This is a genomic window from Phytobacter diazotrophicus (assembly GCF_052061655.1).
Lineage (GTDB): Bacteria > Pseudomonadota > Gammaproteobacteria > Enterobacterales > Enterobacteriaceae > Phytobacter > Phytobacter diazotrophicus.
Genome location: NZ_CM125428.1, coordinates 1,369,511 through 1,427,181, shown reverse-complemented (window position 1 = coordinate 1,427,181; position 57,671 = coordinate 1,369,511). Strand labels below are relative to the sequence as shown.

Sequence of the window (57,671 nt, the reverse complement as noted above, 5' to 3'; positions counted from 1 at the left end):
CCATCGGCAGATGGAGCAAGCCCACGGCGCGTTTCGGCGTTGCCGATTTGGACTTATCCCCCGGACGCACTACCAGCGTGCTCAGGTAGAGGTCATGGCGACGCCATTTCTGATCCACCGGAATAGAGAGATCCAGCCCTGTCGCGGGCACGTCGATTTCCTGCCACCACAACGGCCCTTCGCTGGACTCAATCATGGCGTAGCCTTTGCCTGCCGCAGGTGCGGTGATGTGCAGCTTAATGGTATCGCCCGGCTGATAGGCAGGTTTGTCCAGCTTCATCGTGACACGGTCAGGGCGTGCGGCACCGGTGCCGTCGCTGTTATCCTGCCAGCTATAACCGGCCCAGAAACGGACGCTACTGACGCTTTCATCAGGCGCTTTGACTTCCAGGCGATATGAGCCCCACTCTACCGGTACGGTAATTTTCCCGGTTTCGTCAGCGGCGATATCCAACGTCTGCTCATTCTCTACCAGATTCTTTTTGATCAAACTGTGACTGCCAGCCTTCGCTTTCCGACCAGTTCCAGTAGTAGTCGCGACGTTCGCGAATCAATCGTACCTGCAGGCCAGAGACCGCTTTTTTCACGCCCTGCGCATCGGCATAGACAATGTCAAAACCGGCATTACCATTTTCATCAACAATCGGCTGGTTGACGGTGGTATCGGTGCGGTAATCGTAAACCGCCTTCGAGGCAAACTGCGGACGGATACCCGGCAGCACAGGCGCAGGCCAGATAGCCTGTTCAGCACGACGCGTGACCGGACGACCGCCCGATTCAAGCAGGCTTGCCTGCAAAATAACCTGCAACGGTGAGTGAGTTTCCTGCCACTGGCTGGGGGCTGTAACCTGGCCATGGCCTTTTTCATCCAGTGTCAGATGCACTTCATCCAGGGTACGCGTCAGATTTTCATCGGCAATGTCGCCAAACTGAAAACCTGGCAGGGCTTTTACCGCTTCGCGTAAAGGGCGCAAATAGAGCTGGCCCTGCAGGGTATTGCCGTTGGCCGGCGCACCGTACAGGTAATAGCCAGCGACGTTGAAATCCACATCCTCATCGGCCTTGAGCGGTGTCGGTTGAGGGCTCAGATTCAGCGCCATGCGTTCTGGCATAAAATCTTCTACATGGAAAGACCAGCTACGCAGTTGGTTATCCCCGGTATTGGCGCGAATTGACCATGTACCGGTCTGCGCGCTGGCATCCAGGGCGTAGGTAAAATGGTACAGACCGTTTGTCGGCTGGCTTACCACGGTACGCATCACCTGGCCATCCGGTTTGACCACCTCAAGCTTCACGGGCTGATCGGCGAGCGGTTTACCGTCGCTGTCACGCAGCAGAGCATTTACGATCACGGTTTCGCCGGGGCGGTAGAGATCGCGCGGACCAAACATAAAGAATTGCTTGCTGTAACCCGGATCACCGGCAATCGCAAATTCCGCCAAATCGAGGGCAGGAAGCTGCAAGTCGAGCAGGGTTGTTTCGCCGTCTTTACGCGCCAGAATCAGTGCCGCTTCTTTGTCCGTGGTCAGCGTGGCATGCCCCTGTGCATCGCTGGTCGCCTGCGCCAGCGTCTGACCTTTATCGTTCAGCAGGACAACATCGACGCCCGATTGCGCCGCACCGTTTTCGAGGCCCTGGGTGAAAATATCTAACCGATTATGGTAACGGTGGGCGGACAGGCCAATATTACGAGCGTAAAAAGGGTCGCCGCATTGCTATAGCTATAGTGCCCCGCCTGGTTCATAACGGCGATATAGACTCCGGCCTGCTGTAGGGGCTTGATTTCTCCCAGCGGAAGCAGAAGTTTTTCGCGGGCGTTACGTGCCGGATTGAGGTCAAACCGACCGGTGTAAACCAGATTGGCCATTTTCAGCAAATTGTCCGACTCCCAGTTGGTCAGCGCGTTGCGGTATTCCCACTGGCTAACGAAAGCCGCCAGCGATTCCGGCTTCACGCGGTAGAAGTTAACGTCCACATTATTGACGTTAAGCGCCATAACCGGCAGCCCTTCCACCACTTTTCCGGGCAGTAAAGAACCACGGCTGGCAAAGCCAACGGTAGGCTGAATATCACGGGTGGTAATCGCCTTTTCGTAATCAATACCAAACGTGGCTTTATTAAGCGCCACCAGCCCGCGGTCAACGGATACCAACAGTTCGCGGTTGGGTTCCAGGTGACGCAGGCGAAGTTCTTTCAGGTTTGTGGAGAGTTCCCATGCCCCGTCGACTTTGCCATTCTTTTTATCCACCACGTGGACAGTCTGGGCAAAGTTCTGATCCGGGTCGAGCGGAACGGAAAAGGTCAATACCAGGGCGGCCGCGCCCTCAAGCTGGACCTCTGAGGCATCTACCAGCGTTAACGGCTTGCCTTCACTGCTCGCCGCGAGTTGTTTGAGTTTTTCGCCATCCGGTTTTGTCGCGGGTGGCGTTTGACTCGCGGCTGGCGCAGCAGCTGCCGGGGCGGCCTGCGCTTCCTGAGGTTTATCGTTGTTATCACAACCTGCCAATATGAACGCACTAAAGAAGACGATAGCGATCGCCGTCGAACGTTTCAGTTTCATCCTTTATCCCTGGCCCACAAAGCCTGTTAATTCGTTAAGCGTAAGTATTATGCGTGACTTTGCCGATTACAAACAGCCTCCCAGAATCTGGAAAGCGCTTCGCTGAGTTTAGCCGGTTCGTTCGGCCATGTTACCGCGATCACAGGTCGTAACGTTACATGTTACCTTTCAGGTCATTTGTTTTTAAAACAATAAGATAGATAGCTTACTTTTGCGTTCACCTGCTAACGTTAGTGCATCTTCACCCCTTTTTCGCGGTTCATATAAGAGAGAACGTTATGAAGCAGAGCCGTTAACGCCCTACAAAATTTCGGTAAGTCCCTCTTTGGTCCGGTGCTGATTTTGCCGATTGTCGGCTTGTTTATCGCCTTCGGAAATATTTTTGGCAACGGCAACCTGGCAGAGTACCTGCCGTTTCTCGGTCATCCGCTGATTCAACATACCGGGCAACTGATTGCGAAATCCGCCGTCTCGGTGTTGGCAAATCTGGCGCTGGTCTTTGCAGTCGGCATTCCCGTTGGTCTCGCCGCACGCGATAAAGGCTATGCCGCGCTCATTGGTCTGGTCACCTTTATCGTGTTTATCAATGCCATGAATGTCACCTTGCAGATGCAGGGGGGGCTGGCAGCGGCCGATCAGATGAAAGCCGCGGGCCAAAGTATGGTGCTGGGTGTACAGGTGCTGGAGATGGGCGTCTTCGCCGGGATCCTCACCGGCGCGCTATCGGGATATCTGTACAACAAGTATTCCGGCGTACAGTTTTCCGGGGGCGATGGCTATCTATTCCGGCCACTGCTTTGTCGCCATCATCATGCTCCCTGTCTCTATGATGCTGGGGGTTGTCATGAGCGAGCTGTGGCCTTTCGCCAGCATGGCATCAGCACGCTGGCCATGGCCATTAAAGGTGCCGGGCCATTCGGCGTGGCCATTTATGGCTTCCTGGAGCGCATTCTGGTTCCCACGGGCCTGCATCACCTGGTCTACACGCCATTTTTATATACCGAACTGGGCGGTACGCAGGAAGTGTGCGGCTCGATGTATCAGGGCGCGCGCAATATCTATTTTGCCGAAATGGCCTGCCCGGACGTGAAACAACTGAGCAGCACAGTGGTGTGGGATGCGCGTGGCATCAGTAAAATGTTCGGCCTGCCCGCCGCAGCACTGGCCATGTATTTGACCGCCAGGCCCGAACGCAAAGCGGCGGCGAAAGCGATTCTCTATCCCCGCAGCGCTCACCTCCCTTCTGGTTGGGGTGACCGAACCGCTTGAGTTTTCTTTTCTGTTCGTCGCACCACTGCTGTTCGTGGTGCACGCGGTGCTGACCGGCATCGGCATGATGCTTTTCTCCCTGCTTGGCGTCCATGCCATCGGCGCAAACGGCATCATTGATTTTATTCTCTATAACCTGCCGCTCGGCACTGAGAAGTCGAACTGGCCGATGTACATCGTGGTCGGGCTGATTATGTTCGCCCTCTACTTCGTTATTTTCCGTTTCCTGATTTTGCGTTTCGACATGAAGACGCCAGGCCGGGAAACCGAAGACGAAGAGACGCGTTTGTACAGCAAGCAGGATTACCAGGCCAAAGGCAACAACGATGGACTGGGCGAGGCGATCATCGAAGGACTCGGCGGACGCGGCAACATCGAGGTGGTAGACAACTGCTATACCCGTCTGCGCGTCACGGTGGAAAGATGTAGCCACCATTGATGAACCTCGCCTGAAAGCAACGGGCGCGAAAGCGGTCATCAAACAAGGCAATAACGTTCAGGTGGTCTACGGGCTGCATGTCAAAAAAATGCGAGAAGCCGTTGAGGCGTTTCTCTAAAGGAGACTAAAGATGTTGAACCCCCCATTTATTCTCTCTATCGCCGGTGGCGGCAGCACCTACACGCCAGGGATTGTCAAAAGCCTGATGGTGCGTCTGGAGGATTTCCCGCTGGCGGAAATTCGCCTCTATGACATCGACGAAGCCCGACAGAGCACTATTGCGCCGGTGGTGGAAAAAGTGATTCGTGACCACAGCCAGAGCATCAAGTTTACCGTCACCAGCAACCCGGAAACGGCCTTTAGCGGTGCCCACTTCGTCTTCGCCCAAATGCGTGTCGGCCAGTACAAAATGCGCGAGCAGGATGAAAAAATTCCGCTGCGTCATGGTGTGGTGGGGCAGGAAACCTGTGGACCTGGCGGCCTGGCGTACGGTCTGCGCACCATTCTGCCAATGGTGGAACTCATTGACCTGGTCGAGCGCTACGCCGATAAACGCGCGTGGATTGTGAATTATTCCAACCCCGCTGCAATTGTTGCCGAAGGGGTACGTCGTCTGCGTCCGGACGCCCGCGTGCTCAATATTTGCGATATGCCAGTGGCGGCGATGCGCCAATATGGGGGCGATCCTCGGCGTTGATCGCCACAAACTGGAGGTGGATTACTTCGGCCTGAACCATTTTGGCTGGTTTACCCGCGTGCTTGTTGATGGCGAAGACAGACTGCCTCAACTGCGTGAACACATTGCCCGCTTTGGCCTGCTCACCGAAGATGCCGCACAGACCGATCCGCAACACTCGGATCCGTCGTGGGTGAAGACATGGCGCAATATTAAACCGCTGATGGATCATTTCCCGGAATATCTGCCGAACCCCTATCTACAGTACTACCTGATGCCCAACGAGATTGTTGAACATCAGGATCCCAACTATACCCGCGCCAATGAGGTGATGAACGGCAGGGAGAAAAAGCTGTTTGCCGCAGCCCAGGAGTATCAACGTACCGGCGTCCTACCGGATGCGTTTCATGTCGGGGTTCACGGCGCGTTTATCGTTGATGTCGCCTGCTCGCTGGCCTTTGATTTACGTCAGCGCCATCTGGTGATCGTCGAAAACAAAGGGGCGATTGCGAACCTCCCCTACGATGCAATGGTAGAAGTACCGGCGTACATCACGGCAAACGGACCGGAGCCGGTGCGCATGGGGGCGGTGCCGTTGTTTCATCAAACGTTATTGATGCAGCAACTGGCTTCGGAACAACTGCTGGTTGAAGCCACCATTGAAGGTAGTTATGAAAAAGCCCTGCAGGCCTTTTACGCTCAACCGCACAGTACCCACCACTGCAACACGCTAAAGCGATTCTTGATGAAATGATCGCGGCGAATCGCGAATACTGGCCCGCGCTGCAAAAAGCCTGGGAAAATGGTCGGGCGATAAAAAAATAACGAGGATACTCGCGCCTTTTGCGATGGTTGCTTGTCGGGGCAGGAAAAAACGTTAACAATTCAGGATATACCCTGAATAATTCAAGTTGCAGGCAGGCGACAGGTGAGAGAATCTCCGAAGCTTACTGATGTAAGTGACCGGGATGAACGAATCCAGCCAATACACCTGTAGCCTGAAACATGGCGGGTTTCTTGTTGATGACACGGAGGCAACCATGTCCACCTCTTTTTTTGTCTCAGCCGACTGGCTGATTGAACACGCCGATGACCCCGAGGTTCAGGTCATCGATGCCCGTATGGCACCCGCAGGCCAGGAACACACCCGTAATATGACGGCTGAATACCGCGCCGGGCACATTCCCGGGGCGGTATTTTTTGATATCGAAGCCCTTTCTGACCACACCACTTCGCTGCCGCACATGTTACCGCGCCCGGAAGCCTTTGCCGTCGCCATGCGCGAACTGGGCGTAAGCCACGACAAACATCTGGTGGTCTATGACGAAGGCAATCTCTTCTCCGCACCGCGCGCCTGGTGGATGCTGCGTTATTTCGGTGTCGAGCGGGTTTCAATTCTGGCAGGCGGATTTGCAGGCTGGCAGCGCGATGAACTGCCACTTGAGCAGGGTGACGCCAACTTGCCGCAATCTGATTTCGAAGTGAAAGTTGACCCATCACTGGTTAAACGCCTGACCGATGTGCTGCTGGTCAGCCACGAGCGTACCGCACAGCTTGTGGATGCCCGCCCGGCGGCCCGTTTCAACGCCGAGGTGGATGAACCGCGTGCAGGCCTGAAACGCGGCCATATTCCCGGCGCGCCGAATGTACCGTGGGGGCGATTTGGTGGTTAACGGTGAACTAAAAACGACAGACCAGCTGGAGGCCATTTTCACACGTCAGGGCGTTAATCTGCAGGAGCCGATTATTGTCAGTTGCGGCTCGGGTGTCACCGCCACTGTCGTCATCCTGGCACTGACCACGCTCGGCGCAAATAACGTGAAGTTATACGATGGTTCCTGGAGTGAATGGGGCGCGCGCGACGACTTGCCGATTGAACCTGCGTAAATGGATAACCGTTTAGCGCCCCTTTAACGCGCGGGAGTCTCTTACCCGCGCCGAATACCGGGTCCTTGCCCACCTCACGGATCACCCGCTGCTGGTGGGCAATATCACCGTCCGCGATCTGGCGACAGCGACATTTGTCTCACTGCCACCATTATGCGGCTATGCCAGAAACTGGGGTTTAGCGGTTACAGCGAATTCATCTGGCACTGCAAACAGCTTCTGGCCGATACCCCTCATATTCCAGAGCAGGTTACGGGAAACGGCAATACCCTGCCTGCGCTTTTCCATCAGTTTATGGCGAACTACCAGCAGACCTTTCAATGGGTGACCGAGGAAACGCCAACAGTTCGTCACATTACTGCGCGAGAAAGAGAGTTTTTTCCTTTATGGCGCCGGCTTTTCATATCTGTTTGCGGAATACCTGACAAAAAAATTGCAGGTGCTGGGCAAGACGGCATTTATTTCCGGCCCCGGCGACAGCCGTAATATCTTCCTCAGCAACGCGGCGCGTTACCAGGTGTTTATCGCCGTCTCACGTAGCGGAGAAACGGAACAGGTTCTGGATAAAGCGCGTATTGCACAGAATGTCGGTATGACGGTTATCGCCTTTACTCGCGCCTCGGCGAATACGCTGGCAAACCTCGCGGATTTGCATTTTGCGTTGTATGACGAAGCGGTGCATTTTGCCGCCGAAGCGGCCGGGGTAACGTCGTTTGAGTCGAATCTGGTGTTACTGATGGATTTACTGCTGCTGGAAGTGACGGGATAAGCCCGTCGACGTATCAGATAATGCGGTTGTTCTTCAGATTGCGCAGGAAACTGCCCCAGCGGCGCTCATAGAAGGGGGTGATATGGGCAATCAGCAAACGGCTGACCCCGTGTTCCCCTTTTACTACCTGGCAAATATCCACTCGGCTCATCACCCGGTAAGGTATCCATTGCCACACTGCCTGCCGCCTCAATCACGCTCTCAATGTCGCCTTCGGCTTCAATACCAATCAGCAGGTTCGGCTGGGCATCATTTTTCTCTTTGATAGAGCAAAGATACGCACATTTCACATGGTTGAAGGTCGAGAACAATTTGATCAACGAATCGATCATCTGCGCGGGCGGTTCTGCCACTTCGGACAGCAGCAGCGACATGCCGCCTTCCAGCACTTCCTGCTGGCTTAACGGACTGTCATCTTTACCCACCAGATGGCTGATTTCACGCGGCGTGAGCTCTTTACCGGTCGGTAACTTCGCATTGAGGAACAGCGTCTCACCGAGCGTCATTTCAAATAGTGTACGCGCAGGCATCACCACAAATGCCTGCTCCGTTTCCACCGCCTGCTGCAGGGCTTCGAGGGAGGTGAAAGGGGATCACCGACTGGCCGTCGTCCTTTTCCCAGTGCTGTAGATCCAACACGCTGTCTTCAACAATGGCTTCATCTTCCGCTGGCAGTGCCTGGCACCCAAACAGTGGATTCCAGCAATTTGCGGAAAAATGCCGGACGATAAGCCGGCTCAGTCGCAGCTTTTTCCAGCAGGCTATCGAGGGTTTCAGGCTCGTGATGATGGTCGTGATTGTGGTCTGAATGAGACATAAATTTTACTGTTCGTTTAAGCTGTTTGAAGCCCTCACCCGGCCCTCTCCCATAGAGAGGGGGGGACGGCCTGCACCGTACAATCCCCCTCGTCCCTTTGGGGAGAAGGTCAGGATGAGGGGGAAAATTACTTCGCGGTCAACAGATTCGCGATGGCACGCACGCCAAGGCCCGTCGCACCCGCAGCCCACTGCTCCACCGCCGCTTTACGATAGGTCGCAGAGCAGTCGATATGCAGCCAGCCCTGCTGATAATTTTCCACAAAATGCGACAGGAAGCCTGCCGCCGTGCTTGCCCCTGCCGGGAACGCCGCGCCAGCGGTGTTATTCAGCTCGGCAAAGTTTGACGGTAGCTGATTACGGTGGAATTCCGCCAGCGGCAAACGCCAGAACGGCTCGTTTTCCGCCGCAGCGCTGGCCAGTAAACGGTTTGCCAGTTTGTCATCGAAGCTAAACAGCGCATGATAGTCATTACCCAATGCGGTTTTAGCAGCCCCGGTCAGGGTCGCGGCATCAATGATAAATTGCGGTTTCTGCGCGGAAGCATTAATCAGACCGTCTGCCAGCACCAGACGCCCTTCCGCATCGGTGTTCATGACTTCTACGGTTTTGCCGTTGCGGTAGCGGATGATATCGCCCAGTTTGAAGGCATTGCCGCTGACCATGTTATCCGCGCAGCATAGGTAAAGTTTCACCCGCTTTTTCAGGCCGCGCGTAATCGCAAATGCCAGTGCACCGGTCACCAGCGCAGCGCCGCCCATATCGGATTTCATCGAATCCATAAACGCGGTCTGCTTGATGCTATAACCGCCGGAATCGAAGGTAATGCCCTTTACCGACCAGGCAGGCATAGATTGGCGCTTCTGCATCACCCGTCGGGTTAAAATCCAGCGACAGCAGTACCGGCGGACGTTCAGAACCGCGCCCGACAGTACGGATGCCCATATATCCTTTTTCGCGCAGATCTTCGCCTTTCACGATCCGGTAAGAGACCGCCTCGCCGCCCACGTCATTGAGCAGATCCACAGCGCGTTGCGCCAGTTGTTCCGGCCCGAGATCTTCTGCCGGCGCATTGATGATGTCACGCACCCAGTCGATGGTTTTCAGACGGCTGTCGAGCTCTTTTTGATCGGACTCTGATAAGGTCGGCCACTCAACATTGCGCGTCCCTTTCGGCCCTTTGTAACCAGCCCAGAACGCCCAACTGCGATCCGCGTTCCAGCCTTCTCCGCTCAGCGCGACATGCTTTATGCCCATGCCATCAATTTTGCGCGCGGCGCGCTGAATTAAGCCCGTGTCATCTTTACCGGTCAGGTGCAGGGTGATGCCGTCGTTATTAATACTGTAGAGCGCTTTTTCGCCCCAACGAGCGTCTGCGCCCTGGGTCGTCAGCGTAATTTTCATCGCTTCTGTTGTCATTGTTTTGTCCTTTAGCGCATGGGATATGAAAACGGGCCGCCAGCAAGGCAGCCCGTCGATATCAAGATGCTTCATCTGCAACCAGACTAGCAGAATTGCTTCGAGAATCTTTTCGTTCGATGTGTTCGGATCGTCATCAAAATCTTCCAAGATTCGCAAATCCACTGGTGCATATCGGTGAAGCGGACAGTTCTCGGATCGAGATCCGGGTTAGCGTCATACAGCGCCTCGCCGATCTCGCGACTGTCGGTCCATTTCAGTGCCATATTAATGCTCCCGGGCGTGGTTGATAGTGTAACGCGGGATCTCCACGACCAGATCTTCGTCGGTGACACGCGCCTGGCAACCCAGGCGACTTTCCGGCTCAAGACCCCAGGCTTTATCCAGCATGTCGTCTTCGTCTTCGCTGCTTTCCGGCAACGAATCAAACCCTTCACGCACGACACAGTGGCAGGTGGTGCAGGCGCAGGATTTCTCACAGGCGTGCTCAATCTCAATACCGCCACGCAGGGCTACATCAAGAATGGTCTCGCCGCTCTTAGCTTCCAGAACTGCGCCATCGGGACAGAGGTCCTGATGAGGCAGAAAAACGATCTTTGGCATGTTAAACCTCGTCGACGGAATGGCCTTTTAACGCGGTGCGCACGGACTGATCCATGCGGCGCGCGGCGAATTCCTGGGTTTGTTTGTCTAGATTTTTAATGGCTTGTTCTATGGCGTCAGTATCATCGCCGTTAGCAACCGCACTTAACTGTGCGATAGCCTCGTCGATAACCATCCGCTCTGCGGCGCTTAACAGCGCGGCATCTGTCGCCAGCGCACCGTTAAGGCTTTCCAGTACGCGGGCAGCTTCCACTTTTTGTTCGGCCAGCATACGCGCTTTCACGTCCTGCTCAGCGAAGCTCATGGAATCTTTAATCATGGTGGCGATTTCGTTGTCGGTCAGGCCGTAGGATGGCTTGACCTGGATAGCCGCTTCAACGCCGGTGGATTTCTCCATGGCTGTCACGCTGAGCAGGCCGTCCGCATCCACCTGGAAGGTAACACGGATATGTGCGCCACCCGCTGGCATCGCCGGGATACCACGAAGCGCAAAACGCGCCAGCGAACGGCAATCCTGCACCAGTTCGCGCTCGCCCTGCATTACGTGGATAGACATGGCCGTTTGCCCATCTTTGAAGGTGGTGAACTCCTGCGCACGCGCCACCGGAATGGTGGTATTACGCGGGATAACTTTTTCCACCAGCCCCCCCATGGTTTCCAGGCCAAGCGACAGCGGGATCACATCCAGCAGCAGCATGTCGCTGTCTGGCTTATTGCCCACCAGAATATCGGCCTGGATCGCCGCGCCAATCGCGACAACTTTATCCGGATCTATGGAGGTCAGCGGCGTACGACCAAAAAACTCACCCACTTGCTCGCGAACCAGAGGTACACGCGTGGAGCCGCCCACCATGACCACTTCCAGCACTTCGTTAGGCTCAACGCCCACATCTTTCAGCGCGCGACGGCAAGAAAGCAAGGTACGTTTGACCAGCGTCGAAATCGAGCGCTTCGAACTGTTCACGGGTCACTGTGCCCTGCCAGCCAGCCACCTCAACGGTGACGGACGCGGCATCGCTCAGCGCAATTTTTGCGGCAATAGCGGCGTCAAGCAGTTCACGCTGCAGACGGTTGTCGCCATGCTGAGGCAGGTTCGCCTGCTCGCGGATAAAATCTGCCAGCAGATGATCAAAGTCATCGCCACCCAGCGCGGAATCACCGCCGGTAGCCAGCACTTCAAACACCCCGCGGCTTAAGCGCAGAATGGAAATATCAAAGGTACCGCCGCCCAGATCGTAAACGGCAATCACCCCCTCTTTCCCGGAGTCCAGGCCATAGGCTATCGCCGCTGCGGTCGGTTCGTTGAGCAAACGCAGAACATGCAGGCCCGCCAGGCGCGCGGCATCTTTGGTGCCCTGACGCTGCGCATCGTCAAAATATGCCGGAACGGTGATAACCACGCCGTCCAGCTCGCCGGACAGGGATTCTTGCGCGCGCAGCGCAAGGGATTTCAGGATATCGGCAGAGACGCGGATCGGGTTTATCAGCCCCGCGCTGGTGGCGATCATCGGCAGACCGTTCTCGCTTGCCTGCAATTGATACGGCAGATGCGGGTAACGTACCTGGATATCGCTCAGCGCGCGGCCCAGCATACGTTTTACGGAACTGATGGTATTAACCGGATCCTGTGCGGCGTTGGCACGCGCGTCATAACCCACGGGTATGTTCGGTGGCTGAATAGTGCACAACCGAAGGTAACAGATGACGCCCGGCGCTATCGGCAAGGGTCTCAGCTCTGGCCGCTGCGTACAGTAGCAACCAGAGAATTGGTGGTGCCTAAAATCTGATGCCTGCCGCCAGACGACGCTGATGCGGCGCCGGCACTCAAACCAGGTGCTCACTAATTTGTAATAAGGCCATCTTGTGCTTCCAGAAAAATTAAAAACCGAGCAGTTTTTCTTTCGAGTTGTTCTATTGAGCTGCGCAGTTTATCGAGAACTAAACGCAGTTTTACGCACGGTATCCGCCGCGACATCCCACGTTTCATTATTCAGTTGTTCAATCAGTTGCTGATGGCGGGAATCAAACATACCTTTCACGCGTTTGCTAGAAGCTTTCCAAGACGCGCCTGATCCCGCGCCTGTTCAATCTCTATCAAGCTCTTCGCGCAATTCCAGTTGTTCCATCAGAAAAGCGGTATCGCGCACCGTGGTGCTGCTCGCTGGCGAGATCGAAGCCGTGCAGTGAAAGGAGATATTCCGCGCGATTCAGCGGGCTGACGCAGCGCTTCTGCCATGCCTGATTGATGAGTTGCAGACTGCTGCAGCGCAGCCAGTTGTTCTGCCTGGGTTCCGCTGGCGAATTTATCCGGATGGTATTGACGCTGCAGATCGCTGGTAGCGTGACGCCAGCGCCTGAATGTCAATCTGATAGTGGGCGGATAACCGCAAAGAGAAGTGAAGTAATCCATAGCAATCTCGGATATAGACCTGCTGAGAAAACAAACCCCACACACAGTCATACTCTGCGTCCTTCACGCTGACTCAGGCGCGAAGGATGTAGAAGTCTTTTCTATGGTGGGGCTTATCGGTGAAATGCAATTACACGTTAAAGCTTTCGCCGCAACCGCACTCACGTCTTTGACGCATTCGGGTTGGTGAACTTAAACCCTTCGTTCAGGCCTTCTTTAACGAAATCCAGTTGCGTGCCATCAAGGAATTGCAGGCTCTTGCCGTCGATAACGACCTTCACACCTTTATACTTCGAACACGGTGTCTTCCGCCGAGGGTTCGTCAACAAATTTCAGTACGTAGGCCATGCCAGAACAACCAGAGGTTCTGACCCCCAGGACGCAGGCCAAACCCTTTACCGCAGGATTGGCCAAAAAGCTTATTCACTCGCGTTGCAGCACTGTCGCTCAGGGTATTGATCGACATACAATGCCCTCAATTATTTTGCTTCACGTTTACTTTTGTTAGTCCGCAATTGCGGCCTTAATCGCAATCTTCCGCCAGAATTAGAGCAGTGGATTTTTACCGGCGGCAATTCCAGCTCTTCGGGCAATGTCAGTGTTTTTAATTGCCTGGCGCTTCATCCAGGGACTTGCCTTTTACCCACTCGGTGACGAGTGAAGCTGGAGGCGATTGCCGAACCGCAACCGTAGGTCTTGAAGCGCGCGTCTTCAATGGATACCTTCATTGTCTGACTTTGAATCTGCAACTTCATTACGTTCGCCAACAGGCTGGTGCACCCACCATATCCGCTACCAACGCTCTCATCGCTGTTGTCAAAAGAGCCGACGTCGCGCGGGTTTTCGTAGTGATTCGATTACTTTTTCGCTGTAAGCCATGTTACTGTTCTCCTGATTCCGCTACCGATTAGTGATGTGACCATTCAATGGTGTTCAAATCCACGCCCTGCTTGAGACATTTCCCACAGTGGAGAAGAGTTGCGCGCAGACGACCAATGGAGTTGCGAACCAGCTTGATGGCGTAGTCAATCTCTTCTTCGGTAGTGAAACGACCTAAAGAGAAACGAATAGAGCTGTGTGCCAGCTCGTCAGTCATACCCAGCGCGCGCAGCACGTAAGAGGGTTCCAGGCTCGCCGAGGTACAGGCAGAACCAGAGGAAACCGCCAGGTCTTCGAGCGCCATGATCAGCCACTTCGCCTTCAACGTCAGTTAAAGCTGAGCGTTGAGGATGTTTGGTGCGCCCTGGTCGAGATCGCCCGTTCAGGTAGACCTCTTCCATATCTTTCACGCCGTCCCACAGACGGTTTACGCAGACCGCGCAGACGCGCCACTCTCGGTTTCCCATCTCTTCTTTGGCGATACGGTAAGCTTCACCCATGCCGACAATCTGGTGTACTGGGCAGGGTACCGGCAATCGCATACCGCGCTCGTGACCGCCGCCGTGCATCTGTGCTTCAGATACGGATACGCGGTTTCATGACGCACGTACAGCGCGCCAATCCCTTTTCGGGCCATCAGATTTTTGTGGCCGGAGAAGGACATCAGATTCCACTTTCAACTGGCTCAGGTCGATAGGGCAGTTTGCCCACGCTCTGGGTCGCATCAACGTGGGTAGATAATGCCGCGCGCACGGCACATTTCGCCGATGGTCGCGATATCCTGTACCACACCGATTTCGTTGTTCACGTGCATGATGGGGAGACGAGGATGGTGTCGTCACGCATGGCCGCTTCGAGCTCTTTCAGGTCGATGATGCCGTTGCGCTGAGGTGCCAGATAGGTCACGTCGAAACCTTCACGCTCGAGCTGACGGCAGGTGTCCAGCACGGCTTTGTGTTCGGTTTTGCTGGTGATGATGTGCTTGCCTTTTTTCTGATAAGAAGTTAGCCGGCACCTTTGATCGCCAGGTTATCGGATTCGGTCGCGCCAGAGGATGAAAACAATTTCTCGCCGCGCTGCTGCACACGCTGAACCATAGCCTGACCAAAACACTATTGTTCTGCGGTTCCGGCGACGTGCTGCTGAAATACGGCACCCGCAATCTGGACGTGGTGTGCGGCATGTTGAAAGTCATACCGTTTACCGCCGTCCTGCTCTGGCAGCAGCACTGGCACTGGGCGGCATGCCCCCGTTCAATATTTTTCCTCAGCGAGTTCCTGTGGCCCGTTACCGCCAGGGCTGGCGGCCGATCATCTGCTGGTGACTATCGTACTGCTGCCTGTTGCTGACGATTGTGCTTGGTGGAGCTGGTGCGCATGGTCGCCGAGGCGCTATTTGCCGCACCGCCTCAGGAAGTCGCCAGCAGTGAACTCGGCTCGCTCACCGCGGTGTGCAGATGGTCGTCCTGGTGATGATGCTGGTGATGCGGATTCATATTCCGCAACCGGTAAGCAAAATGCTGGCAAATGCTTCTGCCATCGTGATGTCCGGTAATGATGAACAATCAACACAATTTAGTTGGCTGTGGGCGTCGTTTGACACCACCGCCGCAACCGCAACACCCGCGCGGGTTCAGGGAGAGTTAAAGTGAGTTATTTAGAGAGTATCAGGTCTAGATGCCCCTCGTGGCGGTGCCTGTCTTGCGGCGTTGAACGCGCAATTTCCCGGTGCCATTCTTGAAGAAGAGCGGCAAACCTTTCAGCGAGCCCACCATTACGGTAAAACTGGATCTGCTGCCGGATATTGTGCATTATCTCTATTACCAGCATGACGGCTGGTTACCGGTGTTATTCGGTAACGATGAACGTACTCTGAATGGTCATTACGCGGTCTACTACGCCCTTTCTATGGAAGGGGCGGAAAGATGCTGGATTGTGGTAAAAGCGCTGGTGGATGCCGACACGCGTGAATTACCCTGCATCACTCCGAAGGTGCCCGCCGCCGTCTGGGGCAAGCGTGAGATCCGCCGACATGTTTACGGTACATCCCGGTAGGCCTGCCGGATCAGCGCCGTCTGGTGCTACCGGACGACTTCGCCGGACGATTTGCATCCGCTGCGTAAAGACGCCCATCAATTACCGTCTGCGCCCGGAGCCAACCACCGATACGGAAAACTATCCGTTTATCAATGATGGCGATAGCTCGGCGCGTGTTGTTGCCGTCGGCCCGCTGCACATCACGTCGGACGAACCCGGCCGCTTCCGTCTGTTTGTTGATGGCGAGCGCATTGTAGCGATGCCGATTACCACCTGTTCTATGTTCCACCGACGGTATCGAAAAGCAGCGGAAACCCGCATGGGTTATAACGAAGTGACGTTCCTGTCAGACCGCGTCTGCGGAATATGCGGCTTCGCCCACAGCGTGGCCTACACCACCTCGGGTCAAAACACCTGGGCATTGTTGTGCCGCGACGCGCTGGTACTATCCGCTCGGTGCTACTGGAAATGAAACATGTGCACAGCCATCTGTTAAACATTGGGCTTTCCAGCCACTTCGTCGGCTTCGATACTGGCTTTCTGTCAATTTTTCCGCATCCGCGAAAAATCGATGACCATGGCAGAACTGCTGACCGGCTCGCGTAAAGCGCCGGTCTGAATCTGATTGGCGACGTGCGGCGCGACATGACGTGAAAGAGCAGCGCATTAAAACCATCCAACTGGTGAAGGAGATGCGCGCGGAAGTCGTCCAACTGGTTGATGTGCTGCTATCAGACGCCGAATATGGCACAGCGTACCCAGGGGGTTAGGATGCTGGATCGGCATAATTGCGCACGACTACAGCCCAGTCGGCCCGCTGATTGCGCGGCAGTGGCTTTAACCGTGATCTGCGCTTTGACCATCCTTATGCCGACTACGGCAATCTGCCAAAAACTTTGTTTAGCTGGCCTGCCGGGGATGTTTTCTCGCGCGTGATGGTGCGTATCAAAGAAGACGCTTGATTCCCTCTGGATGAGTTCGTTTGCCCTCGACAATATGCCAGACACCGCGCTGTTAACCAGAAGGGTTCAGCTACAAGCCGCATAAATTCGCGCTGGGTTATGTGGAAGCACCGCGCCACGAGGATGTGCACTGGAGCATGCTCGGCGACAACCAGAAGCTCTCCGCTGGCGCTGCCGTGCGGCGACGCTGTGCTAACTGGCCGGTGCTGCGCTATGTGTTGTGCTGGCGATACCGGTCCGATGCGCCATTGATCCACGGGAGTCTCGATCCCTGCTATTCCTGTACGGACCGCGTCACGCTGGTGGATGTACGTAAGCGCAAGTCCACCACCGTGCCGTGCAGAAAGAGATTCGAGCGTTACAGTATTGAACATCGCGATTAGCCGGCTGAGATAAGGAAGATACGATGCTTAAATTGTGGAAAACCATTATGAGCAGCGGGCAGGGCAGGCTGGCCACGGTGGGAGTACCCATTGCACCGCTGGAGGTCTGTTCCTGGATTTCACGGCAAACCCAAGCTTAATCCTGAGCAGTGCTGGCCTGCGGCGCCTGCACCACCACCTGCCCTGCCAACACGCTGACAATGGAAAGTGACCCGGATAACAACACCACATACTGGGCAACTGTTTATCAGGCCGCTGCATCTACTGTGGCCGCTGCGAAGAGGTGTGCCCAGACACGGACCATTGGCCTGTCAGAGGAGTTTGAGCTGGCAGTGACCCCGCGAAGAAGACCTCTATGTGCGCGCGACCTTTCGGCTGCAGCATTGCAGTGAGTGCCACGCCCCCTTTTGCGCCGGAAAAATCCGTCGCCCTGGCGGCTGAATTCCCGGCACTTCATCAATCGAACCCGGCGCTGGTGGAAACCCTGCGCGCCCAGGCCGATGTCTGCCCGGCATGTAAACGTCGGGCAGCACTGGAGCGTCGCGGCAGCGCCAACGTTCATTATTCTATTGAGAGAGCCAGCGCTGAGCACGGATTTCCCTGGTAGGCTGGAGCGGCCCTGTCAGATCAGCCCGTAACGCTGGGATGGACAAGCGCCGGGGCGGAAGCGAGTGCTTCTTCGCAATCTGGACCGTTCTGCCTATGTTTACAGCGTGGACTGCGGGGGGATGTAACGGCTGTGGAGTCGGAATACCCGGCGCGATCGCCCCCGCTGTTCGATGCCGAACGCTTCGGCATTCAAGTCGTTGCGTCGCCGCATCACGCCGACATTTTACTGTTTACCGGCGGTGTCGCCCCGCGCCGTGCGTATGCCCGCGCTGCGTGCCTGGCATTCCGCGCCTGGACCGCGGAATTCGCAATCTCCTATGGCGCATGCGGCGTCGGCGGCGGTATTTTTCACAATCTGCTACAGCGTCTTGGGGCGGCGGCGATACCATCGTCCCCATTGATGTCTATCGATCCCCGGCTGCCCGCCGACCCCGGCGGCAACGGTGCACGGTTTCGCTGTCGCGCTCGGCCTGCTGGAGCAGAAACTGCACGCCGAAGATCATCACCAGGCTGAAAATGAAACGGCGACCGTCCGTTCGCCTGCCGTACCGCTGGCCATCCGCGTTGATATCGAGCGTCTGGCGCGTCGACTGGCAGGCTATCGCCAGGGACGTGAAATTACCAATCGCTTCTTCGCACTATTAACCGAAGGCAATCCACGCGAAAGTTCCACGCACGTTGATCCCTGGTTGCAGCAGGCGGCCGATCCGCATCTGGACACCATCGTGCCAGCGACTGCGCGCCGAGATGAAGGGGAAAGCATGTCTGTAGAAGGGCAGCGAAGTGATATTCTGGACACTGCGGCAGAACATGCTGATGACAGCGTAGATGTCGAGGAAGAGCCGCCAGGTGATGTACTACTCGCTGGCCATTGGTCACCACATGGGGGGTAATCGACTGCCTCAACGTGGTGCTGGAATGTCGCTTTGCCGACACTACGAGCGCTGGCTTGCGCTACTGGAAGAGGGCGCACGTAAGAGAAAAATGGGCAGGTCAGGCTTGGCGAGGTGGCAGGTTGATGCCAGTGGCTCAGGTGTGTTCCAATGGACTGGGCCCCGCCTTTGCTGAACTGACAGAAGGAGCCGATAATGCCTGGCGTAGCTGGAGCCAGCTCATCTTGCAGCAATTGAAAGACGCTGCAGGTGAACAGGCGAATTATCTGATGGTGCAGCAACTGGATTAACCATTAGTGATATCAATAAAACGTCAATTCGTATGACAATTAGCTATACGTGAAGCGGGTAACACTACAAAAAATAAAGGGGTATAGTAGTATACCGGGTGGACCGCTTCTCTCTACCGAAGAACAATCACTTGATATGAAAAAACGGATAAGGAAGTCACATTATGTTGATTTATGACTATTTTTTTCTGCTTTTCTGTACAATTGATTCTGGAAGGATGCAGTATCCATGAAGTACAGCATTTGCTGGAACAGAAGGATGAGGCGTCCATCCTGCGGGCATTCATTGCCCTACCGCCTCCATTCAGCCCCATTCAGTTTGTTCGAACTTCGCCTGAGTAATTCGCGATTCTACCGCTGTTTTGATCAACGGAAGCGTTGAGTTCTGCACCAGTGAATATGCCAGTTGCAATCGGCGATCCTTCAAAACAGGTGATTTTACTTGCCGGAGAAACCGTGGCTGAGCTGCGCTTTGTGCGCACCGATGGCGGTAAATTTTGCGAAAAAGACAGCACTATGTTTGCCTGGCTGGCACGCCTCGCGGCGCAAGGTTTAGAGGGTGATATTGAGCGCGACAAGCTGGAGCAATCTGTTTCGCTGTTGCGCCAGGAGCTTGACCATAACCAGGTTCTCGTTGATCTGCGCCAACTCAGTACTGTCTCACCTTGATATTGATGAACTCGTAGCGGATGTATCACGTGAAATCCACCGCTTCTTTCGCATAGATCCAGTCGCGATGGTGCTCCGTGATGCCCTGCGCTCGCGCCAGCTTATGTGGAACTCGACGGATTTCACGGTTCAGCCGCCAACAAGCCAGCAATACCCGCTACGCAGTGATAGCCAGTTGCTGCATTTCGCACTCAATGGAAACATCATGCGACCCTGTTTGCAAAAAAGAAACGAGCCGCGGATACTGGCAAAATAATCCCTTACTACAACACGTTGGAAGTGCCAGGTCTGGTGATTTTGTTATTAGGCTGCTGGCTTTTAGCCATTAGTCTTGCGGCAGGTGCTTCGTCCTGGCACACCAGGATTTGTCAATTTTTAACGCACAAAACTGTCGATTTCTTCGACAGATTGCCAACAAGAATTGGCATTGCTGTCGATAATGCCGATGCCTATCGCAAAGTGACACATCTGAAAGAAAACCTCAAAAACGAGAACAACAAACTTAACAAGCAAATTCTATCCAGCCAGAGCTTTGGCGACATTATTTATCAGAGCGACGCCATGCGCGATGTGCTCCAGCAGGTCGATACTCTTGCCCTGAGTGACAGTACCATGCTGATTTCTGGCGAAACCAGTACAGGGAAAGAAATTATTGCCCGTGCTATTCACCAGATGAGTCTGCGCAGAAGAATAAACCGCTGGTGAAAATCAACTGTGCCACAATTCCATCCACCCTGCTAGAAAAGCGAACTGTTTGGTCATGATAAAGGGGCGTTTACCGGCGCTATCAACACCCACCGTGGGCGCTTTGAAATGGCGGATGGGGGAACGCTGTTCCTCGATGAAATCGGCGATATGCCGATTGAAACTGCAGCCTAAATTATTGCGTGTGCTACAGGACACGGGAAAATGAGCGCATTGGCGGCACCCACACCATTCCCATTAACGTTAGGGGTAATTGCCTGGACTAATCGCAACCTGAAACAGATCGTAATTGACCGGGAGTTTCGCAACGACCTGTTCTATGGCCTGAATGTGTTCCCGCTGGTGTTGCCGCCACTACGCGATCGCCCGGACGATGTCCCGTTGCTGGTCAGGTACTTCACACCAAAAACTGGCGCGCAGTTTTTAAACCGCCAAATCGACACCATTCCTGCCGATGCAATGCGCCAGTTGATGCGCTGCGGATGGCCTGGCAACGTGCGCGAACTGGAAAATCTTCTCGAACGTGCAGTATGCTCTTCACGCGATAATTCGCTGAGCCTGCATTGAAATACGCAACCCAGCAGCATGGTGCAGCCTGTGGCCCAGTCAATTCCTTTTCCTTTCCCCCTGCCCCCGCGTGGCGGAAATGATGCGCACCAAGCCGCCGGAAAACGATGAAGAGGAACGTCAGCGTCTTATTCAGGTGCTGCGAGAGACAAACGGTATTGTTGCCGGGCCGCGCGGTGCAGCATCAAAATTAGGGATGGACGTACCACGCTGTTATCGCGTATGCGGCGGCTGGGCATTACCGTTACAGGAAGTATTGTAATTCAGTTACTGAGTTTAAGTGTAAGCGAATTAACGCTTTAGAGGCGATGCCGGTTATGTGGCTGGTACGCCCTATGCATATAAATGCGGGTGTGGATCTTGCTCCCTCATTAATGCATCAACTCAGGAGATTCTGATGGATACCAGCAATGCTTTTGATCTGCGACTTTCCGCAGAAATGGCAAAGGTACATCAACAGGCAGGGTTATATAAAGTCAGCAAGAAGAAAGAGCTGTCATTACCTCGCGGTCACGGCTGGTGTATTTATTTCCATTGCATTCGTTTTCTATATTGCCGTCACAACCGGGCCTGCCCCTGCAACCGCCCTGGCAAAACTGGCCGGCGGCGTGTGCTTCTCGCTGGGCCTCGTCGCGGTGGTGGTCTGTGGCGCAGATTTGTTCACCTCGACAGTATTGACGGTGATCGCAAAAGCCAGCGGGCTAATAAGTTGGCGACAGTTAATTATCAACTGGACATTCTCTATTTTGGTAACCTTGTCGGCGCCCTGTTTTTTGTCGCGCTGATTTGGTTTTGCCGGGCGATATCTGAGTGGCAATGGTCTTTGGGGACTGAATGCCTTTACAAACCGCCGAGCCATAAAATGCATCATACATTTGTTGAAGCCGTTTGCCTGGGAACGCTTTGTAATTTAATTGGTATGTCTGGCTGTGTGGATGAGTTATTTGGGCATACGCTAACCGATAAAATTATGGCGATGCTGTTGCCTATCGGTATGTTTGTTGCCAGCAGCTTCGAACACAGCATCGCGAATATGTTTTTGATCCCGCTTTCTATTTGTTATTGGTTATTTTGCCGCCGAAGGATTCTGGACCAGCATTCACGCCAGCCCCGGAACATTTTCCGGCATTAACGGTCAGCAATTTTATCACGGCCAATCTAATCCCGGTGACGATAGGTGATGTTCTCTGGCAGCAGGCTGTGGTGGGGAATGCACTTACTGGATTATCTATTTGCGTAACCAAAATAACGGGCACTGAACACGTCCCTGATGGCGCTGCGCTTATCCAGGCTCGATTTGGTAGCCCCGCTAAGCACCGCGCCAGCGGGGAAGCCATCACGTCAGACGTGATGGTCGTCAACCACCACGGTATCTGGCCATGCGTGAATAACTTGCCTGCACCAGCGTTGCCAGCGGGATGGCGAAGAACACCCCCAGAACCCCCACAGGCCGCCAAAGATAATTACCGAGCAGGATAATGACGGCAACGGGTGCAGGTTGACCGCTTCGGAAAACAGTAACGGCACAAGCAGGTTGCCATCCAGCCCTGGATTATCAGGTAGACGGCGAAACGGCTCCAGAACTCGGTGCCCGCACCAAACTGAAAGCGGCGCCACGCCAATCACCGGAATGCGTGACATCACAAACGCGCCGATGTAAGGATCGGCACCAGAGAAGCCCACCAGCACCGCCAGCAGCAATGAATCGTTAAGGCCAAAGAGCTGAAAACCTAACCAGAGTGGCAACGCCGACGACAACCATCTCCAGCACTTTGCCGCGAATGTAGTTGGTTATCTGCTGGTTCATCTCTTTCCAGACCTGCCCTGCCAGCCCACGGTTACGCGGTAAGACGCGGCGCACCGCATTGAGCATCTGTTCTTTATCCTTCACCAGGAAGAAGACCAGATCAGAGGCACCAGAACCAGATAGACCGCCAGCGTCAACAGCCCGGACCAGCGATGCAAGGGAATATTTCACCACCGAATCGCCCATGCCCAGCGTCCGGGCACACATGTTATCCGCCATTGCATCGATCGCATGCCCGCATCCATTAACATCGGATAACGTCGTGGCAGCGTGGCGGCGTAATCGGAAAATTTTATTAAGCATACCCGGCATGTCGCGAATCAGATTCATCCCCTGCTGCCAGGCAACCGGCCATCACAACAAATGCCATAATCATCAGGATGCCGACAAACAGTAGCAGCACCATCGTCTGGGCGGCCCAGGCGGCAGGAGAAACCGACTGTTTCCCAGACGAACGGTTGGCCGTCGAGCGGATCAGGCCAGCACGGGATGGCGACCAGGCAGCGGCGCAAGAACCGCTGAAGAAGAGAATGACAAAACCTTGCAGCAAAATGACCAGCAGCGCGCAATCGCTTCCGGGTCAGCTAAAGCAACAGCGATGCCCGCTGCATCAACAATTCGAGCATTATGTTCCTTCCAGGAGCCGGATTGACCGGTGTGAGTTGAGGAATCTCTGAAATGTAGCACAAAAAAGACTTCGCTTTTCGTCGCCTTTACAGGAAACATGATCAACCGGCAGAAAAGGTGTTATTCCCCATCAGGGGGGATAAATTGCTCTCTCTATTATTTCACCGGAACGAAACCCGGCTCGTCAGGTGAAATGATTACCCGAAAAATTTCCAGGATTGAGGTTATGTTCAGGCAGTTGAAAAAAACGCTGGTCGCAACCCTTATCGCCACGCTGACGCTCGGCCAGATGATGCCCGCGTTTACAGGATTCTGCAGACAGTCTGCCCGATATGGGAACCTCCAGCAGGAAGCACCCTGTACCATTGGTCAGGAAATGCAGATGGGCGACTATTATGTTCGCCAGCTGCGCGGCAGTGCGCCACTTCATCGACAGACAGTTTACTCGTTCAGTACATCAACGGACTGGGCATGCGCCTGCCGTCTCGCATGCAAACTCAGTAAAGACCCCGTTTCATTTCTACTTCAGTCAATAATGACGAAATCAACGCCTTTGCTTTCTTTGGCGGCAACGTGGTGCTGCATTCGGCGCTGTTTCGCTATGCGGATAACAGAAAGCCAACTGGCGTCGGTGATGCCGCGCACGAAATTTCCCACGTGACCCAGCGCCATCTGGCGCGAGAGCCATGGAAGATCCGGAAGCGTAGCGCCCTAACCTGGGCTGGCGCACTGGGCTCCATTCTGTTGGCCCATGGCAAGCCCGCAGGCCGGGATGGCGGCGCTCACCGGTACACTGGCCGGTACGCAACAGGGCATGATCACCTTTACGCAGCAGAACAAACAGGAAGCGGACCACATCGGGATTCAGGTTTTGCAACGCTCCAGGTTTTTGATTGCAGGCAATGCCGACCTTCCTGGAAAAGCTGCTTGATCGATCACGTTACGCCTCGCGCGTCCACCGGAAATTTTGCTGACTCACCCCTTACCGGAAAGCCGTCTTGCCGATGCGCGTAACCGCGCCAACCAGGATGCGCCCGGTGGTAGTGCAATCCTCCGAAGAATTTTTCCTGGCCAGAGCCGGAGCCCTGGGGATGTATAAGCTCCGGGCATAATGGCAGACCACCAGCGATATGTTGAGATGCCTGGGCGAAAAGGCAATGTGCGCGAGCAACATGCCGCGCAATATGGTCGCGCCCTGCAGGCAATGGAGGCGAAGACCTTCGCCGACGCCGCTCGAAACGCTGCAACCTCTGCTCAGTGCCGATCCGACGAAATTAGCCGGTATATCGACCTGGCGACCGACGTGATTTGGGGCAGAACAAAAACGACGAAGCGATTAACCGCCTGAAAAATACGGCGGAAATTAAAAGATCCAACCCGGTATTGCCGCTCGACCTGGCAAACGCCTATCTGAGCAGCGGTCAGGCTGCCGCGGCAGAGGCGATACTCAATCGTTACACCTTTAACTGGAAGGACGATGTTAAACGGCTGGGAGTTGCTGGCGCAAAGCGGAAGACCAGGCATTAGGCCATCGCGATGAAGAGCTGGCGGCGCGTGCCGAAGGGTTGGCGCTGACGGGTAAGCTTTAATCAGGCCATTACGCTGCTGGGAAGCGCCAGTTCGCAGGTCAAATTGGGCAGCCTGCAGCAGGCCCTGTTACGATGCGCATATCAATCAGGCTTCGTCAGTTGTCAGAAAACGTTTCCGCCCGTATCAGAAGATGTCAACAAGGAGAACCGATGACAGACGCGGATGAAGAGTACCACAACCCTCGCTGCTCCAAGAGCCGCGATACCCTCAGCCTGCTGAAAGCCAACGGCGTTGATTCGCAGGTTGTTCTGTATCTGGAAAACGCCGCGATGCCGACACGCTTAAAGCGCTGTTGAAAATGCTGGGGATGACCAGCGCGCGGGAGCTGATGCACCAGAAAGAAGATCTCTATGATAACTCGGACTGGGGGATAGCCATCTCTCAGAAGAGGCGCTGTTGCAGGCGCCTGCTTGATAATCCCAAGCTGATGGGAGCGTCCAATCGTTGTGGCGGAACGGTCGCCGCGCCGCGTTGGTCGCCCGCCAGAACAGGTTCTTGAGATCGTCTACTAATGCCACAGGCCCGCAGGTGCAATACTTATCAGGGCCTGGGTTCCAGAATGTCTTTTACGAAGGGGATGGTCAGGCTCCGCTGGGCGGTAATGAAGGCACGGTCGAGGCTTGATCAAGCGTGTCAAGAGAGCGTGCGCATTTCGCAATGAGTCGCTTGAGCAGAAAACGTCCCCACATCTTCCGGCAACTCAAACCCGCGCTGCCTTTGCACGCAGGTTGGAGGCGCCTGCAGTTTGTCTTCATCAGAGAGCGGTTGCAGCTTGTAGATTTGCCCCGAGTCCAAGCGCGACGCAGGTCGGGCAACCCCAGATTCAATTGCCGTGGCGAGCAATCACCGGTGACGTTCTAGTCACCGCGTTTTGCCTGATTCCAGAATACGGTTATAGAGATTGAAAGATGGCCATCTCCCACGGTTCATCACCTCAGACACACTCGATATTATCGATTACAGACCAGCGAGAGATGCTCCATTCCTTCAAGCACTTCCGTGGTACAAACCAGCTGGTGACGCTTCTCAAGCGGCACGTGGCCCGAGCCGCATCACCACGCTGAGAGAGTTCGGCACACGCCGCATGAAGCGAGCGATTGGCTACGTCCTGCCCCTTCACGCGACCAGAAATAGATGCTATCCGCTATGATAGCTGGCGTCAGGACATTTTGCAACGCCGCCAGCAAAGAAGGGTTATGGCCCGGCCAGAAACTCGCAAAAGTTTCCATCGTCAGGAAGATAGAGTGGCAGGGAAAGCTGCGCCGGTGTGTTCAGACGTACCTCAACAGGGCTTTAAAAAACGCGGTAAGTTTCTTCGTAAAACTTTACCACATTTGAAACTGGGCATGAACACCCGGTTTGCAGAGCAACAATTAATGCTGATTTGCTTCGCTGTCTTCGGCGTCCCAGTACCACTTCTTCCGGACACAGGACACTAAATCAGACTGAAAATCAGGCTCAGCGCAACACCCACGATAGTCGCCAGCGCCATCCCTTTCAAATGTTCAGCCGCGCCAATGTCGGCACTTTCGCGCCCGCTGACGCCGATGATCAGAATGACGGAGGTCAGGATCAAGTTTTGCGCTTTGCTGTAATCCGCTTTCGATTCAATCAACACGCGAATACCGGATGCGCCGATTTCCCGTACAGCAGCAGAAGAGACACCGCCCATCACCGGTACCGGGATAATATTGAATCCCCGCCGCCGAGTTTACCTACGCAGGAGAGCAGAATCGCGATGATAGCCGGCGCCACCGATAACCCAGCGGTGCTGTCAGACGCACAGGGTGATCGCCATAACGCCAATATTCTCACCATAGGTCATATTCGGCGTTAAGAGCCGAAGAAACCGGAAATAATAGTTGAGAAGCCATTGGCAAACATGGAACGGTGCAGGCCCGGGTTGCATCAACGAATCGCGTTTCACGATATTGGCAGTAACCAGCCAGGAATGGCCCACATGCTCAGCAATAACCACCAGCGCCGCAGGCAGAAGATGTGGTGAAGATAGCAAACCATTCGAAACGCGGCGTGTAAGAAGGTTGGCAGCGCAAACCAGTGCGCATTGGCAATCGGCGTCATCAACAACACCCATCCGAAACGACAGCGCATAACCGGCCAGCACGCCAATAGCAGAATCGGGGATATCGCCATAAAAACCACGGAACAGTGCCGGAACCAAACACAGTCACGCCCAGCGTTACCAGCGAGATGAGCACGGTTCTGGAATCCGCAGACTGACCATCCCGCAGGCAGCAGGCCAGGCCATCTGGCCGCGACGCCGGCCAGCTCCAGACCGATGACGGCAACGGATCCGCCCATTGCCGCAGGCGGGAACATCACGTCCAGGCCAGCCGGTGCCTGCTTTCTTCACAATGAAGGAAACGATGCGGAAGCGGCACGCCGCACATGATAGAACCACCGGCGCCACTTCGTAGCCCAGCAGCAGAAGCAAGCAGTACCGGCTGAAATAAACGCGAAGCTTGAATCCCAGATAAGCCGGGATTTTGCCCTTACAGATAAAGAGATAAAGCAGCGTTTCCGATACCGTTTAAATAACAGTACGGTGGCCGGGTTAATATGGAACAGGATTGGCACCAGCACGGTTGCGCCAAACATCAAAACAAGTGCTGTCAAAAACTAGAGCGGGATTGTCTGTAAAAGCGGCAGTCTTTCACTCAGCCGATAACACAGGCGCGTCATAGTGTTTTCCTCTGGAGTGTTGTTGTTTATCCCCGTCACACGTCAAGACGCTGGTGCGTTGGCCATACTCGTCCACCCGAATCACTTATTTACGTAGATCATCAGGATTCGCTCGCTTGTCCCTTGCCGGCAACTCGACGAGTTATAGGGTATATGTTCCGCTCATCACCCATCCCGCAGTGTTGTGGACTGCGTGATGTGAAATCAGGCGGATTCTGTTCTGGTTTACGCCAAAAAAAAGCCAACTTAGAAAGTCGGCTTTTGATTTTTAAAGCAATTTATTTCGTACCAAAGATTTTGTCGCCGGCATCGCCGAGGCCCGGAATAATGTATCCGTGCTCATTGAGGCCCTTGTCGATGGACGCGGTATACAGCTCAACGTCCGGGTGCGCTTTTCTTCCAGCGCGGCGAGGCCTTCCGGGGCGGCAACCAGCACCAGCACTTTGATGCTGTTGGCAGCCTGCATTTTTCAGCAGGTTCGATGGTGGCGATCATCAAGCACGCCCGTTGCCAGCATCGGGTCAACGACCAGCGCCATACGCTCGTCATCAATGTTAGAAACCAGTTTCTTGGGAAGATACGGTACCGGCTCCAGGGTCTCTTCATTACGATAGATACCCACCACGCTGATGCGTGCGCTCGGAACGTGTTCCAGCACCCCCTTTCCCGTCATGCCCAAGGCCGGCACATGCAGAATAGGGACTACTGGTGATTTTTTTCGCCTTTGATTTGTTCGACTTCTACCAGGGCCGTTCCAGCCTTTGGGTCGGTCACACGTTCCGTTTCCAGATTCGGCAGTCGCTTCATAGGCTGGTCAGCAGACTACCGACTTCCGAGGCGAGTTCACGAAAGCGTTTGGTGCTGATGTGATTTTCACGCACATTCAGGCCCCAGCTCTGTGTTTGACGAGTGGGTGTTTTTACTTCCACGACCTTCATACTCTTACTCCTTCCCCCAAAACGGTGGCAGCCACAAAAAAAAATCGCCAGGATTATACCGCTTTTTCTCCGCCACGCTACAGGTGCGGCATTGATCCGGAATCAAACAGACTGGAAAAGAGTATACCGTAATAATCCCCGGCAGCCTGAAATAATGGACTCGCAAACGTTTGCCTTCACTGTTAGAATTGCGCCGAATTTTATTTTCCAAAACCTGATTAGTCGGGTAACAGCCTGAAATATGACAGGGTGAACCGCAAGCAAACGCGTGGGGACTCAAGCAGTGACCGATAAAACCTCTCTTAGCTACAAAGATGCCGGTGTTGATATTGACGCAGGTAATGCTCTGGTTGACCGAATCAAAGGTGTGGTGAAGAAAACTCGTCGTCCGGAAGTGATGGGCGGTCTGGGTGGCTTCGGCGCGCTGTGCGCATTGCCGCAAAAATATCGTGAACCAGTACTGGTTTCCGGCACTGACAGCGCAGGTACCAAACTGCGTCTGGCGATCGATCTGAAACGCCATGACAGCATCGGCATCGACCTGGTCGCCATGTGTGTGAATGACCTGGTTGTACAGGGCGCAGAGCCGCTGTTTTTCCTCGATTATTACGCAACCGGCAAACTGGATGTCGACACCGCAGCCAGTGTGATTAACGGTATCGCGGAAGGCTGCCTGCAGTCTGGCTGTGCGCTGGTTGGCGGCGAAACCGCTGAAATGCCGGGCATGTACCACGGCGAAGACTACGATGTTGCCGGTTTCTGCGTTGGCGTTGTTGAGAAATCCGAGATTATTGACGGTTCCAAAGTGGCCGACGGTGATGTGCTGATTGCACTGGCGTCCAGCGGTCCGCACTCCAACGGCTACTCCACTGGTGCGTAAAGTCATCGAAGTGAGCGGTTGCGATCCTGAGACGACACAGCTTGAAGGGAAATCCCTCGCGGAATCACCTGCTGACTCCGACCCGCATCTACGTGAAATCAATCCTCGAGCTGATTGAAAACGTAGACGTGCACGCCATCGCCCACCTGACCGGCAGCAGCTTTTGGGAAAATATCCCGCGCGTGCTGCCAGACAATACCCAGGCGGTGATGGATCAGTCCTCCTGGCAATGGCCGGCCGTCTTCAACTGGCTGCAAACGGCGGGCAATGTCAGCCGTCACGAGATGTATCGCACCTTCAACTGTGGTGTCGGTATGGTTATCGCCCTGCCTGCTGATGAAGCAGATAAGGCCATCGCATTCCTGAATGCCAAAGGTGAAAACGCGTGGAAAATCGGTATTATCAAAGCATCCGATTCCAGTGAACGCGTGGTCATCGAATGAAAAACATTGTGGTGCTCATTTCCGGCAACGGAAGCAACTTGCAGGCAATAATTGATGCCTGCAAGCAGAAGAAAATAAATGGCACCATCCGGGCAGTATTCAGTAACAAGGCCGATGCATTCGGCCTTGAGCGTGCGCGGGAAGCCAATATTCCCGCCCATGCGCTTCTTGCCTCTCAGTTTGCCAGTCGCGAAGCGTTTGACCGTGAACTGATGCAGGAGATTGACGCTTACGCCCCGGATATCGTTGTGCTGGCTGGCTACATGCGTATCCTCAGCCCGGACTTCGTGGCACATTACGCCGGTCGCCTTATCAATATCCACCCTTCCCTGCTACCTAAATATCCCGGTTTACACACCACCGTCAGGTACTGGAGAACGGTGATGACGTTCACGGCACCACCGTGCATTTTGTTACCGACGAACTGGACGGCGGCCCGGTGATTTTACAGGCACAGGTACCGGTGTTTGAGGGCGATACCGAAGAAGACGTGACCGCCCGCGTCCAGACTCAGGAACATGCGATTTACCCGCTGGTCGTGAGTTGGTTTGTTGATGGCCGTCTGGCTATGCAAGAAAACAGAGCCTGGCTTGATGGCGTTTGTCTGCCAGAACAGGGCTACGCGGCCGAGTAAGCAAATCTTTTCTTTGCCTGCGCGTAACATACCGTTGCGCGCAACACCTTTCTGCGGGTAAACCGGATTACTGTCATACTTACTCTGTTCACAGTTGGACATCTAATGGCAAAGCTCGCCATAATATGGGTGTCACTCAAACGAACGCCAACACGTTTACCTGCACACGAGGACACTGCCATAGCGAGAAGGAATTGCCGTGTCCCGAGAGTTAACCGGAGTGTAAGTTGTAATGGGTCAGGAAAAGCTATATCTGGAAAAAGAACTAAGTTGGTTGTGCTTTAACGAGCGCGTTCTGCAGGAAGCGGCGGATAAGAGTAACCCGCTCATTGAACGCATGCGCTTTTTAGGGATTTATTCCAACAACCTTGATGAATTCTATAAAGTTCGCTTCGCAGAACTTAAACGCCGCATCATTATTAGCGAAGAACAAGGACAAGGCACCAACACCCATTCACGCCACCTGCTGGGTAAAATACAGGCCCGCGTACTGAAAGCCAAATCAGGAATTTGACGGCCTGTATAACGAACTCCTGCTGGAAATGGCGCGTAATCGAATCTTTTTGATTAACGAACGCCAGCTTTCCGCCAATCAGCAAAACTGGCTGCGCCACTACTTCCGACAGTATCTGCGCCAGCACATCACGCCGACACTGATTAATCGCGAAACCAATCTGATTCGCTTCTTTAAAAGACGACTACACCTACCTGGCGGTGGAAATCATCCGTGGCGAAGATATCCGCTACGCCCTGCTAGAAATTCCGTCTGATAAAGTGCCGCGTTTTGTAAACCTGCCGCCGGAAGCGCCGCGCCGTCGCAAGCCGATGATCCTGCTGGATAATATCCTGCGTTATTGCCTGGATGATATCTTCAAAGGCTTCTTTGATTACGACGCGCTGAACGCCTACTCGATGAAAATGACCCGTGACGCCGAATACGATCTGGTGCACGAGATGGAGATCGAGTCTGATGGAGCTGATGTCTTCAAGCCTGAAACAGCGTCTGACGGCAGAGCCGGTACGCTTTGTGTATCAGCGTGATATGCCGGATGCCATGGTTGAGATGCTTCGCGAGAAGCTGACCATTTCCCGCTACGACTCCATTATTCCGGGCGGTCGCTACCACAACTTTAAAGACTTCATCAACTTCCCGAACGTTGGGAAAGCAAAACCTGGTGAACAAACCGTTGGCGCGCCTGCGCCATGTCTGGTTTGATAAGTTCCGCAACGGCTTTGATGCCATTCGCGAGCGCGATGTGCTGCTCTATTATCCGTATCACACCTTTGAGCACGTGCTGGAACTGCTGCGCCAGGCGTCGTTTGACCCAAGCGTGCTGGCAATAAAAATCAATATCTACCGCGTGGCCAAAGACTCGCGCATCATCGACTCCATGATCCACGCCGCCCATAACGGCAAGAAAGTGACCGTGGTGGTTGAGCTGCAGGCGCGTTTCGATGAAGAGGCTAACATCCACTGGGCGAAGCAACTGACCGAAGCCGGTGTGCAGGTTATCTTCTCGGCGCCGGGCTGAAAATCCACGCCAAGCTGTTCCTGGTGTCGCGTATGGAAAACGATGAAGTGGTGCGTTACGCTCATATCGGTACCGGCAACTTTAACAAAAAGACCGCACGTATCTATACCGACTACTCATTGCTGACCGCCGATGCGCGTATCACCAATGAAGTGCGCCGGGTCTTTAACTTTATTGAGAACCCGTACCGTCCGGTGAATTTCGATTATTTGATGGTTTCGCCGCAAAACTCGCGCGATCTGCTCTACAAAATGATCGATACCGAAATTGCCAATGCGCAGAAAGGCATTCCTTCGGGCATTACGCTAAAAATCAACAACCTGGTGGATAAAGGCCTGGTTGACCGGCTGTATACGGCCTCCAGTTCTGGCGTGCCGGTGAATTTGCTGGTGCGCGGTATGTGCTCGCTTATCCCTGAACTGGAAGGCATCAGCGATAATATTCGCGTAATTAGCATTGTTGACCGTTTCCTTGAACACAATCGCATCTATATTTTTGAGAATGGCGGCGATAAAAAAAGTGTATCTGTCGTCTGCTGACTGGATGACGCGAAACATCGATTACCGTATTGAAGTAGCGGCGCCGTTGCTCAATCCGCGCCTTAAACAGCAGGTACTGGATATCATTGATCTTCTGTTCAGTGATACCGTCAAAGCACGCTACGTCGATAAAGAACTCAGTAATCGATATGTGCCGCGCGGCAATTCACCGCAAAGTACGCGCACAGCTCGCGATTCATGAATATCTGACATCACTTGAACAGTCTGACTAATCTATGCCGATAAATGAAAAGACAGCACGACCGCAGGAATTTGCTGCGGTCGAGCCTGGGTTCGAACAGTTTTCATATGGTGATTGCCCGCGTTGTTGATGGCGCCATGCAAATCATTGGCCGTCTGAAACAGACGCGTACATCTGGCGGATGGCCTCGACAGCAATAATATGCTGAGTGAAGAGGCTATGGAGCGCGGTCTCGCGTGTCTGTCGCTGTTTGCAGAACGCCTGCAAGGTTTTTGATCCTTCAAGCGTGTGTATTGTAGGGACCCACGCGTTGCGCCAGGCGCTCGACGCACCGGAGTTTCTTAAACGGGCAGAAAAGGTTATTCCCTACCCCATCGAAATCATCGCGGGTAATGAAGAAGCGCGCCTGATTTTTATGGGCGTTGAACATACGCAGCCGGAAAAAGGCCGCAAGCTGGTTATTGATATCGGCGGCGGTTCGACCGAACTGGTCATTGGCGAAGATTTTGAACCCAAACTGGTGGAAAGCCGTCGTATGGGCTGCGTCAGCTTCGCGCAGCTTTATTTCGCGGGCGGAACAATCAATGCGGAAAACTTCCAGCGCGCCCGCGTTGCCGCAACGCAGAAACTGGAAACGCTGGCCTGGCAGTTCCGTATTCAGGGCTGGGACGTCGCGCTTGGCGCGTCCGGCAGTATCAAAGCGGCCCATGAAGTGCTACTGGCGTTAGGGGAAAAGGACGGCATCATCACGCCTGAGCGCCTCAAAAAACTGGTCGCCGAAGTTGTGAAGTTCAAAAACTTCGACGAACTGAACTTGCCGGGTCTGTCCGACGAACGTAAAGCGGTCTTCGTTCCAGGTCTGGCAATTCTCTGCGGGGTATTTGACGCGCTGGCAATTAATGAACTTTCGCCTCTCAGACGGTGCGCTGCGCGAAGGCGTGCTGTATGAAATGGAAGGCCGTTTCCGCCATCAGGATATTCGCAGCCGTACGGCACAGAGCCTTGCTAATCAATACAATATCGACCGCGAACAGGCGCGTCGCGTGCTGGAAACTACCATGCACATGTACGATCAGTGGCAGGCGCAAAATCCGAAGCTCATTAATCCGCAACTGGCGGCGCTACTGAAATGGGCAGCCATGCTGCATGAAGTCGGTTTAAATATTAACCACAGCGGTATGCATCGTCATTCGGCTTATATCCTGCAAAACAGCGATCTGCCGGGCTATAACCAGGAGCAGCAACTGATGATGGCCACGCTGGTGCGCTATCACCGCAAAGCGATCAAGCTGGATGACTTACCGCGCTTCACGTTGTTCAAGAAAAAGCACTATCTGCCGTTAATTCAGCTTTTACGCCTTGGGGTGTTGCTGAATAACCAGCGCCAGGCGACGACGACGCCACCGACTCTGCGTCTTACGACCGATGATAACCACTGGACGCTGAGCTTCCCGCACGACTGGTTCAGCCAGAATGCACTGGTTCTCTTCGACCTGGAACGGGAACAGGAGTACTGGGAAGCCGTCACCGGCTGGCGACTCAAAGTTGAAGAAGAGCAGTCGCCCGGCGTAGCGGCATAAAATCAGGCCGCCTGAATCTGCCCTGGCAGATTTTCCAGCGGCTCTGGTTTACCAATCAAATATCCCTGCAAATAATCGATACCCAGCGCAACCACTGCGCTGCGTATCTACTTCATTCTCGACATACTCCGCCACGACCTGCATCTTTTTCATTCTCGCCAGATGGCAAATCGAGGCGACAATCTGATAATCCAAACTATTGGATACGATATTGCGGATAAAGCTGCCGTCGATTTTCAGGATATCGGCATTCACATTTTTCAGTCGGGAATAACTGGCGTAACCGGTACCAAAATCGTCAATCGCTACGCTACAGCCCATTTTTTGCAGTTGGCCGAGCGTTTGATTTGCCTGCTCCAGATTAGTTAACGAGTTACTCTCGGTTATCTCAAAGATCAACTGCCACGCCTCGATACCATATTTTTTCAGTAGCCGCCCCACCTCCAGAGAAAACTGTGCCCGACACACAGAGGCGGGCGACAGGTTAATGGCAAAACGCTGCGCGGGTAGCGTTGCGCGATGAGCAGACATAAAACTCAGCACATGTTCCACTACCCGAAGAATCGATACGTGATGACAGGCCGAACTCATGGGCAACCGGCAGAAAATCATCCGGATTAATGTACTGGCCGTTCTCTTCATTCATGCGTAGCAGAATTTCGTAGTAGCTGTCACCGCGCATCCCGGCGATAGGCTGCACCAGTAAACTAAAGCGGTTCTCTTCCAGCGCGAGTTGCAGACGGTTCATCATATCCACCTTGTCCTTAAGGCTACGCTGGAGGTTCGCCGCCCCGCTATGCTGCAAGCTTTCCGGATGATTTGTCGCCAGCGACAAGTCTGCAATGGTACTCAGTTCGCCAAGCAGCAAGTAGAGGTGCTGCACCGGTGAGCGCACATAGCAATAGCTCATGCCCACCTGTGGCTGCAGCGGCATATCATCCCAGAAGAAACGAAACGCCTTAATTTGGGCATCCAGCGCTTCAATCCGGTTCTGGTGCGACGGTGTTAAGACGAATAGCCAAATCATGGCCTGAGAGATGGTAGACACGTTCGTCTTCATCAAGGCTGTTTTTAAGCCAGTCCGACAGTTTTTGCTTGTACTGAATACGCAGCATCACGCCATAGTTACGCCCCAGCACTTCCAGTTCCGGCACACTTAAATAACAAAGAACAGACCAGGGTGAGCCCGCAAGCGCACGATTGAGGGCGCGCAGATTGGGTATCTGAACAACGGGATCAAGATAGGCAAGACGACGAGCACGGGCATGAACATGCCGTTGTCGTGTTGCCAGTACCGATACACAAAGAATGATAAAAGAGTAAACCAGGTAACTCGACGAGGCGATAGCCAGTTGAATTTCATAAGCCGGATAGACGGGAAGATAACGATAAAAATAGTGTACCGAGACAATCAACAGCAGCGTCCAGAGCACCGATATAAACCGGTATCCATAGCGTAACGCCCCCCATAGCATGACAGGCAATACCAGAGAGAGCGTGTAGTTGGTGCTGAAAATGGAGCTATTTTCATTCAGCGGCATGAGCAACAGTATGACCAATCCGGCCAGGATACTCAGCCAGATAGCCATCTCACAGCGAGTCACTTTCGGGTCGAATTCATGGCGCAGTTGCGATAACCAGCTTCGCAGATAACGCGGATGGCGGATGATACGAATAACCAAATAGCAGAGCGGAATACCGGTCATGGTCCCGACCAGTAACGCCTGATAATCAATCAGTAAATGAATATTTAACGATAATATATCGGTCTTACTAAAATCCGTATCGTACAGCGCCAGCCAGATAACGAACTCGAGAATAATCAAATAAATCGTTGCCGGGCAAAAGACCTGCCAGAAAATTCGCTGGGCAATAAAAGCAGCGTTTCCGTAGGCAATATTTTGCCGACGCGTAACAAAAACGCGATAGCCGCCCCAACTGATGACCACGGGAATAAGCAAATGAAAAATTTGCGCCGCAAGCTCAGAGATATCGTGCATGCCGATATTCAGGACCAGTGCGAGAACCATGCCGGGTAGCGCTGCCCAGCCAAAGACCACCATCAGACTGAACATCAGCGCCATTGGCAGGGAGAAAAGGACAACCGTTTCACCCGCGACATGCGTATAGGTATTCGCCAGGTTAAACAGTGGCAGTAAAAGACATGGCAACACGAGCGGTAATGCCCACCATTTGTCTTTGTGCTGATGATATTTTTTTAACGGAGTCATAGATGCTCGACAAAAAACCCAGTTTCCCAATGGGTATTTCAGGCAGGCATCCAACCTGACTGTAAGCGCGTAAATAGCAAATGAGCGTGAATTTTAGTTCTGTAGGGCAATCAGTGATTGATGCACATCAAATAAAACTCGCCGAATTAATCAATTTTTACGCTTTTTAAAAAGAGACGCAGATTAGCATTCATGACTTAAATACTTAATTTATTTTATATAAAACTCATTAATATTTTCCTCCGGTAAAATTTTCGTGGTTAAGAATTGACCTCACCCGCACTCTGTGCCTTAATGTCAAGGTCGCCCTTTTTATGGGGTAAACCTTAAGGAACCTTTTGTGAGTCAGGCAACCCCTATGCGAAAACGCCATCGATTTGACAGTCGCATGACCCGTATCGTACTGCTAATCAGCTTTATTTTTTTCTTTGGTCGTTTTATCTATTCCTTCAATTGGTGCCTGGTATCATCATCAGGATAAGCTCCAGTCTCAGCAAGTAAGCCAACCTATCGATTCTTCCGCACAACGCTAACGCACTGTTTTTATTTGTACACGTCTTTACGTGGGGTTTGTCACATCAACGCATGACGCACCATCGTCAGGATCATCGCCACGCCAAATCCGGCGAGGACAGCTCCGGCTACGCGCTCAATAATATGCACCCAGGCTGTGAGACGTATCTGTATGGCGGATAATCCGATCAATGTCGCGATGGCAAGATTCCATGCCAGCACCGCCAGGCTCATCCATACGCCGGAAAAGATCTGCTGCGCAAATGTGACGTTCGCGCCCAGGATCGAGGTCATCAGCGCCAGATAAAAAAGCGCATTTTTGGGATTAAGTAACGCGGACCCCAGCCCAAGTAGAAACTGTTTTCGCCACGACGGGCAATCCATCCGGGTGGCGTTGAGCGCCAGCACCTGCTTACGGCTGCGCAACAGATGCCCGCCAATCCAGATTAAATAGAGCGCGCCAGCAATTTCAATCAGACGAAACAGCAGCCCGTAATCCTGTAATAGCCGCCAGCCACACATCGCCACCACAATATAAAACGCGTTTCCCAGCGCGATCCCCGGACCAATTCCGGCGCTGCCCCGCAGGCGATAACGGATGGCGTAACCGGCCAGCAGGAAGAAATCAGGGCCAGGACTGACCAGCGCTACAAAGTGTGAAAGCGCAAGCAGTGGAAACGCGGCGGGAATAAATTCGGGTAACAAAGACATAGCAACCTCATCAGTAAAAGACGAGGTCACTTTATGGCGTTGTCAGACTTAATTATTGTCTGATATTGATCGCCCCTGCGCATACTGGCGGGGCGTGGAAGAGGTAAAACTGACGAACGTGCGGTGAAAATGGCTTTGATCGGCAAAACCGCTTTGATAACCCACATCGGCGATATCACTGCCCGCCCGCAACTGTGCTTTAGCAAATTCCACACGGGCATTATTGACCCAGGCTCCTGGCGTCAGCCCTGTCGCCAGCTTGAACTGGCGAATCAGCGTCTCTTTACGCAGCATGTACCGCTGTGCCAGGCAATCCAGCGACGGGGGCTGCTGAATATCGGCCAGTAGCGTCGTTTGCATATAGTTGCAGAGTTCAGCCGGTTTCGCCGCAGTTTGCAGGCCGGGCAGGCTGACAAGCAGCGCACGTACCGCCTCCTGTAATTCCCCAGTCTGGTTATCTTCCAACAGGGAGATAATGTGCATAAAGGCGGTGAAGAATGAAGGATTGCGTAACACCGTTTGTGCGCAGTGAAGATGCTCCCCTGGCGCGAACCCCAACTGTTGCAGGCACCACGCCTCATCAAGGTACAACATGTGATAGCTACGTGGACGTTCGGCTGCCGGATTGCAACTGTGCGCTTCACGGGGCGCTATCAGCACCATATCGCCCTGAGAGAGGTGATATTCATGACCACTGCAACGCGTAACGGTCTCGCCGTCGATAATCGCGCCAATAGACAACTGAGGGTGCTGGTGCAGTTTATAGGCCTGCGTACTTTGTACGGTAGAACGCCATTCGACCCACGGCACAAGCGGAGAGCGCCAGAAGCGTTGTTCAATGTTCCGCGTTGTCATCTCTCCCTCCTCCTCACATGATTCCAGACTTCGAGCAGCTACTTTTCGGCAACGCGCGTGAGCCACTCAGCATAAGCCGGGCTGGCGTGCGCTGGCATATTTTGCTGCCCGGCGCTGAATTCATCCTGCATGCCAAATATTTTCCAAGCAGGGGGGCAAGCTGTGCCGCCGGGCTGTTTCCTGCGTGGTGGTGCGCAACAGCTCCAGCGTACGCTTTTTATATTCGCCCAGCACCTCCGATTGATAATCAAAAGCTTTCCCCAGCCCGGAGAAGTACATCAGCTTCGGCACTTCCGCCTGTGGCCACTGCAACGCCATGTTGAGCGGCCACTCCAGGCATTGTCCGCTCACCCCATACGGCTGAACGCGGCACCTGCTGGTTAGCCGCCAGCGTTAACATAAAGGCCTGGCCCAGTTCACCAAGATAGATATCCATCGCATCAACGGATGGACGCGCATAGAACGCATCCAGCGGCTGAGGGTTCACCGCTCCCACTTTTGCCAGCAGGCGTTGCTCCAGCTCAAGCACCAGCGCTCCCAGCTCAGACTGCGCTACCGTGCTGCTCTCAGTACCGCATTGGGTTCGTTGGGTACAATCCCAAAGGCTGAGCGTGAGCTGCCACTGACGCTGTTCCCCTTCTCCTGAGCAACCTATCTCCCCGGTCACGAAGTATTTCATTTCTGGCGGGACAAGGTCGAACAGCTCGTTGCCATCAAACACATGGGTTGAGACAACCAGCCGATGCCCGTGGCGACCTGCACGTAACAACGGGCGGCATAATCACTCCAGTAGTGGGTTGCCTCGGCAAGATACAGTGGGATTGCACGGGTAAGGCGCCAGGTCATCCTCACGCTGAGATTCGGAAGGTGTCGGGTCATCGTCGATTTTACTCAGCACAAAGAAACCGACCGTGTTTGCCTCTTGCGGTTTCTGCCCGAAAAGCCAGTCGGCATTACACAGCCCGTACTGCCAGACAGGCTGCGTAAGGGCAAGCGTATTGATTTCCACCTCGCCAGGGTCGGTGGGTGTGCCCTGGGCGTACTGCTCGCGCATTTTCTGGAAGGCGCAGGCGGTTCATCCAGATACTGTTTAAGCGGTGGGTAGTCCAGCGCATACATCCGGCTTAACAGCTTTTCCCCTTCGTCGGGGTTACCCAGCTCCTGATAAGCTCGCAGCAGGTTAATACCGGCCATCGGATCGTGGCGCTGCTCGTCATACACGGGAGCAATGAGCTCAACAAGCAGCGCAATCTCGCCGTTTCTGCCCAGATCGCCGGAGATCATCATCAGCGAACTGCCGTCATATCTCCCACCGGCGAGAACTTCGTCATACAGTGCCCGGGCGGCCGCTACATTGTTATGTTCCAGGTGATAGCGCGCCAGCCAGAGTTGCGCGCGCCAGGAGCCGGGCAGCGCCGCAACGGTACGTAGACCCGCGACATATCCCGCTTCCCCTTCACGCTCCTGCTTAATACTCGCCCACCAGAGCAAGCCATTATCCAGATTGGGGTCGGCTTCGATAGCCTGCCAGAGCAGTTCCTCGGCACGGGCATCGTCACCCTTGTGAGAGAAAACTTTTGCCAGATTGGTCAGCAAAATTCCCGTAGCCCCGACTTTCGCTATACCGGCCTGCAGTGTGTTTTCGGCCTCAACCAGTCGTTTATTTTCCATCAGCACAATGCTCTGAATGGTATGACTGCGTTCGGGTCTTCATCAATCTCCACGAGGCGCGCGGCGGCAGGAATAAGATCGGCGGCAAAACCATCGTTCAGGCCCCCCAGGATCGCATCATAAAGTTCTGCCGCGTTATTCCACTTTTGCTCAAGGCCGGGCAGGAAAACATTGTTTCGCCAGTCTCTGCGGGCGATATGCATTTCTCGCCCGTTGGCGTCGTATGCCACGATCATCTCTTCATTTGGAACCGGGGCGTGTCCTGCCTGCGTATGTTCAGATTCCACAGGGCCTGGGTCTGTTCTTTTTTGCCACTAAGGGCGCTGAGAAGTTTTTTAAACATAGTGAGCATCGTGGCAAGTGAGAGGGGCCGAAGTCCGTGTTCCGATGATGATTCGCCCTTCGCTCGCATTCCTCGTATCCAATGAGGTCGCAAGCGCAATGAAGATAAAGCGTCGATGAGCAAATCAGGACATACAAAGAACACTCAGCCAAAAGGTTGGCATAAAATGCCCGCCCCGTCTAATGCCTGGAATGGTGGGGCGAGAAGTCCATTTACTTTGTGTTTAAGCGCCTGTTCAAAATATCGTGCACATATTTTTCAATCACAATGTGGTTCTCCAGGCTTACTTTTGCGATGAAAGCCTCGAGAAAATCGCGCGTTGAATGGAGCGTATCGGCGACAAGACTATCGAATTCGCTTTGGGTAAAACGGGTATACCGGGAAGCGTTGAGCGCTGGAGTAGCGTGTGTGCAATGACTTCAAGCACCGCACGGCGGTAGTCATCAGAAAGCAGGACATCAAGGTCGGCCTGTCAGATAGTAAATGTGAAGCTAAAACTGACGAATCCGGAGTCGACGGGCAATGAATAGCTCAGTTGCTCTCCCAATTGCGCCACATGAGGTTCATATCCGTCACCCATTAAACATACAGGCTGCATACTATGCGCTCCTTTAAATTTTATGTTAGATATCAAAAAACCTGCGCCAGGTAGCCACTTAGCGACTGCATAGTAAATATCATCAATCTGCTAACCACACATAAAAAAAACACCGGCAGCTTGAGGCTTACTGGTGTCTTCGTAGGTTCGTATTATTGCCGGAAAACGCGCATTCAGGTTTATCAGGCCATTATCAAACGCTTAAACAGTAACTGTTGGATGTCCTGCCGATGTGCCAGGATCGCATGCGCTGTTACTGATGTTCCCTCTACTGCATACAAAACCCTGTAACCGTCAGCGTGGTTAAACTCCCGGTATTTGGCGCAGCCAATTTTCAGCAGTTCAGGGCAAATCTGGCAGCCCAACGGGAACTGACCAACGGTACTCTCAAACTGTGCGAGAATATCTGCGATAACCGGACGCGGCTCGACATCAACACGGCGCAGATAACTCACTATTGTGTCGACACAGAGTCTTACAGTAAGCGTGTACTCGAAGGTAACCTGCGGTTCCATAGAAGTCCCTTAGCGTTGCGTGTTCTGCGTTTAATCCGCAAGACCATCCAGCAACTGGTCTTTTGAGAACACGCGCCCCTCAGCTTTATCTTTCTCTGACAGGGTTAGCAGTTTCAGCAAAGCGATGGCATTTTCTCGTTCCTGCTGCTGGTCATAGGACTCTATCACATAAGCAGGCACACCATTTTGCGTCACCAGAATGGGTTCTGACACATCGAGCGTGGCCGCATTTTTTTTAACGTAGCTAATTGTCTCCACTTTCATTGCATCTTCCCCTCACACTCTACATGACACAGATGGTTTTAATATAGACCATATTCAGACCACCAACAATAAACCTTCTGTTTTGTCTTTTCTGATAAATGATTAGAGAAATAAAAACCCTCTGTAAAAACAGAGGGTTGGTTTAAGGCAGAAGGACGTTATCGCTTATTCCCACTCAATCGTCGCTGGCGGTTTACCGCTGATGTCATACACCACGCGGGAGATGCCATTCACTTCGTTGATGATGCGGTTGGAAACGCGGCCGAGGAAGTCGTACGGCAGGTGTGCCCAGTGCGCGGTCATAAAGTCGATGGTTTCAACGGCACGCAGAGAGACAACCCAGTCGTACTTACGGCCATCGCCCATCACGCCAACAGAGCGGACCGGCAGGAAGACGGTAAAAGCCTGGCTAACTTTGTTGTAAAGGTCAGCTTTACGCAGCTCTTCAATAAAGATGGCATCGGCACGACGCAGCAGGTCGCAGTACTCTTTCTTCACTTCGCCCAGAACGCGAACGCCAAGGCCTGGCCCCGGGAACGGATGGCGGTAAAGCATATCGTACGGCAGACCCAGCTCAAGGCCGATTTTACGTACTTCGTCTTTGAACAGCTCACGCAGCGGTTCAACCAGACCCATCTTCATCTCTTTCGGCAGGCCGCCCACGTTGTGGTGAGACTTAATCACGTGCGCTTTACCGGTCGCCGATGCGGCAGACTCGATCACGTCAGGGTAAATTGTGCCCTGCGCCAGCCATTTCACGTCTTCAAGTTTCAGGGCTTCTTCGTCGAAGATTTCAACGAACACGCGACCAATGATTTTGCGTTTGGCTTCCGGATCGTTCTCGCCCGCCAGTTCACTCAGGAAGCGTGATTCGCCTTCCACGTGAACAATGTTCAGGCCGAAGTGGTCGCCGAACATATCCATTACCTGCTCAGCTTCATTCAGACGCAGCAGACCGTTATCGACGAACACGCAGGTCAGGTTTTTGCCGATTGCACGGTGCAGCAGCATCGCCGTCACGGAGGAGTCAACGCCGCCGGACAGGCCGAGGATCACTTTGTCGTCACCAACCTGCGCGCGGATGCGTTCGATAGCGTCGTCGATGATTTTCGCCGGGGTCCACAGGGCTTCACACTGGCAGATATCGATAACGAAACGCTCCAGCATACGCAGGCCCTGACGGGTATGGGTCACTTCCGGGTGGAACTGTACGCCGTAGAAGCGTTTTTCTTCGTTAGCCATAATGGCGAACGGACAGGTTTCGGTGCTGGCAACGGTAACAAAGTCAGACGGGATAGCCGTCACTTTATCGCCATGGCTCATCCACACGTCCAGCAGCGGTTTGCCGTCTGCGGTCAGGGAATCTTCAATACCACGAATCAGGGCGCTGTCGGTCAGAACTTCTACCTGTGCATAGCCGAATTCGCGCTCGCTGGACGCTTCGACATGGCCGCCCAACTGCATCGCCATGGTCTGCATGCCGTAGCACACGCCAAATACCGGCACGCCAGCTTCAAACACATACTGCGGTGCGCGCGGGCTGTTATCCTCAGTGGTACTTTCCGGGCCGCCGGAAAGAATGATACCGCTTGGGTTAAATTCACGAATCTGCGCTTCGGTGACATCCCATGCCCACAGTTCACAGTAAACACCAAGCTCACGCACGCGGCGGGCAACAAGTTGCGTGTACTGAGAACCGAAATCGAGGATAAGGATGCGATGTTTATGAATGTTTTCCGTCATTGACGCTAATTCCGAGGCAAGTGAAACAAAATCGCCCGGCATTTAGCCGGGCGTGGAAAATATCAGGAGCCCATACGGTAGTTCGGGGATTCCTTGGTGATGGTCACATCATGGACGTGGCTTTCCTGGATGCCCGCACCGCTGATACGCACGAATTCCGCTTTAGTGCGCAGCAGGTCGATGGTACCACAGCCGGTCAGACCCATACAGGAACGCAGGCCGCCCATTTGCTGGTGAATGATCTCTTTCAGGCGACCTTTATACGCCACGCGACCTTCGATACCTTCCGGCACCAGTTTGTCAGCGGCATTATCCGTCTGGAAGTAACGGTCAGAGGAGCCTTTGGACATCGCGCCCAGAGAACCCATCCCGCGGTAAGATTTGTAAGAGCGGCCCTGGTAGAGTTCGATTTCGCCCGGGGATTCTTCGGTGCCTGCCAGCATTGAGCCCACCATCACCGCTGCCGCGCCAGCGGCAATCGCTTTGGCGATGTCGCCAGAGAAGCGGATACCACCGTCAGCGATAACCGGAATACCAGTGCCTTCCAGCGCTTCAACCGCGTCGGATACAGCCGTAATCTGCGGAACACCCACGCCGGTCACGATACGGGTGGTACAGGATAGAGCCAGGGCCGATACCGACTTTCACTGCGCTGCAACCGGCTTCCGCCAGCGCACGTGCGCCTGCGCCCGTCGCTACGTTACCGCCAATGATTTGCAATCGGGGTATTTGGCACGGGTTTCACGAATACGCTGCAGAACGCCTTCGGAATGGCCATGAGAGGAGTCAATCAGCAGAACGTCGACGCCCGCCGCAACCAGCGCATCAACACGCTCTTCGTTGCCCGCACCTGCGCCAACCGCCGCACCGACACGCAGACGGCCTTGCTCGTCCTTACAGGCGTTCGGTTTACGTTCCGCTTTCTGGAAGTCTTTCACGGTGATCATGCCGAGCAGACGGAATTTATCGTCGACAACCAGCGCTTTCTCTACGCGTTTTTCGTGCATTTTCGCGAATACAACTTCACGCGCTTCGCCTTCGCGAACGGTGACCAGACGCTCTTTCGGCGTCATGTATACGCTAACAGGCTGGTTCAGGTCGGTGACAAAGCGAACGTCACGACCGGTAATGATCCCCACCAGTGAATTGTCTTCGGCAACCACCGGGTAACCGGCAAAACCGTTACGCTCGGTCAGTTCTTTCACTTTCGCGCAGGGTAGTGGTTGGCAAAACGGTCTGAGGGTCTTTAACCACGCCGGACTCGTGTTTTTTAACACGGCGAACTTCTTCAGCCTGGCGTTCGATGGACATGTTTTTATGAATAAAGCCAATGCCGCCTTCCTGTGCCAGGGCAATTGCCAGGCGCGCTTCCGTAACGGTGTCCATTGCTGCGGAGAGCATCGGAATATTCAGACGAATGGTCTTAGTGAGCTGAGTGCTCAAATCGGCAGTATTCGGCAGAACGGTGGAGTGAGCGGGAACGAGGAGGACGTCGTCAAACGTCAGGGCTTCTTTAGCGATACGTAGCATGGGCAATATCTCTGACCTGGGTGGTTAAATATTGCCGTGGCATTATACAGAGCGTAACCGATTGCTTCCACATTTTTTTGCGAAAAATACTTGCACTCATCTCTGAGCGGGTTACTATCGACTGAATAACCTGCTGATTTAGAATTTGATCTAGCTCACATGTCATCTCTTCAAAGCCCCGCAATTTTTACCGTTACTCGCCTGAATCAAACAGTACGTAGCCTGCTGGAACGCGAAATCGGCAAGGTCTGGATAACGGGTGAAATCTCCAATTTCACACAGCCTGCCTCTGGTCACTGGTATTTCACGCTTAAAGACGACACGGCGCAGGTTCGCGGTGCGATGTTCCGTAACAGCAACCGTCGCGTAACGTTCCGCCCGCAGCATGGCCAACAGGTACTGGTTCGCGCCTCCGTCACGCTCTATGACCCGCGCGGCGATTACCAGATAATCGTTGAAAGCATGCAGCCCGCCGGTGAAGGGTTGCTGCAGCAGAAATATGAGCAACTGAAAGCGGCGCTGTCAGCAGAAGGGCTTTTCGATCAGCAGTTCAAACAACCGCTCCCCACACCGGCCCACTGTATTGGCGTTATCACCTCGAAAACCGGCGCTGCGCTGCATGACATTCTTCACGTCCTGAGGCGACGCGATCCTTCTCTGCCGGTGGTCATTTACCCCACGGCGGTACAAGGTGACGATGCGCCGGGGCAGATTGTGCGCGCCATTGAACTGGCGAACGCACGTCAGGAATGTGATGTGCTGATTGTTGGCCGTGGCGGTGGCTCGCTGGAAGATTTATGGAGCTTTAACGACGAACGCGTGGCGCGCGCCATTTTTGCCAGCCGCATTCCGGTGGTCAGCGCCGTCGGCCACGAAACCGATGTGACCATTGCAGATTTTGTGGCGGATTTACGCGCCCCTACCCCCTCTGCCGCCGCGGAAATCGTCAGTCGCAACCAGACGGAACTGCTGCGCCAGATCCAGTCTGCTCAACAACGTCTTGAGATGGCGATGGACTTTTTCATTGCTAACCGTACCCGGCGTTTTACCCAACTTAATCACAGGCTGCAACAGCAGCATCCGCAGTTGCGCCTCGCCCGTCAGCAAACCGTGCTGGAAAAACTCCGCCAGCGGATGCGTGTCGCCCTGGATAGCCAGCTTAAACAGGCTAGCCAGCGACAACGCCGCGTCGCCCAGCGTTTGAATCAGCAAAACCCGCAGCCGCGGATCTGGCGTGCGCAGACGCGTATTCAGCAACTGGAATACCGGCTGGCGGAAAGCCTGCGCGCACAGTTAAGCGTGACGCGAGAGCGTTTCGGCAAGGCGGTGACGCACCTGGAGGCGGTCAGCCCGTTATCGACGCTGGCACGCGGGTATAGCGTCACCACGGCCGCCGATGGCAAGGTGCTGAAACAGGCGAAACAGGTCAAAACGGGCGATACGCTTACTACCCGTCTCGCCGATGGCTGGGTAGAAAGTGAAGTGAAAAGCGTCCAGCCCGTAAAAAAAACGCGGGCGTCTAAACCCCGCAACGCAGGCTAATTCACGGCTTCGTCGGGGTCAGCAACATAACAAAAAGCGCCAGTCCGGCAAAAATGAAAAGCGACCAGGCCGCCCCCAGTAATGCATAGAGTTGCCCAAAAATTATCGCCCCCGCCACCTGCCCCACCGCCAGCATAAAAAAGACGATGCCCACCCCGGCGGCGGGAGCATTTGCCGTTGCGGACGCACCGCAGACCAGCAGCACGCCGGAAAGCGTGATATAACCCACGCCACAGAGGGCCGCCGCCGGAATCAGCCACCCGCTATAACCATGACTTACCGCCAGTAGCACCAGCGGCGCGGCCATAAAAAGCAGCGACAGCCAGTAAACCGGGTTCCAGCCTGTCCGGGCGGCCAGCGCGCCAGTAAAGACGCCAGCAATTCCCGCCCCGCCGCTCACCAGCCACAACATGCTGGTGGTCTCTTTTCAAGGTGCAGATGTTTTTGCAGAATATCGGGCCCAAAGTTCCACCACGCCGCGCTCGCTATCCCACAGATAAACGCAATCAGCGCCAGCCGCCGCAGTGCCTGGCACTGTAAGACCTGCCGCCAGGATTGCTCCTTTTTAGCCCCCGGCGCCCGGACGGCGGGTGAATCGCGCATCACCGGTAGCAGGCAAAGCAGAGCAAGCACCGCGAAAGCTACGCAGGCTCCACGCCACCCAAAGGGGATAAAAAGCAGTACCGGTACGGAAAGGATAATGCCGCCGCCAGTACCGGCATTGATAAAAGTGTTAGTGGTAGACTGCCGACGCTCTGCCACAGCCTGGCTGACCGCCGCAGCCAGTGACGGCGATGCCAGCCCCGAACTCAGACCGGCGATAAACAGCCCCAGCGCAAGGTGTAGTACACCCGAAGACAACGCCAGGATCAGTAGCCCAAACGCAGCGCAGAGTGCCGAAACGATCGCAGTGGTACGGGCGCCGTAACGCCCGGTTACCGGGGCAGCCCAGAGCGATGAAAAACAGTAGGCGATATAGCTACAGGCGGCGATAACACCGGCCGACCGTGGGCTCAGCGCAATATCCTGCCCTACCGATGGTAGCATCAGCCCCCAGGCAAAACGCGCCATGCCATACGTCACGGCGATGAGCAAAAATCCGGTTAACGCAAGCGGTGAAATCGTTTTAGCCACACCCGACCCTCTTTTTTGATTGAGCAGTTAATGATGGTCGAAACCGACAGTTTTGCCGCGTAAGGGGTAAAAAAGCCGAATGTCACATAAACTTGTAGTCAGCCTTGCCAACAATCAGGAGAGCAGCATGACAGCGACACGACTTCACAGTGTTATCCCGCCCTACATCCTGCGCCGCATTATTGATAACGGCTCCGACGTACAGCAAAAGTGCGCCCGCCAGACCCTAACCCATGTCCAGACGCTCATGGCGCATATGCCGGGTAAACCTGCCGCGCCGCATGTCGCGAAAGCGGGCCAGTTGCAGCGGGACATTTACGATGCGAAACAGACTCAGGAGTTGCCTGGCACGCAGGTGCGCTTTGAGGGGCAGTCATCAAATGGCGATATCGCCGTGGATGAAGCATGGGAATATCTGGGTGTGACGCACGATTTTTTCTGGAAAATTTTTCATCGCGATTCACTGGATAATAAGGGCCTGACGCTTATCGGTACCGTTCACTATGGACGTGATTACCAGAATGCGTTCTGGAACGGTCAGCAGATGGTATTTGGCGATGGTGACGGCGAGATCTTTAACCGTTTCACTATCGCGCCGGATATTGTCGCCCACGAACTTAGCCATGGCGTAACGGAGACCGAAGCCGGGCTGATTTATTTCGAACAGTCCGGGGCGCTTAATGAATCGTTATCCGATGTCTTCGGCTCGCTGGTGAAACAATATCTGCATAAACAGACCGCACAAGAAGCGGACTGGCTTATTGGCGAAGGGCTGTTGGCCGCAGGCATCAACGGTAAGGGGTTGCGTTCCATGGCAGAACCTGGCACCGCCTATGACGACCCGCTGCTCGGCAAAGACCCTCAGCCCGCGCATATGAAGGACTTTATAAAAACCCGCGAAGATAACGGCGGCGTGCATCTTAACTCCGGCATCCCTAACCGTGCGTTCTATCTCGCCGCCACCGCGCTCGGCGGCCACGCCTGGGAGAAAGCAGGCTACGCATGGTATGACACCGTCTGCGATCGGGCGCTGGCGCAGAACGCGGATTTTGCGGCGTTCGCCCGTCTGACCGTCGCCCACGGCGAAAAACGGTCGGGAAAAGAGACCGCGGAAGCCATTAAACAGGCCTGGATTGAGACAGGGGTACTGTGATGAATATTCCCGAGCTCACTGAAGACGCGGTCATTGAGCTTGCCCGCGAAGGGGGGGTGGCGTTTATCCCACAGTTGAGCGGCCTGCGCAGGATCGCCCTTTCCGCTCTCACACCAGAGCAGCGAGCGCGGGTGATTGATGTGTTACAGCAAGCGCTGCCTCGTGGCTTTCCGCCGGGGCAGACGGACTCTCCGGGGCGCGGCGACCAGCGTTATTTTCGCATTCAGATAATCTGGACCCACCACAACCAGGCGCACTATACCGATATCATCTTGCTGGTGCCGGAACAGGAGGCGCCGCCCTCGCTGGTGGATTTGTGGAAAAAGGGCGAAAGCGGCGTCTGTGATTAAGCGTCCTGCAGGGCGAAGACCACCCGCTTTTTGGAGATCAGGCCGTGGCCCTGCTGGCAGAAATAGTCAACCGCTCCGCAGGCTTTGAGCACGTCCAGCGGCTGCTGGCACTCCGGACATAGCGCACTGAGTGCGTAATCTTTATCACAGCCATGACAGTGACCATGCGTGCCAATCAATTCCAGCGGGTTGTGGCAGGTTGGGCATTTAAATCCATAAATATCCTCCCAGAATGTCAACCGGTGGCGATAATGCCACCGGTATTTCCGACCTTACTTACTTTTCTTGATATGCTTAATCAAGCGCTTACGTTTACGCATCTGGTTTGGCGTCAGCGTATTGCGTTTATCTGCATACGGGTTTTCCCCTTCCTTAAACTGAATACGGATAGGTGTGCCCATCACATCCAGCGATTTACGGAAGTAGTTCATCAGATAACGCTTGTAGGAGTCCGGCAGGTCTTTTACCTGGTTGCCGTGAATCACCACAATCGGCGGGTTATAACCACCGGCATGCGCGTATTTCAGCTTCACGCGACGACCACGAACCAACGGCGGCTGGTGATCTTCAGACGCCATATTCATGATACGGGTCAGCATCGCGGTGCTCTGGCGACGGGTCGAGCTGTCATAGGCTTCACGCACGGATTCAAACAGGTTACCTACGCCGCTGCCATGCAGTGCGGAGATGAAGTGTACGCGAGCAAAGTCGATAAAGCCCAGACGGAAGTCCAGTGTCTCTTTGACCTGCTCTTTCACTTCCTGGCTGAGGCCATCCCATTTGTTGACCACGATAACCAGTGAGCGCCCACTATTGAGGATGAAGCCAAGCAGTGAGAGGTCGCTGGTCAGAGATACCTTCACGGGCATCAATAACCAGCATCACGACGTTAGCGTCTTCAATCGCCTGCAGCGTTTTGATTACCGAGAATTTTTCCACCGCATCGGTGATTTTGCCGCGTTTACGCACGCCCGCGGTGTCGATCAGAACGTACTCGCGTCCATCACGCTCCATCGGGATATAAATACTGTCACGCGTGGTGCCCGGCATGTCATAAACCACAACACGCTCTTCCCCGAGGATACGGTTAGTCAGTGTGGACTTACCGACATTAGGACGCCCGACAATCGCCAGCTTGATAGGCAGGTCCTGCGGGTTGAAGTCGTCTTCCGGTTCTTCTTCGCCGTCTTCATCTTTACCGTCGTCGAACTGCGCCCAGTAGGCAGCGTCTTCATCCAGCTCTTCCGGCGGAATCGATTTCATCCATCCACGGCAGCAGAACGTGTTCCAGCAGGCTGACAACACCACGGCCATGCGAGGCGGCAATCGGGTGAATCTCACCCAGGCCAAGCGCGTAGAAGTCGACAACCGCCTGATCCGGGTCCAGACCGTCCGTTTTGTTCGCGACGAGGAATGTCGGTTTTTCTCGCGAACGCAGGTGTTTGGCAATGGCTTCGTCAGCCGGCATCAGCCCGGCGCGCGCATCCACCATAAACAGCACCACATCGGCTTCTTCAATCGCCAGCAGCGACTGCTCCGCCATACGGGTTTCTACGCCGTCTTCCGTACCATCAATACCGCCCGTATCGATACAGATAAATTCACGACCTTCGACTTCAGCACAACCGTACTTACGGTCACGGGTCAGCCCCGGAAAATCCGCTACCAGCGCATCACGGGTGCGTGTTAAACGGTTAAAAAGCGTGGATTTTCCAACGTTAGGGCGCCCGACCAGCGCGACCACAGGTATCATGTTTAAAGCCTCATTACTAAGAATTCAAAATCAAAACGTCGCAACGCTGGCGACGTTTTAAAAACAGTAAAACGGCCCCTGCAACAGGAGCCGTCTTCTCACGAACGACCACCTTCGCGCGATTAACGCGTGATGGCGTACAGCGTACCGTCTTTAGCCTGGATAAGCAGTTTGCCTTCCGCAGCAACAGGATCGGTCAGGAAACCGGAGCCGTCCACTTTCTGCTGCGCGACAAAACGCCCGTCTTCGACGTTAATCCAGTGCATATAGCCTTCGCTGTCACCGGTCACGATGTAACCATTATACAACGCCGGAGCGGTAAGGTTACGGTGCAGGAGATCGCTTTGTGTCCACAGCGTCACACCACCGTCGGTGGTCAGCGCCAGAACGCGGTCATTCTGGTCAATCATGTAGATGCGGTTACCATCGACAATGAAATTGCTCACTGAACCCAGTTCACGTTTCCACATGATCTGGCCGCTACGCAAATCCAGCGCCGTCAGGTTACCGTTGTAAGCCAGCGCATAAACCACGCCGTTTACAATCACCGGCGTTGTATCGACATCGCTCAGACGGTCGATTTCAGTCGGACCCGTTGCCTGAGAAATACGCTGCTGCCAAATCATCTGGCCCTGCTGCATCAACACGGCGCTTACGCGACCGTTGTCGCCGCCCACAATGGCTGCGCCGTAGGCGGTAGCCGGTGCGGATTCGCCACGCAGGGACAGCGACGGCATATCAAGGTTAACCGTCCATTTCACCGCACCGTCGCTCTCATTAAGCGCCTGCAACTGGCCGTTACTGGTATGAATCAGCACCAGGCCGTCGCTGACAACAGGGCGGGATAACGCTTCACCGGCAACGTTGGTTTTCCATGCCTGGGAACCGTCGTTCGTATTCAGCGCATAGACCTTCGCTTCGCTGCCCACGTAGACATGGCCGCCTGCGACGGTCACACCACCGGACAACAGCGCCGGGCTGCTGGAGAACCAGCCAGATTTTTCTGCCAGGTTAACGGACCAGACTTCTTTGCCGTCGCTCGCACTAACCGCTTTTACCGTACCGCGACGGTCAGCAGCGTAGACCACGCCACTATCCAGCGCCGGATGCAAATTAGAGTGAAAATCGCCAATACCGCTACCCACGGAAGTACTCCACGCGGTAGACGGGTTAAACTGGTTAGTCACCGTCGGCAGAGGGGACATTTTGACAACGTCTTCTTCGCTGTTAAACAGGGAACAACCGCTCAGTAAGGTGACGGACAGCAGTCCAGGCAGAAGTAATTTACGCAATTGCATCGGGTCCCTCTTAGATGGACAAATTGTTGATTTTCATCTGCATCATTTCACTCAGCGCCGGGGATGCGTTGTTTTTAACGCCATTTTCCCAGGCGGTGCGTGCACCTTGTTTGTCGCCTTTGCTGAGCAGCGCTTCGCCACGCAGGTCGGCAACAATGGCCGCCCAGCCGTCGCCTTTCACGTTATCAAGCGTTTTCAGCGCAGCATCTTGCTGCTTGAGCTGCACCTGGATACGGGCGAGACGAATGTTAATCATACCCTTAAGGTTTTCATCGCTGGTGGCGGCAAGACCTTGTTGCAGTTGCGCGGAAGCCTTTTCCAGCTCATCGCGTTGAACATACTGCTGTGCCAGCTCCAGTGATGCCAGCGCGCCATAGGTATTCTTATTCTCAGCCGCGAATTTCTCCGCCGCTGTCAGCGTTTCAGGTTTATCAGCACGAATCGCGGTAATGGCGTTTTCATAGCCTTGTGAAGCAGATCTCGCTGTTTCGGTTTGGTGACTTGTCCAGTAGCGCCAGCCAACTAACGCACCAATACCTAAAATGACACCAACAGCCAGCGCTTTGCCGTTCTCAGCAAAAAAGCGTTTGAGCGCGTCTACCTGTTCGTTGTCGTTCTCGTAAATTTCCACGCAGTCCTTCTCCTTAACGATAATTCACCGGGGAGATTAGCCCAGTAGTGTGCGCAAATGCGCCGCAACGCTGTCCTGCGTTACCGTATTTTGCTCACCAGAGCGTAAATCCTTCACTACAACGTTACCGTCAGCGATTTCAGACTCACCCAGCACCAGTGCGAGCTTAGCGCCCCACTTATCGGCACGGGCAAATTGCTTTTTGAAATTACCGCCGCCGTGGTTCGTCATGAGCTTAACGTCAGGTAACGCATCGCGTACCTGTTCAGCCAGTTGCATTGCAGCGGACTGTACGTTTTCGCCTGACGCTACCAGGTATATATCGACAACGGATTCTGCTTTAAATTCCGGATTAACTGCCTGAACCAACAAAACAAGTCGCTCAAGGCCCATCGCGAAGCCAACCGCCGGCGTTGCGCGCCCGCCAAGCTGCTCGACCAGACCATCGTAACGGCCACCTGCGCAGACCGTTCCCTGGGAACCCAGGCTGGTGGTCACCCACTCGAAAACGGTGCGGTTGTAATAATCAAGACCGCGCACCAGACGCTGGTTGACCGTGTAGGCAATACCCGCAGCTTCCAGCAGTTTGCACAGGCCCGCGAAGTGTTCGCGAGACTCTTCATCCAGATAATCGCCAAGGGCTGGCGCCGCGTTCAGAAGCGCCTGAATGTCTGGGTTTTTGGAATCCAGTACGCGCAGCGGGTTGCTGTACATACGGCGTTTGCAATCTTCGTCCAGTTGCTCTTTATGCTGCTCAAGAAACGCCACCAGCGCATCGCGATAGTTCGCACGTGCTTCCAGCGAGCCAATAGAGTTCAGTTCGAGGCTAACGTGATCGAAGATACCCAGCGCACGCCACCAGCGCGCAGTAAGCATAATCAGTTCGGCATCAATGTCCGGGCCCTGCAGACCAAACACTTCGACACCCAACTGATGGAACTGGCGGTAGCGACCTTTTTGCGGGCGCTCATAGCGGAACATCGGACCGACATACCACAGGCGCTGTTCCTGATTGTACAGAAGACCATGCTCGATGCCGGCGCGTACACAGCCCGCTGTACCTTCTGGACGCAGCGTCAGGCTATCGCCGTTGCGATCGTCAAAGGTGTACATCTCTTTTTCAACCACGTCGGTAACTTCACCGATCGCGCGTTTGAATAACGGGGTCTGCTCTACAATCGGCAAACGGATTTCATTGTAACCGTAGCTGCCGAGCACGTTTTTGAGTGTGCCTTCAATGCGCTGCCAGATGGCGGTTTCGCCAGGCAGATAATCGTTCATGCCGCGAATGGCTTGAATATTCTTTGCCACGTTTATTCTCTTTTTGAATACAAAAAATGAACCCTCAGGGCTTGCGCCTTGCGGGTTCATCATCACGGGAAGCCAGCCGCTTCCCATCACGTTATTTTTCTACCTGTTGCACAGCAATACGATTAGCTTCATCAGGATTGATGCTTTCGCACGGATGCGGGCTTCAAGCTGGGTAATCATATCGTCGTTATCCAGTCTGTCCTTGCGTACGCCATCTTCGTAAAGGCCGCTTTTCTTGTTGCCACCGGTCACGCCAAGCGTAGAAACCAGCGCTTCGCCAGGACCGTTCACCACGCAACCGATGATCGAAACATCCATCGGCGTGATGATATCTTCCAGGCGCTGTTCAAGGGCATTTACGGTGCCGATCACGTCAAACTCCTGACGTGAGCAGGTAGGACAGGCGATAAAGTTGATGCCACGCGAACGGATGCGCAGTGATTTCAGGATATCGAAGCCAACTTTGATCTCTTCAACCGGATCCGCCGCCAGCGAGACACGCAGCGTATCGCCGATCCCTTCCGACAGCAGTAAGCCCAGGCCGATCGCTGACTTGACCGCGCCACTGCGCGCCCCACCCGCTTCGGTGATCCCAAGGTGTAACGGTTGATCGATCTGTTTTGCCAGCAGACGGTATGACTCCACCGCCAGGAATACATCGGAGGCTTTCACGCTGACTTTGAATTGATCGAAATTGAGTCTGTCGAGGTGATCGACATGGCGCATGGCGGATTCCAGCAGCGCCTGAGGCGTGGGCTCACCATATTTTTCCTGCAGATCCTTTTCCAGCGATCCGGCGTTAACGCCAATACGGATAGGGATATTTTTGTCGCGCGCACAATCAACAACCATGCGAATACGTTCTTCATTACCGATATTGCCTGGGTTGATACGCAGACAATCGACGCCGTATTCCGCGACTTTCAGCGCAATGCGGTAGTCAAAGTGAATATCCGCGACCAGCGGTACACTCACCTGTTGCTTAATCAGTTTGAAGGCTTCTGCCGCGTCCATGGTAGGAACGGAAACACGAACTATGTCAGCGCCAACGCGCTCAAGCGCTTTAATCTGCGCAACCGTCGCGTCCACGTCTGTGGTGCGGGTGTTTGTCATTGACTGCACGGCGATGGGGGCGCCATCGCCAATCGGCACATTACCAACGTAAATCCGTTTCGATTTCCGACGTTGAATCGGAGCCTGGTTATGCATGAAAAATCTCCCGCGTTGCCCGTCTGTTACTGTACTGCTGATTGTTCGGCATTGAGGGTCAGGCGTGCAACCTGGTTAGTTCTGATAAAGCGGCTCAGATCGACAGGTTTACCCTGATATTGAATCTGTACCGCAGCAGGTGCACCGATTTTGAGCTTGTAAGGCGCCTGGCCGGTCAAATTCAGCGTCGCGTCTTTACGCTGGATGCCGCTGAATAATTTTTTACCGCTTGCATCGCTCACTTCTAACCAGCAGTCGGCGTTGAAGTTCATGACCAGCGCATGTGCGGCGTCCGGGGAGGCGATACCCGCCTGGTCAGTCGGCAGTGGCGCGTTATTCGCGCTAGCCGATGGCTGAGCGGCAGGGGACTGAGTAACAGGTGCCTGAGAAGGCGAGACAACGGCGTTGGAATGCGCGGCTGTTGCAGGCGCTGCTGTTGTCGGCGCCGTTGGCTCAACTGGCGTAGTCGCAGCCGTAGTATTTGGGGTTTCTGTCGGAGTGCTGACTGCATCGTTATTCAGCGGAACGTTCTGCCCTTCGCTGCTACCACTGGCGTTCAGTTCTGCAGATGACTGATCGGCCATTGTGGTGATCTCTTGCTGCTGCGCTTTGTGGTTTTGCCACCACCATGCGCCCGTCAGGCCAACAACCACAAACAGTACCAGCCAGGTAAAGCTCATTAACCAGCCGTCACGTTTTTTACGACGTTTACCCAGAGAAAAGGTCTGCATCGGCGCGACTTTCGCCGCCCGAATCGGGGCCTGTTTCTCAATCATCGGCAGCAATTCTTCTTCCGGGATATGCACCAAACGCGCATACGAGCGGATGTAACCACGCAGGAATGTTGAAGCCAATTCGGCAGGAGCCTTATCGTCCTCAATATCGCGTACCGTGGAAACTTTGAGACAGAGGCGCTCAGCTACCGCCTGCTGGCTAAGTCCGAGTTGTTCACGGGCATTGCGCAGACGAACGCCCGTGGTTTGTGCTTCGTTTTGGTCGTGAGTGGCTTCAGTATTCATTCGCTACAACTGCTGGTACGTGAAAATTTAAGATTCAGGCGCGTAGTAAGCATTGCCTGGGCGCGCCGCGAAATGTCAGGGTCAGTTAAATTTAGACCGACAGTATAAGACTGTCAGGCCGGTCATAACAGAACAGCTTTTCGTACTTTTGCTAAGCTGTTGTTCCATCGCTACATACTGCCTTAAAGTCGAGAGAAACGCACAGTAATTATTGATTGCACAACTATAATCAGGCGATTAAATCAGCATATTTATGCGTCGCGACACAGAAGCCTGCCGCGACGCCAGAACGCTAAACCGCCTTAATCGAAATCGGCTCACCCTGCATACGTTTACGCATCGTCCGTTTCGTACGGTCAATAACGTCACCAGCCAGCTGACCACATGCCGCGTCAATGTCATCACCGCGTGTTTTACGCACGATAGTGGTGAAGCCATAGCTCATCAGCACCTTACAGAAACGGTCGATACGGCTGTTCGAGCTGCGGCCATACGGCGCGCCCGGGAACGGGTTCCACGGAATCAGGTTGATCTTGCACGGCGTGTCTTTCAGCAAGGCCGCCAGCTCATGCGCATGCTCAGTGCCATCGTTCACATGGTCGAGCATGACGTATTCAATGGTCACGCGCCCCTGGTTAGCATTGGACTTCGAAATGTAGCCGCGAACCGATTCGAGGAAAGTCGCAATATTGTACTTTTTGTTGATCGGTACAATTTCGTCACGAATGGTATCATTCGGTGCATGCAGCGAAATCGCCAGCGCAACATCAATCATGTCACCCAGCTTATCCAGCGCAGGAACCACGCCAGAAGTCGACAGCGTAACGCGACGTTTGGACAAGCCGAAACCAAAGTCATCCAGCATGATTTCCATTGCCGGCACTACGTTAGTCAGGTTCAGCAACGGTTCGCCCATGCCCATCATTACCACGTTAGTGATAGGACGTACGCCGGTCGTTTTAACCGCACCGATAATTTTCG

General features: G+C 54.2%; 33 protein-coding genes and 33 pseudogenes (2 of these 66 running past the window's edge). 29 read left to right on the top strand and 37 right to left on the bottom strand.

Features of this window, described 5'->3' with window-relative positions; all coding sequences use genetic code 11:
• A pseudogene (locus ACS0RQ_RS07050) lies at positions 1-2,560 on the bottom strand (alpha-2-macroglobulin family protein) (it extends 2,402 nt beyond the left edge of the window).
• A gap of 342 nt (positions 2,561-2,902) precedes the next feature.
• Between ACS0RQ_RS07050 and ACS0RQ_RS07045 the strand changes: the two are divergent.
• The 5 genes and pseudogenes from ACS0RQ_RS07045 (at position 2,903) to ACS0RQ_RS07025 (ending at position 7,600) form a co-directional block, all read left to right on the top strand.
• Positions 2,903-3,829 carry a PTS transporter subunit EIIC gene (locus tag ACS0RQ_RS07045; RefSeq protein ID WP_499079291.1) on the top strand — a complete coding sequence of 309 codons (927 nt, stop codon included), beginning with the start codon at positions 2,903-2,905 and terminating at the stop codon, positions 3,827-3,829.
• Entirely contained in the window at positions 3,813-4,268 is a 456-nt protein-coding gene (locus tag ACS0RQ_RS07040; RefSeq protein WP_499079289.1) for a PTS transporter subunit EIIB, read from the top strand. The genes ACS0RQ_RS07045 and ACS0RQ_RS07040 overlap by 17 nt, the downstream gene beginning before the upstream one ends.
• Before the next feature lie 130 nt (positions 4,269-4,398).
• Positions 4,399-5,769 (top strand): annotated as a pseudogene (locus ACS0RQ_RS07035) (6-phospho-alpha-glucosidase).
• A gap of 215 nt (positions 5,770-5,984) precedes the next feature.
• Positions 5,985-6,831, top strand: a pseudogene (sseA, locus tag ACS0RQ_RS07030) (3-mercaptopyruvate sulfurtransferase).
• A pseudogene (locus tag ACS0RQ_RS07025) lies at positions 6,832-7,600 on the top strand (MurR/RpiR family transcriptional regulator).
• 13 nt (positions 7,601-7,613) lie between these two features.
• Here the strand turns inward: ACS0RQ_RS07025 and sseB are convergent.
• From sseB to ACS0RQ_RS06980, 9 genes and pseudogenes are all read right to left on the bottom strand, one after another.
• Positions 7,614-8,417 (bottom strand): annotated as a pseudogene (sseB, locus tag ACS0RQ_RS07020) (enhanced serine sensitivity protein SseB).
• Between the two features lie 127 nt (positions 8,418-8,544).
• Positions 8,545-9,835: pseudogene (gene pepB, locus ACS0RQ_RS07015) on the bottom strand (aminopeptidase PepB).
• Between the two features lie 78 nt (positions 9,836-9,913).
• Positions 9,914-10,101 (bottom strand): annotated as a pseudogene (gene iscX, locus ACS0RQ_RS07010) (Fe-S cluster assembly protein IscX); the annotation flags it as partial.
• 1 nt (position 10,102) lies between these two features.
• Positions 10,103-10,438, bottom strand: coding sequence for an ISC system 2Fe-2S type ferredoxin (gene fdx, locus ACS0RQ_RS07005; RefSeq protein WP_039079657.1), 336 nt, complete (start codon positions 10,436-10,438; stop codon positions 10,103-10,105).
• Position 10,439: 1 nt separating this feature from the next.
• Positions 10,440-12,298: pseudogene (gene hscA, locus ACS0RQ_RS07000) on the bottom strand (Fe-S protein assembly chaperone HscA).
• Positions 12,279-12,848 (bottom strand): annotated as a pseudogene (gene hscB, locus ACS0RQ_RS06995) (co-chaperone HscB). Before hscB ends, hscA begins: the two co-directional pseudogenes overlap by 20 nt.
• 130 nt (positions 12,849-12,978) lie before the next feature.
• Positions 12,979-13,314 (bottom strand): annotated as a pseudogene (gene iscA, locus ACS0RQ_RS06990) (iron-sulfur cluster assembly protein IscA).
• Positions 13,315-13,468: 154 nt separating this feature from the next.
• Positions 13,469-13,642, bottom strand: a pseudogene (locus ACS0RQ_RS06985) (iron-sulfur cluster assembly scaffold protein); the annotation flags it as partial.
• 113 nt (positions 13,643-13,755) lie between these two features.
• Positions 13,756-14,798: pseudogene (locus tag ACS0RQ_RS06980) on the bottom strand (IscS subfamily cysteine desulfurase); the annotation flags it as partial.
• Between the two features lie 44 nt (positions 14,799-14,842).
• On the opposite strand from ACS0RQ_RS06980, the gene ACS0RQ_RS06975 reads away from it, so the two are divergent.
• From ACS0RQ_RS06975 to ACS0RQ_RS06920, 12 genes and pseudogenes are all read left to right on the top strand, one after another.
• Positions 14,843-15,076, top strand: coding sequence for a hypothetical protein (locus tag ACS0RQ_RS06975; RefSeq protein ID WP_499079288.1), 234 nt, complete (start codon positions 14,843-14,845; stop codon positions 15,074-15,076).
• Between the two features lie 107 nt (positions 15,077-15,183).
• Positions 15,184-15,378, top strand: coding sequence for a hypothetical protein (locus ACS0RQ_RS06970; RefSeq protein WP_499079287.1), 195 nt, complete (start codon positions 15,184-15,186; stop codon positions 15,376-15,378).
• Between the two features lie 57 nt (positions 15,379-15,435).
• Positions 15,436-17,108, top strand: a pseudogene (locus ACS0RQ_RS06965) (hydrogenase large subunit).
• Between the two features lie 23 nt (positions 17,109-17,131).
• A pseudogene (locus tag ACS0RQ_RS06960) lies at positions 17,132-17,715 on the top strand (4Fe-4S dicluster domain-containing protein).
• A gap of 132 nt (positions 17,716-17,847) precedes the next feature.
• A complete protein-coding gene (locus ACS0RQ_RS06955) occupies positions 17,848-18,231 on the top strand; it encodes an NADH-quinone oxidoreductase subunit B family protein (protein ID WP_499079285.1) in 384 nt (127 codons plus the stop codon).
• Positions 18,161-18,610, top strand: a complete 450-nt coding sequence (locus ACS0RQ_RS06950; RefSeq protein WP_499079284.1) for a hypothetical protein — start codon at positions 18,161-18,163, stop codon at positions 18,608-18,610. The genes ACS0RQ_RS06955 and ACS0RQ_RS06950 overlap by 71 nt, the downstream gene beginning before the upstream one ends.
• Positions 18,546-18,900: pseudogene (locus ACS0RQ_RS06945) on the top strand (formate hydrogenlyase maturation HycH family protein). The gene ACS0RQ_RS06950 and the pseudogene ACS0RQ_RS06945 overlap by 65 nt, the downstream one beginning before the upstream one ends.
• Before the next feature lie 174 nt (positions 18,901-19,074).
• Positions 19,075-19,569 (top strand): annotated as a pseudogene (locus ACS0RQ_RS06940) (hypothetical protein).
• A 561-nt stretch (positions 19,570-20,130) separates the two neighbouring features.
• Positions 20,131-20,556: pseudogene (locus tag ACS0RQ_RS06935) on the top strand (sigma 54-interacting transcriptional regulator); the annotation flags it as partial.
• 48 nt (positions 20,557-20,604) lie between these two features.
• Entirely contained in the window at positions 20,605-20,841 is a 237-nt protein-coding gene (locus tag ACS0RQ_RS06930; RefSeq protein WP_499079324.1) for an AAA-type ATPase lid domain-containing protein, read from the top strand.
• Between the two features lie 79 nt (positions 20,842-20,920).
• A complete protein-coding gene (locus ACS0RQ_RS06925; RefSeq protein WP_499079283.1) occupies positions 20,921-21,103 on the top strand; it encodes a hypothetical protein in 183 nt (60 codons plus the stop codon).
• Between the two features lie 135 nt (positions 21,104-21,238).
• The gene (locus ACS0RQ_RS06920; RefSeq protein WP_499079282.1) at positions 21,239-21,973 is read left to right on the top strand and encodes a formate/nitrite transporter family protein; all 735 of its coding nucleotides are present in this window, start codon (positions 21,239-21,241) and stop codon (positions 21,971-21,973) included.
• A gap of 209 nt (positions 21,974-22,182) precedes the next feature.
• Here the strand turns inward: ACS0RQ_RS06920 and ACS0RQ_RS06915 are convergent, their stop codons facing one another.
• The 3 genes and pseudogenes from ACS0RQ_RS06915 to ACS0RQ_RS06905 all read right to left on the bottom strand — a co-directional run.
• Positions 22,183-22,599 (bottom strand): hypothetical protein, encoded by a 417-nt coding sequence (locus tag ACS0RQ_RS06915; protein ID WP_499079281.1) that lies wholly within the window; start codon positions 22,597-22,599, stop codon positions 22,183-22,185.
• Positions 22,550-22,978, bottom strand: a complete 429-nt coding sequence (locus ACS0RQ_RS06910) for an AI-2E family transporter (RefSeq protein ID WP_499079280.1) — start codon at positions 22,976-22,978, stop codon at positions 22,550-22,552. The genes ACS0RQ_RS06915 and ACS0RQ_RS06910 overlap by 50 nt, the downstream gene beginning before the upstream one ends.
• 186 nt (positions 22,979-23,164) lie before the next feature.
• Positions 23,165-23,274 (bottom strand): annotated as a pseudogene (locus ACS0RQ_RS06905) (AI-2E family transporter); the annotation flags it as partial.
• 574 nt (positions 23,275-23,848) lie between these two features.
• Here ACS0RQ_RS06905 and ACS0RQ_RS06900 point away from each other — a divergent pair.
• The 4 genes and pseudogenes from ACS0RQ_RS06900 to arsC form a co-directional block, all read left to right on the top strand.
• A pseudogene (locus ACS0RQ_RS06900) lies at positions 23,849-23,947 on the top strand (hypothetical protein); the annotation flags it as partial.
• A 100-nt stretch (positions 23,948-24,047) separates the two neighbouring features.
• Positions 24,048-24,206 (top strand): hypothetical protein, encoded by a 159-nt coding sequence (locus tag ACS0RQ_RS06895; protein ID WP_499079341.1) that lies wholly within the window; start codon positions 24,048-24,050, stop codon positions 24,204-24,206.
• Positions 24,207-24,583: 377 nt separating this feature from the next.
• Complete coding sequence (locus ACS0RQ_RS06890) at positions 24,584-24,802, top strand: tetratricopeptide repeat protein (RefSeq protein ID WP_499079279.1); 219 nt, start codon at positions 24,584-24,586, stop codon at positions 24,800-24,802.
• Positions 24,803-25,014: 212 nt separating this feature from the next.
• A pseudogene (gene arsC / locus ACS0RQ_RS06885) lies at positions 25,015-25,377 on the top strand (arsenate reductase (glutaredoxin)).
• A gap of 28 nt (positions 25,378-25,405) precedes the next feature.
• Here arsC and hda read toward each other — a convergent pair.
• From hda to upp, 3 pseudogenes are all read right to left on the bottom strand, one after another.
• Positions 25,406-26,140: pseudogene (gene hda, locus ACS0RQ_RS06880) on the bottom strand (DnaA inactivator Hda).
• A 98-nt stretch (positions 26,141-26,238) separates the two neighbouring features.
• Positions 26,239-27,568: pseudogene (gene uraA / locus ACS0RQ_RS06875) on the bottom strand (uracil permease).
• A 278-nt stretch (positions 27,569-27,846) separates the two neighbouring features.
• Positions 27,847-28,506: pseudogene (gene upp, locus ACS0RQ_RS06870) on the bottom strand (uracil phosphoribosyltransferase).
• 283 nt (positions 28,507-28,789) lie between these two features.
• Between upp and purM the strand changes: the two are divergent.
• From purM to ppx, 4 pseudogenes are all read left to right on the top strand, one after another.
• Positions 28,790-29,829: pseudogene (gene purM / locus ACS0RQ_RS06865) on the top strand (phosphoribosylformylglycinamidine cyclo-ligase).
• Positions 29,826-30,463 (top strand): annotated as a pseudogene (gene purN / locus ACS0RQ_RS06860) (phosphoribosylglycinamide formyltransferase). Before purM ends, purN begins: the two co-directional pseudogenes overlap by 4 nt.
• Positions 30,464-30,695: 232 nt before the next feature.
• Positions 30,696-32,767, top strand: a pseudogene (gene ppk1, locus ACS0RQ_RS06855) (polyphosphate kinase 1).
• 3 nt (positions 32,768-32,770) lie between these two features.
• Positions 32,771-34,316: pseudogene (ppx, locus tag ACS0RQ_RS06850) on the top strand (exopolyphosphatase).
• A 2-nt stretch (positions 34,317-34,318) separates the two neighbouring features.
• Here the strand turns inward: ppx and ACS0RQ_RS06845 are convergent.
• Positions 34,319-36,547: pseudogene (locus ACS0RQ_RS06845) on the bottom strand (sensor domain-containing phosphodiesterase).
• Positions 36,548-36,887: 340 nt separating this feature from the next.
• On the opposite strand from ACS0RQ_RS06845, the pseudogene ACS0RQ_RS06840 reads away from it, so the two are divergent.
• Positions 36,888-37,080: pseudogene (locus ACS0RQ_RS06840) on the top strand (YfgG family protein).
• A 40-nt stretch (positions 37,081-37,120) separates the two neighbouring features.
• Here ACS0RQ_RS06840 and ACS0RQ_RS06835 read toward each other — a convergent pair.
• From ACS0RQ_RS06835 to guaB, 10 genes and pseudogenes are all read right to left on the bottom strand, one after another.
• The gene (locus ACS0RQ_RS06835) at positions 37,121-37,771 is read right to left on the bottom strand and encodes a LysE family translocator (protein WP_271849601.1); all 651 of its coding nucleotides are present in this window, start codon (positions 37,769-37,771) and stop codon (positions 37,121-37,123) included.
• 48 nt (positions 37,772-37,819) lie between these two features.
• Positions 37,820-38,626 (bottom strand): AraC family transcriptional regulator, encoded by an 807-nt coding sequence (locus ACS0RQ_RS06830; protein ID WP_271849600.1) that lies wholly within the window; start codon positions 38,624-38,626, stop codon positions 37,820-37,822.
• A 247-nt stretch (positions 38,627-38,873) separates the two neighbouring features.
• Complete coding sequence (locus ACS0RQ_RS06825; protein ID WP_499079278.1) at positions 38,874-39,395, bottom strand: hypothetical protein; 522 nt, start codon at positions 39,393-39,395, stop codon at positions 38,874-38,876.
• Positions 39,396-39,517: 122 nt separating this feature from the next.
• Complete coding sequence (locus ACS0RQ_RS06820; protein ID WP_499079277.1) at positions 39,518-40,297, bottom strand: tetratricopeptide repeat protein; 780 nt, start codon at positions 40,295-40,297, stop codon at positions 39,518-39,520.
• Positions 40,297-40,584 (bottom strand): hypothetical protein, encoded by a 288-nt coding sequence (locus ACS0RQ_RS06815; protein ID WP_499079276.1) that lies wholly within the window; start codon positions 40,582-40,584, stop codon positions 40,297-40,299. Before ACS0RQ_RS06815 ends, ACS0RQ_RS06820 begins: the two co-directional genes overlap by 1 nt.
• A 268-nt stretch (positions 40,585-40,852) precedes the next feature.
• Positions 40,853-41,238 (bottom strand): annotated as a pseudogene (locus tag ACS0RQ_RS06810) (hypothetical protein).
• 182 nt (positions 41,239-41,420) lie between these two features.
• Positions 41,421-41,753 (bottom strand): type II toxin-antitoxin system RelE/ParE family toxin, encoded by a 333-nt coding sequence (locus ACS0RQ_RS06805; protein ID WP_271849597.1) that lies wholly within the window; start codon positions 41,751-41,753, stop codon positions 41,421-41,423.
• Between the two features lie 30 nt (positions 41,754-41,783).
• On the bottom strand, positions 41,784-42,017 hold the full coding sequence (locus ACS0RQ_RS06800) for a type II toxin-antitoxin system Phd/YefM family antitoxin (protein ID WP_039079677.1): 234 nt from the start codon (positions 42,015-42,017) through the stop codon (positions 41,784-41,786).
• Positions 42,018-42,182: 165 nt separating this feature from the next.
• Positions 42,183-43,760 carry a glutamine-hydrolyzing GMP synthase gene (gene guaA, locus ACS0RQ_RS06795; protein WP_039079792.1) on the bottom strand — a complete coding sequence of 526 codons (1,578 nt, stop codon included), beginning with the start codon at positions 43,758-43,760 and terminating at the stop codon, positions 42,183-42,185.
• 62 nt (positions 43,761-43,822) lie between these two features.
• Positions 43,823-45,290: pseudogene (guaB, locus tag ACS0RQ_RS06790) on the bottom strand (IMP dehydrogenase).
• Positions 45,291-45,449: 159 nt separating this feature from the next.
• Here guaB and xseA point away from each other — a divergent pair.
• Positions 45,450-46,832 (top strand): exodeoxyribonuclease VII large subunit, encoded by a 1,383-nt coding sequence (gene xseA / locus ACS0RQ_RS06785; RefSeq protein WP_499079275.1) that lies wholly within the window; start codon positions 45,450-45,452, stop codon positions 46,830-46,832.
• 1 nt (position 46,833) lies between these two features.
• Here xseA and ACS0RQ_RS06780 read toward each other — a convergent pair whose 3' ends face one another.
• Both ACS0RQ_RS06780 and ACS0RQ_RS06775 read right to left on the bottom strand, forming a co-directional pair.
• On the bottom strand, positions 46,834-47,244 hold the full coding sequence (locus ACS0RQ_RS06780) for a hypothetical protein (RefSeq protein WP_499079274.1): 411 nt from the start codon (positions 47,242-47,244) through the stop codon (positions 46,834-46,836).
• Positions 47,229-47,966: an MFS transporter gene (locus ACS0RQ_RS06775; RefSeq protein ID WP_499079273.1), complete on the bottom strand. Its 738-nt coding sequence runs from the start codon at positions 47,964-47,966 to the stop codon at positions 47,229-47,231. Before ACS0RQ_RS06775 ends, ACS0RQ_RS06780 begins: the two co-directional genes overlap by 16 nt.
• Positions 47,967-48,093: 127 nt before the next feature.
• On the opposite strand from ACS0RQ_RS06775, the gene ACS0RQ_RS06770 reads away from it, so the two are divergent.
• Positions 48,094-49,119 carry a M4 family metallopeptidase gene (locus ACS0RQ_RS06770; RefSeq protein WP_271849595.1) on the top strand — a complete coding sequence of 342 codons (1,026 nt, stop codon included), beginning with the start codon at positions 48,094-48,096 and terminating at the stop codon, positions 49,117-49,119.
• The gene (locus ACS0RQ_RS06765; protein ID WP_039079673.1) at positions 49,119-49,469 is read left to right on the top strand and encodes a protealysin inhibitor emfourin; all 351 of its coding nucleotides are present in this window, start codon (positions 49,119-49,121) and stop codon (positions 49,467-49,469) included. Before ACS0RQ_RS06770 ends, ACS0RQ_RS06765 begins: the two co-directional genes overlap by 1 nt.
• Here the strand turns inward: ACS0RQ_RS06765 and ACS0RQ_RS06760 are convergent.
• The 8 genes and pseudogenes from ACS0RQ_RS06760 to rlmN all read right to left on the bottom strand — a co-directional run.
• On the bottom strand, positions 49,466-49,708 hold the full coding sequence (locus ACS0RQ_RS06760; RefSeq protein ID WP_499079272.1) for a zinc ribbon domain-containing protein: 243 nt from the start codon (positions 49,706-49,708) through the stop codon (positions 49,466-49,468). The genes ACS0RQ_RS06765 and ACS0RQ_RS06760 overlap by 4 nt on opposite strands.
• Before the next feature lie 33 nt (positions 49,709-49,741).
• Positions 49,742-51,222: pseudogene (gene der / locus ACS0RQ_RS06755) on the bottom strand (ribosome biogenesis GTPase Der).
• A 122-nt stretch (positions 51,223-51,344) separates the two neighbouring features.
• A complete protein-coding gene (bamB, locus tag ACS0RQ_RS06750; protein WP_499079271.1) occupies positions 51,345-52,520 on the bottom strand; it encodes an outer membrane protein assembly factor BamB in 1,176 nt (391 codons plus the stop codon).
• A gap of 10 nt (positions 52,521-52,530) precedes the next feature.
• A complete protein-coding gene (locus ACS0RQ_RS06745; protein WP_271849592.1) occupies positions 52,531-53,151 on the bottom strand; it encodes a YfgM family protein in 621 nt (206 codons plus the stop codon).
• 36 nt (positions 53,152-53,187) lie between these two features.
• Complete coding sequence (hisS, locus tag ACS0RQ_RS06740; protein ID WP_039079790.1) at positions 53,188-54,462, bottom strand: histidine--tRNA ligase; 1,275 nt, start codon at positions 54,460-54,462, stop codon at positions 53,188-53,190.
• 91 nt (positions 54,463-54,553) lie between these two features.
• Positions 54,554-55,671: pseudogene (gene ispG / locus ACS0RQ_RS06735) on the bottom strand (flavodoxin-dependent (E)-4-hydroxy-3-methylbut-2-enyl-diphosphate synthase).
• Positions 55,672-55,697: 26 nt separating this feature from the next.
• The gene (gene rodZ / locus ACS0RQ_RS06730; RefSeq protein ID WP_271849591.1) at positions 55,698-56,690 is read right to left on the bottom strand and encodes a cytoskeleton protein RodZ; all 993 of its coding nucleotides are present in this window, start codon (positions 56,688-56,690) and stop codon (positions 55,698-55,700) included.
• 292 nt (positions 56,691-56,982) lie between these two features.
• Positions 56,983-57,671 carry the 3' portion of a dual-specificity RNA methyltransferase RlmN gene (rlmN, locus tag ACS0RQ_RS06725; protein WP_039079666.1) on the bottom strand. 478 nt of this gene lie beyond the right edge of the window, so the window shows 689 of its 1,167 coding nt (coding positions 479-1,167); its start codon lies off the right edge, out of view; it ends in the stop codon at positions 56,983-56,985.

What these genes read in the sequence shown, in the direction of transcription:
- ACS0RQ_RS06800 (WP_039079677.1), bottom strand. Translation starts at nt 42,017, where the DNA reads ATGAAAGTGGAGACAATTAGCTACGTTAAAAAAAATGCGGCCACGCTC.
- guaA (WP_039079792.1), bottom strand. Translation starts at nt 43,760, where the DNA reads ATGACGGAAAACATTCATAAACATCGCATCCTTATCCTCGATTTCGGT.
- ACS0RQ_RS06780 (WP_499079274.1), bottom strand. Translation starts at nt 47,244, where the DNA reads ATGTTGTGGCTGGTGAGCGGCGGGGCGGGAATTGCTGGCGTCTTTACT.
- ACS0RQ_RS06830 (WP_271849600.1), bottom strand. Translation starts at nt 38,626, where the DNA reads ATGACAACGCGGAACATTGAACAACGCTTCTGGCGCTCTCCGCTTGTG.
- ACS0RQ_RS06910 (WP_499079280.1), bottom strand. Translation starts at nt 22,978, where the DNA reads ATGAATCTGATTCGCGACATGCCGGGTATGCTTAATAAAATTTTCCGA.
- ACS0RQ_RS06805 (WP_271849597.1), bottom strand. Translation starts at nt 41,753, where the DNA reads ATGGAACCGCAGGTTACCTTCGAGTACACGCTTACTGTAAGACTCTGT.
- ACS0RQ_RS06895 (WP_499079341.1), top strand. Translation starts at nt 24,048, where the DNA reads ATGGCGGCGCTCACCGGTACACTGGCCGGTACGCAACAGGGCATGATC.
- ACS0RQ_RS06925 (WP_499079283.1), top strand. Translation starts at nt 20,921, where the DNA reads ATGATGCGCACCAAGCCGCCGGAAAACGATGAAGAGGAACGTCAGCGT.
- ACS0RQ_RS06765 (WP_039079673.1), top strand. Translation starts at nt 49,119, where the DNA reads ATGAATATTCCCGAGCTCACTGAAGACGCGGTCATTGAGCTTGCCCGC.
- ACS0RQ_RS06770 (WP_271849595.1), top strand. Translation starts at nt 48,094, where the DNA reads ATGACAGCGACACGACTTCACAGTGTTATCCCGCCCTACATCCTGCGC.
- rodZ (WP_271849591.1), bottom strand. Translation starts at nt 56,690, where the DNA reads ATGAATACTGAAGCCACTCACGACCAAAACGAAGCACAAACCACGGGC.
- ACS0RQ_RS06970 (WP_499079287.1), top strand. Translation starts at nt 15,184, where the DNA reads ATGGTCGTCCTGGTGATGATGCTGGTGATGCGGATTCATATTCCGCAA.
- xseA (WP_499079275.1), top strand. Translation starts at nt 45,450, where the DNA reads ATGTCATCTCTTCAAAGCCCCGCAATTTTTACCGTTACTCGCCTGAAT.
- ACS0RQ_RS06835 (WP_271849601.1), bottom strand. Translation starts at nt 37,771, where the DNA reads ATGTCTTTGTTACCCGAATTTATTCCCGCCGCGTTTCCACTGCTTGCG.
- bamB (WP_499079271.1), bottom strand. Translation starts at nt 52,520, where the DNA reads ATGCAATTGCGTAAATTACTTCTGCCTGGACTGCTGTCCGTCACCTTA.
- ACS0RQ_RS06820 (WP_499079277.1), bottom strand. Translation starts at nt 40,297, where the DNA reads ATGGAAAATAAACGACTGGTTGAGGCCGAAAACACACTGCAGGCCGGT.
- ACS0RQ_RS06920 (WP_499079282.1), top strand. Translation starts at nt 21,239, where the DNA reads ATGGATACCAGCAATGCTTTTGATCTGCGACTTTCCGCAGAAATGGCA.
- fdx (WP_039079657.1), bottom strand. Translation starts at nt 10,438, where the DNA reads ATGCCAAAGATCGTTTTTCTGCCTCATCAGGACCTCTGTCCCGATGGC.